Source organism: Planococcus chinensis, assembly GCF_020071995.1.
Classification (GTDB): Bacteria; Bacillota; Bacilli; order Bacillales_A; family Planococcaceae; genus Planococcus; species Planococcus chinensis_A.
Map to the genome: position 1 here is coordinate 1 of NZ_JABWTK010000016.1, position 54,259 is coordinate 54,259.

Sequence of the window (54,259 nt, forward strand, 5' to 3'; positions counted from 1 at the left end):
ACAGCCCATTTAATTTCGCTTGAATATACGTTTTTGCCCATGCAAAAACACCTCCGATTTGTGTACTTGTTAAAAGTGTACCATCTCGAAGGTGTTTTATATTGTCCCATTTAATTATGTTAGTCTATTCTTCGCTTCGGCAAAGAAAGGTTTTTTTATGTTAAATCCTATTGCTCAAATCGATAGGCGAAATTCATGTTAGCTGCCTAGCTTCAGTATTGCAATCGGAATAAGTTCTGTATATCCATTATTTCAGCAAAGTAGATTGGAACGTTTATATTGTTATAGGAATTTATGTAAAAATATGGTACGTTTATTTGAGTAAAGCTTACAAGCAAATTAACGCATCGTCCAATTACTTTCACCACTTAAAACAAAGATATTCAAGGCGGTTCTGTTCTGGCGAAATGCAAAATGACGCCGAGATGGTCGAAAAAGCTATTTTACATTTTTCAAGGAAGTATGTAATGCACTAATTTAATGAATTTCAGAACCGATGGAGAGAACAAATGAGTTAAAATTTTGTGGGCTGAGGGGTGGCAAAGTGAAAAAACTCCTAGGTATTCTAATCATATTACTGTTTCTTTTAGCAGCCTGCGGAAACTAAGAAGGAACCGTAGTAGAAAAGAAAGATTCAAGTTTTATGGTGGAGCTGCCATCCGGAAATTCTGAAGTGGTGGTAGAAGAAATGCAATTGATCGATCTGACGACTTTCAGTGGAGACGTAAGTTCCTTTGAAGAGTTGGAAGTAGGCGACCGTGTAATTGTTGTCCCTGCCGATACGCCATCCGATTTTCCATATTTCCTGCCAATGGAAGTAATTGTGGAGCGATGAAAAAACGTTCCCTACTCATACGAAAAGTAAAAAGGGAGGAGAGAAAAGATAGCGATTTATTATTTTATGGTGGAAGCAGTACCGCTTCCCGGGAATCAGGAAGAGGAAGAACTTGAAGGGGCTTTTATAAACTGTTGGGTAAATTCAACGAGCATGAAATCTGCTTTAACAAAAGCAACTGAATACATTCAGAGCGAAGGATGGGCAATGCAAAAAGTGGAAGACCGCTTCATTGTTCATCGGGAGCGCTACGAAAAAGATCCGGAACTTCTAGAATCCCTAGAATGTTTTGATCAATCTGTAAATGACGGGATTTCATCTATTTTTTACGTCTGGCCGAGTGAGTAAAGCTGATTTTTCAGCTCTTAACGAAATGGAAAACGAAACAAGATGAAATTAACTAGGGCTTTCAGTTATTAAAAAAAGGGAGGAATTATGATGTTAAGTTCAATCGGTATTCCAGGCTTCATTATTACCGCTATAGCCATTATAGGATTGGTTTTACTGTTTCAGAAATTGTTTAGGTGATAAGAGGGAACGGTAAAAGAGAGATGTTAAATATGATACGGTGTTGTGTAAGGAGAATTGACAGCTTTTGCATTGAAAGAGAATGGTAGTTTAAACTTTCTCATAGGTAGAAACTAATTGTCGAATGACTCTTAACGGTTTTCATTTTTGCTGGATAAAGGAGGATGCAGCTTGGGCAACAAACTTTATAAACTCACAGCTAAATGTGATATAAAAATTGGAGAAGTCACTTACGAAGAAGGGAGTCAAATCCATACTTCTGTGCCGCAAAATTTCCCGCTCGAATATTTTGAGTGTGTGGAGCAGGAGCCGTATGTATCGTACAAGAAAAAGAAGCACCTGCCCAAGCGTAGAAGGAAATTTTAATTTATATTTAAGCAGCATCAATTCTTTTTATCGCAATGTCGGTTTCTAGTTAAATGATGCATTTTGCTAAAGTTACCGCTATTTATTAGAAACCCGTTATTACACAAACTGAAATTGTTTGGAGGTCATCGATGAAATATCCGTTACAAGCATTTTTAGCCAACAATTTCGATGGGCTTATCTTGAGCCCGGCCTTATTTTATTCCTGGGAACCTGGCATCCGTTTTGAGATTTCTGACCCTGCTCTTTCTTTTCATGATCCAAATTTTATGGTCCAGGCACATCACCGGGCCGTTACCTTGTTTAATGAAGTATTCGATGAAAAAGACGAACTCCTGCTGGTGACGGACATTGTTGCCAGGCCAACCAGTACCATTCTTCAACAGAAACCGCTCAATCTATACCGGAAGTATGTGAAAGATAAACGCAGCTTGTATCAACTGCAGCTAGAAACTTTTTCATATGGAGAGTATATGGAGGAGGAGCTTGATGAAGAGGATGCGATGGCCATCCACCGCTTTAGCCTGAAATGCCAGAAAACCGATCTTCGCTTTGTCCAACTGCTGCAGGCCATCTGTTATGAAGATTTTAATCATCCGACGACAATTTTGAAGAATAATCCGGAAAGCGGAATTGAAGTTTATTTCATAAATCTGTCTAAGAAACTAATCTTTCATTTATACGATGACCGGGGATGCGATGTTCTGGCGGCAAACACAGAGAACATCCGCATTTTATATGAACAGTATAATGGCTGGATCCTGGACTGTGACCGGCAAGAAATAGATGCCGTATTTCAAAGAGACTCACCTGAAATTCCCTGAATACAGTAAAAAGTAAAAGTCCGTATGCAGAGTTCAGCAGTTACAAAACGCCCTCAACTAGTTGATAAACTAAAAAACGGAATGCCTTGTTACTCGGGGCATTCCGTTTTGCGCTTTGAATTATTCTGTTTCAGGTCTGCGGACCACCAATACATCGCAGGAACTGTTTCGGACAATATGCAGCGATACGCTGCCCATTAAATAACGCTCAAAAGCATTCATGCCTGAGGCACCGCAGACAATGAGATCCGCCTCGACCTTTTTGGCAGTATCGCGTGAAATTACTTTTTTGGGGGAACCGGGAGTGAGAAAGGTATGGACTTCTAATACACCTATCGTCTGAGCTTCTTGCTTGTAGCTGTCGAGCAGTTCTTTTCCATAATCATAAGCCTGTTCTTCAATATCCGGTTCGTGCAATTTGACGCCTGTAAACGAACGGGTATCGACTACATAAATCAGATTCAGGACAGCTGCGTTGCGCTTGGCAATGCCGGTTGCTTTCTTGAACGCCCATTCCGCTTCATCCGATCCGTCAACAGCCACCAATATGTGTTTATACGCCAATGTCATCTTAAATTCCCCCTGTCATAAAAGCTTTATCGACGTATTTCTGTAAACTATGGCCAATATCCTGCCCGGAATAAGATATATTTTAATCGGCTGCATATTAATTAAGAAGGAATAAATATTTATTGTATATCAATAAATATTGTGATAAATTCAATGTAAAAGTTAGCGAGTTCTAAATCATCTCCTTAGTAATTTCTTTTTAATGAGAAATAAAATAAATATCTCGTTAAATGTCACAAAATTCAGTAATATGGTGTCATTAAGGTAAGGGCTTTTCTGGAAGGAGGCATCAATGATGGAGGTGAAGGCGAATTTGTCCGACAGCCACAGCAATTCGTCAGGCGAAGAGTCGTTCCAGGAGTTATTCAAGCAGCATTATTCTCTGGTCGTCCGGAAAGCTCTGGTCATTGTGAAAGAGCAAGCCTTGGCAGAAGACATTGCCCAGGAAGTTTTTGTGAAGCTATACCATGCCGACCGGAAAGCGATTGAAAATATCCAGGGATGGCTGACAAAAGTGGCTGTTACCACCGCCTATAACCATATTCGGACCGAGAAGCGCCACCATGCACGAGAGGAAAAGCAAAAGCGGTTCGGGAAAAATGCGGTCGGGTCTGTAGAAGACCGTTACTTGGAGCTCGAAGATGCCCAAGAAGTCCAAAAAGTTTTGTTGAAGTTATCTGAGCGGGACCGCGACATATTAATCATGAAGTATTCAGGATACAGCTACGAAGAAATTGCCCAAAGCAATGGACTCGAAAAAATATCCATCGGTACCTTATTAGCGAGGGCAAAAAAGCGGTTTCGGGATTTTTATGCGGAGGAAAGGGGCGACGACCAATGACATGCCGCGATGTGGGAAGGCTGCAGGCTTATTTGGACGGAGAAGTCAGCCGCGAAGAAAAAAAGCAAATCATGAAGCATTTGGAAAACTGCCAAGCATGCCGCAGAAGCATTCTCGAGTTGCAGCAGCTGAACTCTTTTTGTGAGAAGAATTTAGAAGCGAAAGAAGTTCCGCTTGATTTGGAAGTGGCCTGGGCACAGTTCGAAGAAAACCTGCAGCACGGCGGAAGCCGGAAGACGGCTGCCGTTCAAGAGATGAAAAACAGGAAGGGATGGAGTACCTTGAAAACGAAAACAAAACGTTTGCTTGTTTCAGGAGCGATTGCAGCCGCCTTGTTCAGCACGCTTGCCCACCCGCAAGTCCGGGTAGAAGCAAACCAATTTTTGTCGCTGTTCCGCGTGAACGATTTTGAAATCGTGACGCTGACGCAAAATGACCTACAGGAAATCGAGTCGTGGGTCAGTGAAAACAAAGAAGGCACACTTGACTTGAAAGACATCGGACAGCTGGAAATGTCAAAATCCGCCGCAGAAGCCACTTATTTTGAATCAAAACAAGCTGCTGAAACAGCAGGACATGCGGTACCGGCACTCGGAGATTTCGAAGTGGAAGGGGTAAACGTGATGCCGGCTTCGACGATTACGTTCACGCTGGACGTCGAAAAAGCGAATCGGATGTTGAGCCAATTGGGTTCTGACCAGCAATTTGACGCTTTGCTCGACGGCAAGCCGTTCTCGGTCGCAACTTCTGAAGCTGTTCACACCGATTACTCAATGAACGGCCAATACGTTTCGTATATGCATACCCAATCACCGGAAATTACAGTGCCGGATGGTGTCTCGATCGAGCAGCTGAGAACGACGCTGCTGTCGCTTCCGTTTTTGCCTGAAAACGTGAAGACGCAGATTGCCGGCATCGACAATATCGAATCGACTTTGCCGATTCCGTATGCCCAAACAGAAGGATCGGAAATGACGGAAGTTCAAGTAGGCGATGGGGAAGGGTTTGCTGTTGAAAGCGACGAACATTCCTACATCGTTTGGCAGGCAGATGGCGAAATCCATACCATCTTTGCGGAAGGCAGTGTAAGCGCTGAAGAACTGGTAGATTTAAGTGAACAAGTGAATGAATAGGAAAGAAAAGTTCAGAGTGGTTTCATCAAGCTCTGGGCTTTTCTTGCGATAAAGGGGGAAGAGGATGGACGTCATCCGGACGAATTCATTGACGAAAACATATGATGGCAAAGGCGGCATCAAGGATGTGACTTTGTCGATTGGGGAAGGCATTGTCTACGGATTTTTAGGGCCGAACGGTTCAGGGAAAAGCACGTTCGTCCGGACGCTGCTCGGCTTGATGCAGCCGACAAGCGGCGAAGGCTTTATTCTCGGCGAACCGATCGGCACGGTAAAATCACGGGAACAAGTCGGGTATTTGCCGGAGCTGTTCCGCTATCCGGACTGGTTGACAGGCAGACAGCTGCTTGACGCTCATGCCGAACTGTGCAAAATCCCGGTACGTAACCGGAACAAACGCATTCAGGAAGTGGTGGAGCTCGTTGGCATGGCCGGCAAGGAAAAGGGGCGCATCAGTGGATTTTCAAAGGGGATGAGCCAGCGGATTGGCCTAGCCTGTGCCATCTTAAATGACCCGAAAGTGATTTTTCTGGATGAACCGACGTCGGCTCTCGACCCCATCGGGCGAAAAGACGTCCGGGATCTGATGGTGTATTTGCGGGACCAGGGGAAGACCGTTTTTCTGAACAGCCACCTGCTGCAAGAAGTCGAATCCGTCTGCGACCATGTGTCAATTGTCCATGAAGGGGAAATGATTGTACAAGGGCCGTGGCGGGAGCTGATGACAATCGAAGCCCAAGTGGAAGTGGTGACTGAAGGTATATTAGCTGCACCTTTCCCGGCCTTTGTGGTGAATTACCAAAAAGGCAGCGAACAGGGAGGGCGGACGCGGTGGCTGTTCCAGCTTGAGCAGGAGCGGGACATTGCCAAAATCCTTCACTATTTGTCTGCCCAAAGGGTAAATGTCTTTGAAGCGAAACCGATCATTCCGCACCTTGAAGACGTGTTCATGCACTGGGTGAATCACAAAAAGGAGAGCGCCTATGTGGACCATCGCTAAACTGACGATTCAAGAAATGGTAACCAAACGAATTTTTTTGATAACCGTCGTCATGACGCTCATTTTTCTGGCGCTTTACGGAACGGCCATTTATTTTGCCGGACAGGAAGGCGCTGAAGAAGTGGGGAATTCCGGCCAGGGAACAGAAGTCTTTCTCATGCAGCAGTTTATCTCCTCCCAGCTGCTGGGGGTCGGCCTCTATTTTTCATCGTTTATTACAGCGCTTCTGGCCATCATGTCCAGCGTCAGCTCGATTTCAGGAGAAGTGGCCAGCCACCAAATCGATACGTGGCTGATGCGGCCGATTGCCCGTTCCCAATTTGTACTCGGCAAGTTCATTGGATTGGCTTTTCTGCTGATTGCCTATGCCGCCAGTGTATTTTTTGGCATCCTCCTGCTGCATCAAGGAATCGGAGCGGATTGGATGTCGCTGGATTTCCAGCCGCTGCAATTGATCAAAGCGGTCAGTGTCTTCGTGATTCAGCCCTTTGTTTTAGTGGCGTTCGGTGTATTGTTGAGCACACGGATGACGACCTTGAATGCCGGAATCATCTCAATCATTCTGTATGGTGCGGCTTTTATCGGCGGCTTTATCGAACAGTTCGGGGCAGTCATCGAAAAAGCGAGCCTTGTAAACATCGGCATCGTCATGAGTCTGGTGTTTCCGATTGATTCGATGTACCGCAAAATGACCGTGTTTTTATTTGATACGACGGACAATCCGCTTTCCATGGCGCAAGGCGGCATGTTTACGAGCATCTCCGTGCCGGGCAATATCATGATTGCTTATGCGGTATTGTACGGCGCAGTCGCGGTGATGTTTTCCATTTACAGCTTTAATAAGCGTGATGTGTAATTCAGGAGCTGGTGGCGGTCCATTTCATGGAATTGTTTAAAGGGTCCGTAAAGGGGTGTTTCTCCTTTGCGGACCTTTTTCGGCTTTAATAAAAAAGAGGAATTGCTTTATATCGGGATATGTGAAACCATAGGAGTGAAAATAATAGATTTAAAATACAGTAAACAGAAAAGGTTAAAGGGGTATGCACAATGGAACAATACACAACCGTTTTAATCTGTGATGATAGTGAAGCCGTCCATGAAAGCCTCCATGCTTATCTGGAAGCGGAAGGGATGAAGAGTGTGTCGGTATACAACGGGAACCTGGCCTTGCAGCTTTTAAATGAGCAGCACTTCGATTTGGTGGTGTTGGATATTATGATGCCCGGCCTTTTCGGCACCGAAGTCTGCAAGGAAATCCGGAAAACGAGCGACATTCCCATTTTGATGCTGAGCGCGAGGAGCGAAGAAGTGGACCGGATCATCGGTCTGGAAATCGGCGCAGATGACTATATTACGAAGCCGTTTTCTCCGCGTGAAGTGGTGGTGCGGATCAAGACCATCCTGAAGCGGGTCCAGCCGAAAAAAGACAGTGTTCCATACTTGAAAGCGGGAAACTTGTCCATCGATATCACGGGGTACGAGGTTCAAGTGAACGGCCAAGTGATTGACATGACGGCAAAAGAAGTCGACTTGTTGGCCTATATGGTCAACCATAAAGGCAAAGTGGTCAGCCGGGAAGAGCTGCTGTACAAAGTATGGGGCTATGACTACACCGGCGACACCCGCACGGTGGATACAATGATTAAGCGCATCCGCCAAAAAATCGCCCAAGCTTCGCCCGATTTCTCCATCAAATCCGTCTACGGCGTCGGCTACAAATTCGAGGTGGGCCTATGAAACGATTATTTTCAAGCAAGCTGTGGATTGCTTTTGTCATACTGGCCATTTTCATATCCGGCCAGCTGCTCGGAGCTTTTGCCATCAAGCATTATTTTATCGAGTCGAAAATTGAAGAACTTCAGCCGCCTTTAACTTTAATCGGTGAAGAAGTGGCGAAAGGCGATAAAATCAGCCGGACCGACGATTTTTTGGTAAAAGCGTTTGATGTGCACGGCAAAGAAATGGACGTATACACCGATGAAGGAGTGCCGTCTTCCGATAATGCCAAAGTGAACAAGAAATTGGCGTCCTATTTGCCCAAAATCATCAGCGGCAAAATGGCCGTAGAGATTCACGAAGTGCCAAGCTATTCGAAGCGGGCCATCATCATTGGCCAGCCGATTGTCCACAACGGCAAAGTAACTGGCGGCATCTTCTTATTAAAAGAAGCACGTGCCTACCAGGCGGCGCTGGATGGATTTTACCTGGTGTTTTTCGTCACGTTGGCAATCGGGACAATTATTATCCTTGCGTTTCTCACTGTATTTATTCGAGAAAAAAATGAACTGGATCAGATGCGGAAAGACTATGTTGCCAATATCAGCCATGAATTGAAAACACCGCTTTCTTCGATCAAGGCGTTGACGGAGACTTTGGCGGACCATGTGGTGACTGATCCCGAAAAAATCGATCAGTATTACAGCATCATTCTGAGAGAAAGCGCACGCCTGGAGAAACTCATTGCCGATTTGCTGGAATTGTCGCGGCTGCAGCATAAGAAAGTGGCCTTTGACAAATCGGTCGTGGATACAATAGAAGTGATCGAAGAAGCTGTCGAGCCATTTGCCATTTTGGCGGATGAACTGGATCTCCAACTCCAGATTACCGAGCGGGTGAAGAACCTTCCGGAAACTTATTCGAACAAAGACCGGATCATTCAGGTACTGACAATTTTGCTGGACAATGCTTTTAAATTCGCCCCCGAACAAGGTAGAGTGGTGATTGATGCCAAGACGACCGGGAAGAAGGCAGAAATCCGGGTATCGGACAACGGGCCAGGGATCTCCAAAGAAATCCTGCCGCATATTTTCGGTCGTTTCACTAAAGAAGATTTGTCGCACACCAGCACGGGAAGTGGGCTCGGGCTTTCCATCGCGCATGAAATTATGGAGCAGCTGGGCGAAAAAATCAGAGTGGAAAGCAAAGGCGATTCGGGAACGACCTTTATTATTACCTTGAGACGGGCATAATATTGAATGTTTTTTATTCTGAAACCAATGGCAGAAAAACGTGCGTTTTGCATCGTTTTTCTGCCATTTTTGTGCCACATTGTTTTGTTACGATCAATGTATCGAAAGATCAACCAAAACAAAAGGGAGTTGTACGGAATGAAAAAATCATTGTACCCAATTATTTCAATGTCCCTCACCGCTGCTTTACTGGCCGGTTGTTCAACGGATATTTCTGAAGAAGCTTTGCTGGAAAGTGATGGAACTGTTGAAGCTTCTGAAACAGCTCAAGCAAAAGACATAAAAAAAGATTCTTCTGAAGGAGTGGATGCTTCCTTTATTGAAAACCAATTATTAGATATTCCATACGCTAGTCTGTCCGAAGCCCAAAAGCTCGACATTTACCTGCCAAATGAAGGAGAAGGGCCGTTCCCGGTCATTGTCGCCATCCACGGCGGAGGATTCAAGGAGGGAGATAAAACAGGTACTGATATTGCGCCGATGCTTGAAGGCGTCAACCGCGGTTATGCAGTCGTAGCGGTCAATTACCGTCTGTCGCAAGAAGCCTTTTTCCCTGCCGCGATCAGCGATGTCAAAGCAGCAATCCGCCATGTGAAAGCAAATGCGGAAGAATACAACTTGAATCCTGACAAAATAGCTGCCTGGGGCGGCAGTGCCGGCGGGCATTTGGCTGCACTTGCTGGCACAAGCGGCGACAGTGATGAGCTGAAAGGGAAAAATAGGGAGAACATCAACTACACTTCGGATGTGCAGGCAGTCGTCGATTGGTATGGCCAGATCGACTTTCTGAAAATCGATGAGCAGTTTGCCGATTCAGGCATCACACCGAAGCTCGGCGAACGAAGTGCTGACGACTCTCCTGAAAGCAAATACATGGGGCGCAGCCTTTTAGATAAGACAGAGGAAGTGAAAAAAGCGAACCCGGAATCGTATATCACCGAAAACGATCCGGCCTTCTTGATCCAGCACGGGACAGCTGACCCAAACGTGCCGGTACAGCAATCGGTCAATTTTGCTGAAAACCTGAAAGCTGTTTTGGGAGAGAATCAAGTGGAACTCACCATTTTTGAAGGGGCAGTCCATGGAGGCGAGCCGTTTACATCGGAAGAGAACCTGGAAGAAGTGTTCAGCTTCCTGGATGAAAAATTGAAATAGCATTCTGCGGATGGCCCATGCCATCCCTTTTTTGTTTATATGTGCCGATGGAAGTATCCGTATTTCTTCGCCAGGAATAATTCATACTGCGTGATTTTAACTAAACATGCAGTGAGAATAAAACAAGTAAAAGAACGAGTAGAATTTTAATCCATAAAAAAGTGGCGGACCTCTTGGAAGGGCCGCCACTTAATTTATTTTATTAAAAAGCTATCTATTAGTCGCTTTGGTCAAAATGGACTTGAACAGCCTTTGAAACCTTTTTTAGTATTTCTGTTTTAGTCGATAATGCATTGATGCGCACCGGCAGTATGTACTCCGTTGCTGCTTGAGCTGGCGGATGGACAGTCAATAGCACCTGGCAGGCTGTGTGTCCGGGTTCACACGGATGAAGAAGATCGACCGAGTAAAGGCTGGTTTCGATGATTTTTTTCTTGATTGCCTGTAGTTGATTTGAATGGGTGGCATAGTTCCTGGCTGACTGGCTGTTTTCGAGTAAGGGAGACATAATTCCACTCTTCTTTCTGTGAGTTTCTAACTATTTCTTTTTCTTTTCCCAAAAATAAACGAAGTTAATCTTTTTCAAGTCAATTAAAGGGTTTAGCACATCTTTCTGCAAAGAATAAAGCTGGATATTACAAAACGTAAAAAGTGGTTGTGTCTCTAACGTTTAAAATGTATTGTAAGAATAAGGAATATTTAGGTAATAAGGTCTATATTCGGGATATCCTCGTCAATATCGTGGACTAACCCGAAACAGCCAAAATCCAACTTCAACAGGAACAAGAAGGCTTTGCCATGACAGATACGTTTGACGAGCCAGGATTTACTTTTGCCAATTACGATTCGGTGGCAATTGAACCTGGAACAGGCACGAAAGGAAACGCCGAAAACCTGCCGTCACCTTACGGCTTAAAGGTCAAAGATAGCACTGCCATTCCGTCCGTCACAATCATTTACGAATATCTGGGAAAAGAATTTAAAGAGACGGTAAGAATAGATTGAGGCTTAATAGAAATTAGAAACAAAGGATTCGGATGCAAAGAAAACGGAAAGATTGCTGCTTTTTAAGGAACGGCGGAGGAGACCTATATATGGATTACATTAAAAGTTTAAGATCGATGGTTGGACATGAGAAAGTAATCATGGTTATAGCAGGGGCTTTTGTCTTTGATAAAAATAACCGGCTCCTCTTGCAGCAACGGTCGGATACCGGCAAATGGGGACTGCCCGGCGGCTTTATGGAGTTAGGGGAGAATGTTCAAGACACCGCCAGAAGAGAAGTTTTTGAAGAAACAGGGCTTAAACTGGGCAAGCTGGAGCTGTTTGGAATTTATTCCGGACCCAAATACGATAAAACCTTTGCAAATGGAGACCAGGTTTCTTTAGTGCAGATTATATTTTCCAGCAGAGACTATACTGGCCATTTAATCGAAGCGAATGAAGAATCATTAAGCAACTGCTTTTTCCATTTGGAGGACTTGCCTCCAGCTCTTTTTCCGGATCATAAGATTTTCTTTGAGGATTTGTTGTCGGGTCAAGAAATTCCGTTGTTTAAGTGAGGAATGGGATACAAATCACTATATAGTCAATGAAGAGAAAAACAGATGGATCGCGACAAGCTCGAATCAAATTCTCTCTACAATCCTACTTTTTGGAAAACTCCTCATCAATTTTTCAACGGATGAATATCGGCTGTCCGAGGTATAAAGAAGAAACCCTTGTCCATCATGCCAAACTTTTAAAACTGTAGCTGGGGGAGACATTTGGATATAGGGCAATAAGATAGATTTGTTAAATCCGAATATGCTTTTCATCACTTCTTGGCTGTACCTAATATTTTCAGAAAAAGAAAAGACGTAGAATTGATTGGATGAAGCTAACCAATAGGTTTCCTGCAAGACAAAATGTAAAGCAGTAGAATCGTGAATGGCCACAAGAAAAACAGGGATGCTTTTATTTTTTTGACGTTCAAATCTTAAGGAATATGGAATTTGTTTATTTTGAAAAGCACGTTCGATCCTTTCGACAACGTCCTTATAGGGCTCGAATGTCAGAAAAACCGGAAAGTTGGCTTGCGCACAAATAAACTCAATTAAGATGTCTCGAGTTAACTCGTTATAATTTTCCACATTGCAAGGGCCAATATAGAACTTTGAAACGTTTTCGATTTCATCAAACCGAATGAATTCTTCGTCTGAATTTATAGCCTCTTGCGTTACATATACCTGATTCATAGGCGTACTCCCTTCCAGGTTTTAAACTTTTAGTATTGCATGCTTACAAGAAAATATACAGTGAAAGTTTATCTGCAAAAATTGCAAGGGATTGATTCAACACATGTATAAGCAAATTCCTGAAAGGGGGCTGCTATGAATAAAGCCTGGTACGAAGAAATCGGATTGGAGAAATTAATACCTAACTTTCAGCCGCCTACTATACTGAGAATCGAATCTTTTCAATACCATGAAGAGTACACATCTGCTTGTGAGAAAATATCCGTTTTAGATATGTCATTTTGTTCAGAAGCGGCCGAAGGGCAACTCGAAATGAACTTGACGTTCAACAATGTGTCCTCTCTCAGTCTGAGTGGCTTTGGGAATGCATTTAACCAGATTTCCGGATTTGGTATACGCAATCTTAAAGAAGCGGGATTTGAAAAAGAACGCCGCTACCTGGTAGAAGACTATGAAGATGACTTGCTGAACTTTTATTGCGAAAGCATTGTAATCACAAGCGCAAAGATGAATCTGGATAAATCCTGATTGGTTCACAGGATGAAATATCCGCAAATCAATTAGTGCAAACTGGCTGAAGGAAGACGATAGTTGAAGGGGCGTAATGATGAACGAAAAACTGATCGAAGAAATTATTTACTCGGTAGATGTGCCACCAGCGATCCAACAGGAAATCATTGACACAGACTGGAAAGAGGGCTGCGGGCTTGCTTTGCTTTTGAAGAAAGAAAAGAAAAGTGAAGTACTTGTAAATGAAAAGGAAGTGCCTATTAACTTTCCATCAGAAGAGCTGGGCTTCATCAGATGGATTGATCGCAATACAATCCTGGTTGCAGTATATGGCGATGAAAATGGAGAGGAAAACTTGTTTGTGATGGATTTGAATGGAGAAATTATCCATTCCTTTCATGGCGGAATGGCAACCGAAAGCATAGCGGTTGGAAAAGAAGGCATCTGGGTCAGCTATTTCGATGAAGGAACAATGGGGACTGGCATTTCGACCGAAGGGCTCGTGCTATTTGATGTGACAGGGAAAGTACTATTCAGGTATCACTCCGATTTATTGGATAGCCCGGAAATATTTGATTGCTATGCGATTTGCAAAGGGAAGGGGCCAACAATCTGGCTTTTTCCGTACACCAATTTTCCGTTGGTGCTAGTGAATCCAAAAGAACGGACTTCCCGTTCCTATTCCGTTCCAGAGAAACTGCACGGTTCGCATGGCCTTTGCATCAAAGGGAAGTTTGCCTACTTTTTTGATCCCTATAATTCGAATCGACAAGTATACCAATTGGAAATTGGGGAACAGGAACCGCAATTAATAGGCACGCTGCAGGGAAGAGCAAGAGGCCTCAGTCCTTCAGAATCCGGCCACTTCATCGCCTTTACCGAACGGCAAGTGTTCCTTTATCAAGTGCTAAACGAGGAAGAATATGATTTTTTTTAGAATTGAGTGAAGCGTATTCTAAAAATCCAGAAACTTTTTGTACCCTTCTGCAAACAAATTGAACCCCGGGTCTCCAGGATCCGCTAATGGAACAAACGACAAGTACCTGCCTTCATCTGGAAAGAAAACCGCTTTTAAAAGCCATTCTTCTTTAGTGACTTCGCCGTTCTGATAAACACGCATCTTGTGCTTCGATTTGTATTCCAAACCGTTCAACGGATTTTCCTTTTTGGCATAAAGCTGCAGTGCTGCTTCATCTTCTGCAGTTAAGGCTTCGCCTGATTCAATAACCGCATACCAACCGCTGAATTCTTCATGGTTTCCTAAAGACTGTTCTACAATGTAAAGGCGATGTTTGTTGTAAAAGCCGTAGTTTTTCGGTGTATGCAAAAAGGCGCCTTCTACCGGTCCGAATTTTTGAAGATCATTGGCACTGACTGTATTTTCTACTTGTCTTTTGCTGGGTACGGATTCATGGGACATCGAAAAAGAGTAGATGAAAAACAAAGAAAACAGCAAAAAGCATACAGCGAGCATTACAAAGAATATCCTTTTTCCCATAAATAAATTTCTCCTATTTTCTGTAAGATACTTGCTTCTTCATCATATCAATAAAACTGTGCTTATCAATTTATTTTTAGCCGGTCAAGCGAAAATAGAAGGAGAGGAAGATTGAAGATGAAAAAGGCAGGATTAATACTCATGGCTTGTCTCTTGCTGTTCGGTTGCCAAAACGAGCATGATTCTTTTCCAGAAGAGGATACCGTTAAAATTAAGAATTCAGGTGACAGGGAGAACTTTGATCGCCTGGACCGTTTTTTGCAAAACTTTCAGCAGCGGGAACCGGACCATATAAAAGTGATTTTTTATACAACAGAAGGCGATCCAATCTACCAGGACCTTGAATTTGACGGCAAGGCGATCAAGTCCATTTATGATTCAAGGGAAGACCAATATGGTTCTGGAGAAGTCATCGAAACCATATGTACAGAGTTTGAAGCTGTTGAAACAGGCGGCAATCCCGATTATATTTTGACCGGATGCGAGAACAAAGACTATGAGACAGAGTTTATCCGAGTGCAATAACGGGCTATAAGCAGGAAATTCATAGCGTCAGGATGAATAGTTAAGAGAATGACAAAATTAATTCTACTATTGAATTTTGTGTATGGTATATTGGGGTTTGTGCTATCTTTGACACTAGGTGACCAACAACATTTGAAAGCAGGTAGTCTGATGAAATTTTGGAAATACATCGAACTTGATGACGGCATCGGCCAAGGTCTGACTGAAGAGGGCGTTCCTTTTTGGGAAGTGGAGATTCAAGGCTGGAACGATAATGAAACCTTTACCGATTTGACGAGTTTAGTGAAAATAACAGCGATCGATTCTCCTTACGATTCAGAAATCGAATTAAATGTAGAGTACAACCGACCGGAATTAGAGCACGACTTAATGATCGGCAAACTTGTCGACGAAGCAAAAATCGAACTGCAATCAGCCGTTTCGGCGTTCCGCCAGTCGGAAAAAAATCTCTGATTCCAAAAACAACAGTTCCATATTTTACTTTGTCCTTTAACTGAAAAACACACGTATCAGCCCAGTCAAAAAGGCAGCCCTCAGGCTGCCTTTTTAAATCTGTTTATTTCTTTGTTATTGCGGGCGCTTACCCGAAATGGGGATAAACAACTGGTCAGACTGGCTCTTTTTAGCAGTCTTGCGGTCTTGCCAGAAGTTGACTAATCCGACTACCGTGTTGCTCCACTGATCGACTTGTGCCACGCTTTGTCTGTCGTGGTCCACTCTTGACGCGATATTGACTGTCTGAGTCCGTACCGCTGAATTCAAATCGAGCACCGAATTCTTTGTTCCTTTAGCAGCGTCCACAAAGACACTGACTTTTTCAGATTTCACTTGCATGTCTTCTTTCAGTTCATTCGCAGTATGCGACAGGCTTGAGGTTTCCAGTTTGAGCTTGTCCATGCGCCCTTTTAAATTGTCGGCTGAACCTTTGATTTCTTTCATCGGTTCTTTCATTCCTTTTATAAATAAGAAAACTCCAATTCCTGCAATGATTAGCCCCACCACAACTATTGCGAGTGCTATGTACCACCAAATAGCAGAGTCCATGCGATTTCCTCCTCCGTATTATTGACGTCTCGGATATGCTATACCCGTTATACCAGCTTGAATAACCTGCAGGAATGCACATTTTCCTATGAGATGGCTATAAAAAGAGTAAGATAGCAGCATCAAAGCGGCAACCGCTGAATTTAGGCAATTTATAGGAAAGGAAGCAGCCAAAGAAAAGCCTTGCAGCGTTACTTGTAAATTTTATAGTCGTCTTGCTCTGATTTTTTGGCCTCATATAAAGCCATGTCGGCGTATTTGATCAGTTGTTTTTCATTGTCCGTGTGGTCCGGATAAAGGGAAATGCCGATCCCGGCACCAATTTTGATTTCAAAACCATTGAAATTCAATGGCGTTTCAAAGGATTTTAAAATCTGTTGTGCCATGTTTTCGGCTTCTTCCTTGGAATCGAGTTCAGGCAGCACCACGCCCATCTCATCTCCGCCTAAGCGCGCCGCTGTATCAATCGGGCGGACACAAGCTTGGAGCCGTTTCGCCATTTCCTTGATGACAGCATCTCCTGCATCGTGGCCAAAGCGGTCATTGATTAGTTTGAACTTACGCCCGTCGAGCATAAGAATTGCCACTTTTTTGCCGGAACGTTTTGCTTGATCGATGGCTTTTTGCAGCTTGTCGTCAAACGTTCTGCGGTTAGGGATACCGGATAAATGATCGTAAAAAGCCATTTTCGCGATTTTGTCCTGAAGCCTTTTCCGCTCAGTGATGTCCCGGGCAATGGTAAATAACCGTTTCACTTCTCCGTTTTCTATGACCGGAGTAGGCGACACTTCCATCCAGATATAATGGCCATCCCGATGCAAATAACGGATTTCAACAGTGGCCGGCTTTCCTCCGTCAATAAGGGATGTGATACTTTCCATTAAATCAAATGCATCTTCAGGATGGACATTCATTGTAAAAGGGCTGCCGATATAAACATGATCCGGATAGCCCAGAATTTTTTCGTTTGCAGGCGATACGTATTCAATCAATCCGGAGAGGTTGATCAAGGTGATGATATCGAATGTGCTTTCTGTAATGATCTTGTATTTCTCTTGGCTTTTCTGCAGTTCCTTTTCGGCTTTTTTAAGTTCCGTCACATTTTTATAAATGATAGTGGCTCCAATGATTTCTTTTGCCGCATTTCGCACCGGGGTATAAGAAGAGATGATATTGAGCGGTTGTCCGGATTTTGTCATGCGGATGGTGTCATGAGAGTTTACCGTTTCGCCATTCAGAATTCTTTCGACAATCTCGAATTGGTCTTTGACCATGTGCGGCGGAATAATGGTGCCTTTGCCCGAAATCATTTCTTCTTCCGTAAAACCGAATATTTCTTCAAACGCCGGATTCACTTTCAGGATGTCGCCTTTTGTATCGATATAAAAAATAGGATCTGTGGAGTTTTTCCAGAACACTTCAAGCTCTTCTTTCGTTTCTGTCAAGGCTTTTTGGGCACGGTTCATCTCCGTCACATCGGTGACGATGCCGTGTAATCCAACCAATTGCTCATCGACTATGATCGGGATGTTCATCGCTTGAAGGTCGATCAGCTGGCCGTTTTTATGGCGGAAAGCCATTTCGAAACGCTCCGGCTGCTTGCCATTGATCGTTTTGTAAAAATGGTGTTTTGTTTTTTCCATTTCATCCTGCAAAAGAATGGATTTAAAGGATTGCACCAGCAGTTCTTCCATACGATAGCCTGTAATTTGTTCTGCCCCCGTATTTCCGCTTTCCAGGTTGCCGTTTCGATCAAATGTAAAAATGCCGTGAGGGTGGTTATCGAACAGGGACTTGTACCGTTGTTCGCTTTCTCTCAAGAGCCGTTCTGTTTCTTTCTGTTCGGTGATGTCTTTTGCCATGGCATATACTCCGATTACGTTTCCATCAATTACGATTGGAATGGTGTTCACGTAAAACTGCAGCCACTGTTCCGTTTTCGTATAGACAGTTGTTTCAAATTCAACAGAAGTGCCTTCAAGCGCTTTGTCAAAATGAAATAACGTATTTTCCAGGCAAGATTCGTGCACCAAACCGACAATGGATTTGCCGAGCAGTTCTTCTTCGCTGAAACCGATAGCCTCGGTCACCATCTGATTGCTGCGGATGAAAATTTTATTGTGGTCAAATTCAAATACCGCATTTGCATTGTTTTCGATAAGCGAATTCAATCTTTTCCGTTCAATTTCAATTTCTTTCCGCGTTTTTTGCAGCGCCCGTTCTTTTAGTTCCCGTTCTGTGGCATCTCTGATGACAGCGAGTATGTAACGGCATTCCCCATTTTCGGCAACAGTCGGATTGAGCACGGTCTCGCCGATAAACTCACCGTGTTCCGTCTCAATGCCGTCCATAAATTCTATCGATTTCTTTGAGGATTGGGCTTTCTGATGGAAGTGAATGACAGTTCTGCTGTGTTCCGGCGACAGCACATCTTCAATGCGTTTGCCAATAAGATCCTGTGTTGGCATAAGTGCCAAAGCAGATGGATTTACATAGGCATAACGGAAGGAATCAGCGTCTTTCTCCATTAAAAAAACTGGATCTTTGATCAAGTCAAAAAGAGCGGTAGAAGCCAAAATATCCTGGCCTTTTTCTTCTGAAAAGTACTTCATAACTAAAGATCTCCCTCCGGTAATTAAAGCGTTGCGGTTCAAATGGAATAAACATATCAATAGGCTGTTGATTAACAGACCTCGGATGCTCGAAAAAATTTTTCAGTTAATTATAAAAGGCATATATTCCCATGTCTCTTTAGTTTATCCGATTGGCCTTGAGGAAGATAGTAAGTTATGAAATATATTTTGAGAATTTGATTAAGTTTAAAATCATACTGCAAGATTTGGAGTACATGGATGCAGAGAAATGAGCAGAGTGGAAGATGAAGTCATTTGGAGAATGGGAAAGGCAGGCCAAGCGGGGGGGGGGGGAACCGCTTGGCTTGCCTTTTTAACTGTTTTTGAGAGATTTTGATCAACGTTTTCTATTTTGGCGACAATTCGTTTTCAACCACCCATTTGTGATTGGTGACAGGGTCCCCGCCTGTTGTGGGCGTGAAATTGATCATATAGACTGTTGTTTCTTCAGCTGAATCGATGGTGGCAGCTGCCCCGTTCATTCCTTCCATATGATCCGCTGCAAGTGTCGCTTCATCACCGGCTTGTAAGGGTTCATCTCCGGGCTGTTCAAGTTCTTCGTGAATCACCCATTTATGGTTTTTCACCGGTTCGCCTCCAGTTTCCGGGGTATAGGAAACCACATAAGCGATGGTGTCAAAGGCACCGACAATTTCCGCTTCCGCACCTTCCATTCCTTCCATATGCCCGGTTTCAATTATTGCCTTGCTGCCCACCTCAAAAGCCGGATTTTCGGCTTTCTTCAAATCTGCCGGCACTTCTCCGGAACCCGAATGGTCCATATTCATATGGCCGGATTCCTCATTCATGTGTTCTTCCGGTGCGTTGTCCATCGGCATTTCACTTGTTTCGCTGTTTGTGCTGCAGGCGCTTAGGGCGATAACTGCAAAAATCGGCAGGATTCCGGTCTTCCATTTGTTTTTCGGCATGGTGATTCCTTCTTTCTGTGAAGTTATAAAAGGACTTTACCCGGCAACTATGCAATTTGTGTGCAGGAACCATGACATTTTGATGTTGCTTTTTAGTGGATTGGAGACAAATGAACTTGCTTAGGAAGAAACTGCACAAAAACTCAAGAATTCTATTGTAAACTGGTAACGGGAAAATGCTCAAAAATGAATTTGGAGGAATACTGTCATGACGAAAAAGATAAAAGTTTTCACACTGGGAGTGGCGGCGCTTTTGCTGGCCGCATGCAGCGGGGAAGCGGCGGACTCTTATGAAGTGCCGTTTGAAGGGGGCATGAGCCACGTGCACGGACTGGGCTATGCAGGGGATGAAAATGCTTTGTATTTCGCTTCGCATCATGGGCTGAAAATCTACCGGGATAGCGAGTGGTTTGGAACGCCGGATAATTTACACGATTATATGGGGTTCAATGCAACCGATGAAGGCTTTTATACATCCGGACATCCGGGCGCTGACTCGGACTTGCCGAATCCCCTGGGGATTCAGCGCAGTGAAGACGGCGGGAAAACCATTGAAGAAATCGATTTTCAAGGAGAAACGGATTTTCATGCGATGGCCGCAGGATACAACAGCCATGACCTCTTTTTGATTAACCCAGCAAAGAATTCCAAATTGGAAGCCGGCGTTTACAAAAGCGGCGATCAAGGGAAAACGTGGCAGCCTGTGAAGGCCGAGGGGCTTGTAGGAGACACAGCATCTTTAGCGCTTCATCCGACCGATTCGAATTACGTGGCAGCGGCCACTTCAGCGGGAGTTTTTCTTTCAAAAGACGCCGGGGCTACATTCCGGGATTTGACGCCAGATGGTGAAAGAGGCACAGCAGTGCATTTCACAAAAGAGGGCCTGATTTACGGAAGCTTTGGGACAGCTGCGGTTTTAATGCAGTATACTATGGAAAATGAGGCGCAGGAACAAATGGATATACCGAAACTGCCGGATGACGCCATTGCCTATATTGCGCAAAATCCGGCTGATGGGCAGGAACTGGCTTTTTATACATTGCGCGGCCACGCTTATTTGTCAGAAGACGGCACGCAAAACTGGAAGCAGTTGCTGGATGCTGGGAAAACCGAATAGAAACTTGAAATCATATGATTTGAAACGGATGGTTTTTGTGAAATGCCGAATCCGTTTGTTGAGTCTGAAAGAAGGGTGCTATGTTTAACAAACTTGCATTGAAAATCGGAGCGCTGTTTTTCATTTTTATCCTGATTGTGGAATCGTTGTTGTTTTTGATTTTGTATGTGACGTTTGTCGATGAACGCGTGGATGAGGTCATGGCGAACCTTTTGTCCCGGGGCAATACCCACAGCGAAGTTCTGGAAGACAGCTTTACGGCTGCGACGTTGAGCCATGTCGCCATGATGGAATCAGCTTCTGATTTTATAGTCATCATCACGGATGCCGCTGGCAATGAATTGGCCCACTCCGATTCCATTGAACCTGAAATGGAAGATGTGCTGCAGCATACGGATTTTGGCCAGGTGCCGGAACAAGGGGAAATTCTGGTGGATGAGTGGGACGAAAAACGCTTTATCGCGACCGATAGCCCTATTACCATTGCCGGAGAACATCAGGGACATGTGTTCATGTTTGCTGAAACGGCGTTGATCAAGCAAATCGTCAATCACCTCCGCAATCAGTTTGTGCTGGTGGGCATCATTGCTGCAGGCCTTACGGTTGTCACCATCTTTGTACTGTCGCGCCTGATTACGCTGCCGCTGATCCGGATGAAGGAAGCAACGGAACAATTGAGCAAAGGAAATAATCAAGTTCAATTGAATTTGGACCGGAACGATGAACTGGGTGAATTGGCCAACGCCATCACGAGGCTGTCTAACGATTTGGATCGTCTGAAGCGGGAGCGCAATGAGTTTTTGGCCAGCATTTCCCATGAGCTGCGCACTCCGCTGACTTATATAAAGGGCTATGCAGATATTGCCGGCAGGGCGGGTGCTTCTGAAGATGAAAAAAGGGAGTACATTTCCATTATCCGCGAGGAAACCGCCCATTTGACGGAATTAATCCGGCAATTGTTTGAACTCGCACAACTGGACCACAATCAGTTTCCAATTCAAAAAAAGGCGGTCTCCGTGAACGCGTTGTTTGAATCAGTCGCCGCCTTGGTCCGGCCGGCATTCGAAGACAAGAATATCACCTTGAAGGTTCATTGCCAGCCGGACGTGACGGCGTTCATTGACCGTGAACGCTTTCAGCAGGTGCTGCTGAACATTCTCGACAATGCCCGCAAATATTCGGACAAAGGCAGCCATGTAACGCTGCTGGGAAGGTTGGAAAAAGATACCGTACTGATAATCGTCAGCGATGAAGGGAATGGCATTCCGGAAGAAGAGCTTCCCTTGGTTTTTGACCGGCTGTACCGGGTCGATAAATCCCGGTCGCGCCAGTATGGCGGCAGCGGATTAGGACTCGCCATTGCAAAGGAAATCGTCGAATCGCACGGCGGGCGAATCGCCATTCAAAGCGACTACGGGAAAGGGACGACCGTCCGGATTGTATTGGAAAGGGGGGAGCCAGTTGCAGAAGGTTTTGTTGGTGGACGATGAACAGCGGATGCTGGATTTAGTGGCGCTTTATTTAAAGCCTCACCATTATGTTTGCACGAAAGCAGTGGGGGCCTTTGAAGCCCTGAATTATTTGGAAAAAGAAAGCTACGATTTGGTGCTCCTGGATGTCATGATGCCGGAAATGGATGGCTGGGAGCTGTGCCGGGAAATCCGCAAGCTTTCGGATGTGCCGATCATTATGCTGACGGCACGGGAACAAAAAGAGGACATCGTTAAGGGATTAAATCTTGGCGCGGATGATTATGTGACCAAGCCTTTTAACGAAGAGGAATTGCTGGCCAGGATGGCGGCTTTGCTGCGCAGAAGAGTGTCTAAAAACAGCATCGAAGTCGATGGCCTGCTATGGGACGAGGACCGGTTTGAACTGAGCTTTAATGGACAATCTATCAGGCTGACGCCGAAAGAGTTCCTGATGCTCGGCCAGCTATTGAAAAACCCCGATAAAGTCTTCAGCAGGGAACAATTGATCCAGCTGGTCTGGGGATTTGATTCGGAGACGGAAGGACGTACCATCGATTCACATGTACGCAATGTCCGGGAAAAAATCCGCCAGGCCGGCTTTCCGATTGATCAGCACTTCCTCACGGTTTGGGGAATCGGCTATAAATGGAGCAACGAAGCAATGGATTAGAGTACCACTAGAAAAGGCCCGTTGGAAGAACTTCTTCCAGCGGGCCTTTTTGAATTACGCGATGTTGCGGCAAGCTTCTGCACATTTGCGGCAAGCCTCCGCACAATGTTTGCAATGATCGTGGTGATCTGCGTGCTTCGCGCATTCGTCGCCGCATGCATCACAGATTGCAGCACACACTCTTGCCAGTTCCGGCACAAACGGCGAATTTCTCGAAATTGCCTGTTCCAAAAAGGCGCAGATGTCTGCACATTCCCGGTCCAACCGGATGCACTGAACCATCATCTTCACATCTTCCTCTTGCAGGCAAGCATCAAAACAGTGATTGCACGCTGCAGCGCACTCGTGCAAAATTTGGATGAGTTCCTGATGTTGATCATGAGCCATGTTAAAACCTCCATTTTTTTATTTTTCTTTATACTTCTTCCCGTTCACCCTTCCGTTAAACGGAAAACGCCAAACTCCATCAAAACTGCATATTTGGCGGGACCCTTAAATGGGCTGGTATTATATTTTTGTGATTCTTTATGTATTGGTGGCTGTGTGGTATGGGGAGTGGTCAATCTGCAAAATGGCGATTTTTTATTAGGCTGAGTGCAGTGATCGTTTCAATCAATACGAAGCTTTTGAAGGCTTAAAGTGAAGGGGAAAGAAACGCAAATTGTTTAAAATAAAAATATTTACTTACGTGATTAAAGGTAGGAATCTTTGTAAAAAGCTTCTTTTTTACTTTTATAAATGACTATACTTGAAGTGGAATTTTAAAATGAAACTATTCCCGAAAATCTTACGTCTACGAAGTATAAAGTAAAGGGAGGGTGGGGCTGTGGCCAGGGACTTAAACGAATCTGAAATATGCGATGAGCAGATGGAAAATATTATGGACAGCTGCGGCGAAGAACTGATTCGCCTGGCTTATTTTTACGTTCAAGACTGGCAAGCTGCTGAGGACATTGTGCAGGAAGCCTTCCTATCTTATTATCAAAAGTCGCATCAGTTTGAAAACCGCTCCTCGCTGAAAACCTACCTTTCCAAAATAACCATCAATAAATGCCATGACCATCTAAGAAGTTGGAAAAATAAGCGGGCCTTGTTTACGGATACCATCGAAAACTTGATGTCAGGCGGAAAGTCTCCAGAAGAAAATGTGGAAGTCCGAGCGGGTCAAGCCAATTTAACAAGAAAAGTATTGGGGCTGCCAATTAAATACCGGGAAGCCATCCTTCTTTACTATTACCAGGAATTCACGACGAAAGAAATCAGCCATTTGCTGAACTGCTCGGAGAACACAATCAAAACGAGATTGAGAAGAGCAAAAAAGCTGTTGAAAGACCAAGTCGATGCAAGCGAATGGGAGGGGTTTCAGGATGAACAAGCTTAAGCGTGACATGGATGCGTTTATCGGAAGCGCTCCCCGGTTCAAGGAGTCCTTGAAACAAAAGATCAGATTGGAAATCAAAAATGTTAATCGGGAAGAAGCTTCTGCTAAAAGTAAGAGTTCCATAAAACACGCCGCTATTTTTGCGCTTCTGCTGTCAGCCGCCGGCCTATTTCTGGTCCTGACTTTGAATGAAAGTGAGCCAGAGCCGCAAAACACAAATCTCGGCCAGCCGGAAACTGCTGTCCTGACTGACCCCGACACGGAGGCAGAAATTGCTGTTTTTACGGAATACGAGGCGCCGATGGAAATCTTGAATTTTAAGTACGATGCGATGGACCGGGGAAATCATGATTACACTGTTTATCCTTTATTGATTGACCCCAAAGTTTATGAGGACAAATCCGTTTCCAGAGGAGATGTGATTGTCTATGAAATAGAAGCATTTGATGGGAAAAAGAAGACTGTCTCGCGAGTGATCGGACTTCCGGGGGAAACAATCGAAATCAAAGAAGGGCAATTCTATGTCAATGGCCAGCAGCTGGATACTTTTTACGGCAAGGCACATCGAATGGGCATCGGGACTCTTAAAGAATACGATGCCGCCCTGAAAGAACAAGGATCTGAACAGAATGTCGGATCGATGAAAGAAGTCTTTTCACAGACAACACCCGCATTCCGACTAGCAGAGGATGAAGTGTTTGTGGCGGGCGATGATTGGTTCAGAGGCAACCAGGAAACGCTTCTGCTTTCTGAAATTGAAGGAGAAGTAATGGGGTATGTAAAATGAGATAGTGGATTCGAACCGCTATTAAAAAAGGAGGGACTTGGCTGCAAGTTCCTCCTTTTTTAATATGCCGAGACTTCTTAATATTAGCCAACTTTCGCTTATGAATCGTATTTTCGGCGTTACTGGTCGTATTTCGGTGACATCTGGTCGTAAATTTGCGACTACTGGTTGTATTTCAGAAACTACTGGTCGTATTTCCAAAAATCGCGGCGATTGACAACGCTGAGCATGAAGAAAACTCATATTTCCGCTTCAACTTCCTTCAATTTCATTAACTGCATGCCGCTCCAGGCGTATACAAGAGAAGCAATGTAAAAAATCGTGGCAATCGTCAGGAAGTCGACGAGGTAGCCGGTGGCAATCACTGCAATCGCTGCCGCAATGGACGTCCACACATGGTAGCGGCCGATTTGGGTGCCGGCCATTTCTTTGGTTACATAGCGTGCCAAAACGGTTTTTTCAGAGTTTTTCTGGACAGCCCCAAGTACGCCCATCAGCACCTGCAGGATGTAGACATGATAAACTTCAGTGGCCAAAGGGAAACAAAGGAGAAGGACTGCCATCCCCCAGGAATAGACGCTTAGCAAAGTCTTGTCGCCCACGCGGTCTGCGTATTTCCCGATCAGCGGAAAGCAAAGCGCCGCTGTCAATGCGAACAGGCCATAAGCCCAGCCAAATTGCGCATAGCTGTTTCCGACATTTTTGATGAGCAGAATATAAAATGGGAAAATCATGCTGGACGCCATGCCAATGGTGCCTTGATAATAGATGAAACGGTTGTAGTTCATGGCCGGTACTCCTCGTAAAACAGATTTTTGAAGCGGTGGTCCGGGTCGTAGCGGTCTTTCAGCTGGAAGAATTCATTTGTTCTCGGATATGCTTTCTGCATTTGCGCTTTGGTCGGATAGCCGAAATAAGGCAAGTAATAACTGCCGTGATGGGCGAGAGTCACATCAATCATTTCCTGCACGACTTCCCGCGTATCTGCCATACTTTCAGGATCGGTGCCTTGATTGATGAGCAGCACCAAAGAAAACATGTCTTCTTTGGCATACGATAATACCGCATTGTCGTTTTGGCCGACATAGCGGACGGTGACATTCAATAGATTGAAATCGGGATGGGCTTCCAAAACGGCTTTCAATTCCGGAATGTACGATTCAAATTCATCGACGGGAACGAAATATTCCTGTAGCACTTCCGTTTTCCGGCTATTGTCGTATTCCATGAATTCCGAGTCTGACCGCATGACGTTGTTTCTTGAAACGAGCTTCCCGTCTATCCCTTCCGTGTACGTTTTCTGGGTCTTCCAAAATGTTTCTTTTCCGGCATCATTGATGCGTGACAGTCCTAGGAAAAACTTCGGCACCGCCACGAGGTTTTCCGTTTTCAACTGGTTGTGCTCAGGAAGCTTGCTTTGGTCCGGAGCCGTCTTATACGTGATGGCATACATTTCTTCGAGCAGCGATTCCGGTGCAATGGAAAGGCGCGCCAAATGCATTTTGGCTTCCGGATTCGCTTTCACCTGCTCTTTGAAATAAGCGGGGTAATCCCGGAAATCCATGCTTTGAGTCTCCGTGACGTACAATTCGTCTTCGGTAAGCTGAAACGTGGCATCCAATATGATGCCAAACAAGCCATAGCCGCCTATCACCGCATAAAACAGCTCCTTGTTTTCCGTGGGGCTCAAGTTCTGGATTTCTCCGTCAGCAGTCAGGACGCGCATCGACAATACCGTATTCGACAAACCGCCATGGCGGATATCCAGGCCATGGGCATTGACGCTGAGTGAGCCGCCGATGGTAAAAATGTTTTGCGATTGGCTGACTTTCAGCGACAGGCCGTACGGATTGACTGCTTCCTGGATATCCGCCCATGTGGCCCCGCTTTGCACGGTGACTGTCTTGGCGTCTTCATCGACTTCGAGTATCTGGTTGTACGGCTTCATATCGACCATGATGCCATCCGGATACACGGTCTGCCCGCCTTGGCTGTGCTGCATGCCGGCAATGGAAAGAATGTCTCCGCTCCGGTTGGCATTCTGTACAAGCTGCTGCAGGTCCTTTTCGTCTGTCCCTGGTTTCACCGTTTTGATTTTGACGGGCAAAAGCCGCTGGTGCGCTTCTGCAGTGGAATCATGGAGATGAGCGGAATAGAAGTAAGCCGATAAGCACAAGATAAAGCAGTATAATAAAAACAACCCAATTTTTTTCATCGCTTTCACCAACCCTTTATTGATTAAGTTGTGTTCTAATGTTATATTAAGTGTAATATTACACTATAAGTGAAAATAAAACTAGAGGTGTTTGGATGAATCAACAAGAATTAATTGAAGTCGTGTCGCAAAAGATGCGGTTAATCCGGCTGGAAAATGAATTTTCACAAGAAGAAATGTCGAAAATTCTGGGCCTATCCAAAAAGACATTGATTCAAATTGAAAAAGGCAGAGCCGAAGCCAGCTGGAACGTAGCGGTAACGTGTGTGGCGTTATTTGAGCAAAGTGAAATTCTGCAGAACGGTTTAGGGGATGATCCGCTGGAAGTGGTCCGGCTGGTGACGTTCAACAATATCGAGCGGGCGTCCACAAAGACGATGGGCGGGAAGGTTTGGTGGAAAGAACTTGAAAAACGGGGAGCGTACAAGCTGCAGCAGAATGTGGTGAGCCAGCATTTCCGGATCATCGATGAGGCCAATTACCGTTGGTTCAGTTCGTTTGACGAGGAAGAAGCGAAGCTGCATTTGAATACGCTGGAGCGAAAAGCAAAGGATGCAGGCAAGAAGAAACCTTCAAATTGAAAAAAGATGGATGAACGCAATGGATCTTCAACACAAGCGAAGGAGGAATTCAAATGAAACCAAAAGTATTCGTAGCAAGGCCGGTGCCGCCGGCAATAGAAGCCTACATAGCCAAATACTGCGACTACAAAATCTGGAACAAACAAGAACGCATTCCGGACGCTGTTTTGCTGGAAGAAGCGAAAAGCGTAGATGGGCTGCTGGTCCAAAACCCGCCGATTACCCGTGAATTTCTTGCACAAGCGCCGCAGGTGAAAATCATCAGCAATACATCGGTCGGCTACGATTCATTTGACGTGGAAGCGATGAAGGAACTCAGTGTGATCGGTACGCATACGCCATTTGTACTGGACGAAACGGTGGCCGATCTGGTCTTTGCACTGATGCTGTCAGCTGCAAGAAGGGTGCCGGAAATGAATGAGTTTGTCAAACAGGGGAAGTGGACCAAAGACACAAAGCCGGAGGAATTGTTTGGGGTGGATGTACACCATGCCACGCTGGGGATTGTCGGAATGGGCCGCATTGGCGAGAAGATCGTCAGAAGAGCCGTCCATGGGTTTGAAATGAACGTCCTTTTCCACGCGACGACGCCAAAACCGGAGCTTGAAGAAAAATACGGCATCCGCTACAGCCCGTTGGACGAGCTGCTGGAAAAATCCGATTTTGTCGTATTGATTGTCCCGTTGACCGAGTCGACTCGCAGTCTATTGGGGGCGGAGCAGTTCCGCCGGATGAAACCCACAGCCTATTTAATCAATGCCGCAAGAGGAGCCGTAGTGGACGAACAGGCATTAATCGGTGCACTGGAAGCAGGAGAAATTGCCGGTGCGGCACTCGATGTGTTTGAGCAGGAGCCGGTCGACCCGGAAAATCCGTTGTTGAAGATGAAGCAAGTGACAGCGGTGCCGCATATCGGTTCAGCGACGGCCAAAACCCGCGAGGCGATGGTCATGAAAGCTGCTGAGAATTTGGTGGCCGGAGTAACAGGTGGCATTCCGGAAAATGTGATGAAAGAATTGAAAGAGCTGGTAGAGCAGAAGCGCGAATGATTGTCCGGTTCAATTAGCTTTTTCTTTGAGAAATGAATCCAGTGATAAAGACAGAAAAAACACCTTTTGTTGGTTTAAAGGAATTGCATTTCCTTTATTCAACGAAAGGTGTTTTGTTTTTTATGGAACCGCCGGATTTTTACGGCATTGAGTTGCTCAAGCTACGCTCTTTCTGCTTCTGACGTCTCTGCCGCGTCTTCTGTGTCGCCTGTCCGGACTACCAGAACGTCGCAATGGCTGCTGCGGACGATGTGTTGGGATACACTTCCCATCAAATATCGTTCCACGGCATTCAAGCCTTGGGCACCGCAGACGATTAAATCCGCTTCCACCCGTTTTGCGTAGTCGCGCGAGATGACTTTATACGGCGATCCGGCAGCAATAAACACATTTACTTCTGGGATGCCTGCATCCAGCGCATTTCTTTTGTAGCGTTCGAGCAGTTCCTTCCCGTGATCGAAAACCCGGTCATCAACATCTGGAACACGCTTCGTCATTGCGGAATACGAACGGGTATCGACGACGTAGATTAAATTCAATACGGACTTGTTTCGAAGCGCAATTTCCACAGCCTTCTTGAATGCCCATGCAGCTTCATCTGACCCATCCACTGCTGCCAAAATTTGTTTATACGCAAAATCCACTTTTATCTCCTCCTATAGTTTGTCTTCTTAATTGAGTAAAATTCTCTACAGCGGGAATGGATTCCTGCAGAAAAGAGGAAAGATTTTTGAATTATCAGTATAATTGAAAGGCAGCTGTTTTCCTATTTACCAATAACGTAATGAAACGGTTTTTTGTTCGAAGAAGCGGTCTATGGTTAGAAGGTTTAGAACTGTCCAGAACGGTCATATGAGGAGTAAAAGAAAGGAATGAGGAAGTATGGAAAAAAGAATTCTATGCATTGTCGCAAACCCGGACACTCGGGCCGATTCTTTCAGTTCGTCCGTTTCCAGAGCATTCTTGGATGAGCTGCGCGCCAGCCAGTCAGATTACGAAGTCAAGGAAGTGGATATATTTGAAACGGAGCTGCCGGCTTTGGATTTCAATTCAGAAAACAGAGTAAAAGAGGCAGAAGGGAAAACGAAGGAATACGGTCTTTTGCTTGAACAAATAGCGGATGCAGAAGCTGTGGTCTTCATTACACAAACGATTGGATTCGGGATTCCAGGCCAGTTGAAATCATGGATTGAAGTACTGGTGGCTACAAGAAACACGCAGCAACTGGCAAATAAAAAAGGCTTCCATCTGCAGATAGAAGACGACACGCTCGTTCCGGTCTTCCAGTTGAAAGAACATGATTTTTTACGGAATTTTCTAAAGGAATGTTCCATGGATATGTTGGAAACCTGTGCACTAAGGCATCTTCACCAGGAAAGGAGCGAACCCGATAACTTCCTGATGGAACTGATACAGGATGCAAGAGAAGCGGCCCGGGACTTTTCAGGGTTTCTTAAACGGTAAAAGAACTTTATTTTGAAAAAGCCAACCATTTTTAACGCGGAATATTACGTCTTTTTAGTCTAAGGCACAAAATCCTGTACGTCCTTCGCAAAGGGCTTACAGGATTTTAAATTTCACTAATTATCAGCTGTTTTATCTAAAGGATCCAAAACCCAGGGAAGATCCACTTCAAACTCGAGCTGAAGAACCGGCGCTGGAAAATCTTCAGGAACAAACATTAATTCCGTTGAGAAACCGATGGTGAAATTATCGAGTTTCAGCGTGTTGGATTCTTTCCAGTCAGAGGAAGTAATCAGTTTGCCTTCTATAACTCCTCCTGTGAAATGGTAAAAACCTAAGTACGTATGAAGCCCTTCTTCGTTGGATGGGAATTCTGAGAGTTCTGCAGGCATCTTCGGGTCGATTCCGAGTGCAGCAAGCAAAGTGATGAACTTTGCACTCATTTTTCCAGTGGAAGCTGTGAAATTGCTGCAGTATGCACAATTGCATACGTCTACACCTTTAGCATAGAATTCCTGAGTTTGATCGGAGTCTACCCCTAATAACCAATTAGCGATTTTTAACTGAGATTTCATGTATAACGTTATCCTTCCCATTTTCAAAAGAAGTGTCCGATAGGAAGTTAATTCTTTGGCGAAGGTGTTTTCTTCTCCATGACCTCTGCCAGCCGATGGGAATTCGGATCTTTTTCTTCGTGGAGTTTCGCTACGATGTTTTCGTAATCCTGTGCATTGCGGTTCTGGCTTAATTTGTTTGCCGCCTGGATCTCTTTAATCTTAATTTTGAATCCGACAATGCCTTTTACTTCTTTTTCCAATAACTCTGAAGACAGCTTGTCCCATAAGACCGGGTTCTCCCGGTGCTCTTCGTATTTCAATAACAGTTTCGCCAAGTCCTGCTTCAATTCTTCCTCACTTAATAGTTGGGCCGCTCCGTAAACATGGACCGATTGGTAATTCCATGTCGGCACATTTTCGTGCTCATACCAGGAAGAAGAGATGTAGGCATGCGGGCCTTGGAACATGATCAGAACCTCATCATTCGCCTCAAACGTCCGCCACTGGGGATTGCCGTATGCCATATGTCCAGTTATAAAGGTATCTTCACCTTCTTTGGTCCACTGCAAAGGGAGGTGGGTGGCAATGGGCCTTCCTTTTCGAGTGGTGACCAATGTCCCAAAGGAGTTTTGCTGGACAAATTCCCGGATTTCTTCAAAATTGCTGACTTTAAACTGTTTCGGAATGTACATGATGGACCGCCTTTCAGTAGCTGTTATTGGAGTGATTTTGTCATGATCAAATCGATTTGTTCGTCGTCGCCCATAAAGAACGAATGGGCGCCTGTTTGCACAAAGCCTTTTTTCTGATAAAACGCAATCGCATTGTCATTTTCTTCCCAAACGCCAAGCCAGATTTTCGACTTGTTTAGCTCCAAAGCCATTTCCATCGCCTTGTTGAGCAGCTGCTTTCCGAGCCCGTGTTTCTGAAAATCTTTTTTTACGTAAATCCGTTCAACTTCCAGCGAATCGTCGCCCATTTCTTCCGACTGGGCATTCCCGGTATTGATTTTCAAATAACCCGCGACTTGCTGGCCGTATAGAACAAAGTAAAAGTGAGAAGAGGGGTTGGCTATTTCACGTTCCAATTGCTCCAGGTTATAAGCCCGTTCCAAGTAGGCATTCAAATGTTCCGGTGAATTTTGTTCCTGGAAGGTTTCCGTAAATGTTTCTTTGCTGACCGCCTGGAGTTCGACTGCATCATCCAAGGTGCACTTCTTAATCGTCATCTGAACTTTCGCTCCTTTGCTTAATAATCCCGCTTGTTTCCTTTTTTCACAAAATCCCAATCCGTTTCGATGTTCTTCCGGATCCGCTGCAGCAATTCAAAAGCCATTTCTTCTTCAAGCTCAGAAAAACCGTCCAATGCCACTTTATTGGAGTGGTCGTTTTCCCGTTTGATGAACGGATAGACAGCGTTGCCTTTGCCTGTTGGGAACAGCTTTTTGATTTTTTTGTTGCCCCGATCGTCTTTCTTTTCAATAAACCCGTTTGCCTCCATCTTTTGAATCGCCCGTGTGGCGGTGGAGCGGTCGACTTTAATCAAGTCGATCAATTGTTCCTGGATAATTCCAGGGTTCTCGCAGATCCGCACCAAATACAAATACTGGCCTTTGGTCAAATCGAATTCCTTGAATTCGATGTTGCTGATGGAATCCAGGGCCCGGGCAATCATGCCGATTTCGCGCAGAATTTCTTTCATAAGGAGCTCCTTCAAAAAAAGTTTTTGTTGCATTTGCAATAAAATATCGTATATATTGAATGTACTGCAAATGGACCGCCAACGCAACAGGAAAATGAAATTCTTATTAAACCATTAGGGGTGAAGGATATGGAAACCAAACTTATATCGAACGAACAAGACCTAAAGAAGGCCTTTGCGATTCGGGAACAAGTTTTTGTGAATGAACAAGAGGTGGCGATAGAAGATGAATTCGATGAATTTGACGTGATTGGAAGCCCATGCCAGCACATACTCGTATTTTACGACGGGCAAGCTGTAGGAACCGGGAGAATCCGGTTTCTGGAGCAAACAGGGAAACTGGAGCGAATTTGCATATTGGAACCGTACCGGAAACTGGGAATCGGCAAAATCATTATCGGGTCATTGGAGGAAATTGCCGAAAGCCAAAGCGCAGCCCAAGTGAAATTACACGGACAGACGCAGGCAGCAGGCTTCTATAAAAAACTGGGCTATGAGAGCCGCTCGGCTGTCTTTATGGAAGACGGAATCCCTCATATTGTTATGACGAAAGATCTGTCTCATGGAAAACGAATATGAAGAAGCCATACGCAAACTTTGCATTTTTCCTGCTGGGAATCATGGGACTGGCCCTTGGCATTTCCTTAACCATCTTATCTGACTTAGGGACGTCGCCATTTGACGCAGTTTTGGTGGGCTTGTCTATTAAGGTGGGGCTAACCGTTGGGAGTTGGGAAGTCTTGCTGGCTGTCCTCATGATCGGCTGCCATTCTTTACTAACCAGGCATCGGCCGGAATTGTTGGGACTGGTCACAGCAGTCATTACAGGCGTTGGAATTGATTTATGGCTTTTTCTCTTGGGCAGCGTGGTCACACCTGAAATCTGGAGCGCCAAGGCCATTTGCTTTATTTTCGGCCTGGTTTTAATCGGAGCGGGGACCGCCACTTATCTCCTGACAAATTTCGCCCCCATTCCGATAGATCGGTTGACCTTAATCATTAAAGACTTAACGCGAACCGACCTCTTTGTTTCACGGACGCTGATCTATCTTGGCTTTTTGATTGTGGCTTTTCTCGTGGGCGGGCCGATCGGAATTGGAACGGTGTTGACGGTTTGTTTTAGAGGCTGGATCCTTAATTTCTTTATGAAGCCAATTGGAAAAGCCTTGAACGCAACGCTCCATACAGAATCATAAAATAAAACTTCAAGCTCATCTTGTAAAAAATGGCATCTGCAGATATACTAATCAAAAATAAATAATTTAGCGTTGATGAGAAGAGTAGATTGACTGCGTTTTTTCCAGAGAGCTTCGGCAGCTGAAAAGAAGCAAAAATGCGCAATCGAAAATGGCCTCGGAGCTTCGCGTTGAACTTTCCGTTTGGAACCAGTAGAATGCGACAAGAGTTGGCACTTGTTATCAAAGCCACAGTACAGGAGCAGAAGCTTTGTACTGACTGAGGCTGTTGATGCGAGTTGGCAGCAAATTAAAGTGGAACCGCGAGTAAACCTCGCCTTTATTCGATTCGGATAAAGGCGGGGTTTTTTACTTTCTAAAAGAGGAGTGGAGAAGATGAGCGTATTTATTGGAGGCGCCTGGCCGTATGCCAACGGTTCGTTGCATTTGGGTCATATCGCGGCCTTGCTGCCGGGGGACATTTTGGCGAGGTATTACCGGTTAAAAGGCGAGCGGGTTTTGTATGTTTCAGGCAGTGACTGCAACGGAACGCCGATTTCGATCAGGGCCAATCAGGAAGGGAAAACAATCACAGAAATCGCCGATCACTACCATCAGGAATTTACGGAAAGTTTCTCAAGGCTCGGCTTCACCTACGATTTGTATACAAGGACAGATGGTGCGTTTCATCATGAAACGGTCCAACGGATTTTTTTGGACTTGATGGAAAACGGCCATATCTATAAGAAAGAAACCGACCAGATGTACTGTGAAACTGATCAGCGTTTTTTGCCTGACCGGTATGTAGAAGGGATTTGTCCGGTATGTGCCCATCCGTCCCGCGGCGATCAATGCGACAATTGCTCAACCATTTTGGATCCGCTGGACTTACTGGAGCCGAAATGCAAGCTTTGCGGAAATGCGCCGACGGTGAAGAAAACGGAACAATTTTATTTTGCGTTAAGTGCTTTTCAAGGAGAACTTGAGGCCTATGTTAAAGAAGCAAAGGAGAGGGGTGCTTGGCGCGAAAACGCCATTCATTTGTCTGAACGCTACTTAAAAGAAGGGCTGTTGGACCGGGCAGTGTCCAGGGATTTGCCAAACGGCGTCCCTTTGCCGGTAGAGGGCTATAAAGATAAAAAGGTGTATGTCTGGATCGAAGCCGTTTCGGGCTATTATTCCGCAAGCCGGCAATGGGCTGCTGAAAATCACGAGAGCGATGAAGAATTCTGGCAAGGAGATGCAAAGGCTTATTATGTCCACGGCAAAGACAATATCCCATTCCATACGATCATTTGGCCGGCAATTCTAAAAGGCATTGGCGTCCAGGGCTTGCCGACTCATATCGTCTCCAACGAATACTTGACGCTTGAAAAACAGAAGCTGTCGACAAGCAAAAATTGGGCTGTGTGGGTGCCGGATATTTTGGATAGATACAACCCGGATTCCATCCGCTATTTCTTAGCCATCAACGCGCCTGAAAACCGCGACACGGATTTTTCCTGGCGCGAATTTATTTACAGCCACAACGGCGAACTGCTCGGAGCCTATGGAAATTTCATCAACCGAACCTTGAAATTCATTGAGAAAAGCTACGAAGGAACCGTGCCAAAAGCGGAAGTGGATACAAGCATAAAAAGAACAATCGAAGGGCTGTATGAAAGCGTCGGCCGAAAAATCGAGGAAGGCCATTTCAAAGAAGGCATTGAAGAAGTGTTCGCGTTCGTCCGCTTTGCCAATAAATATTTTGACGAAAAAGAACCGTGGAAAGAAATCAAAGAAAACCGGGCTTCGTGTGATCAAACGATTGCCACGTGCATGCTGATCATCGCGAACCTCAGCCAGTTATTAAACCCGTTTTTGCCGTTCTCGACGGAAAAGGTAAAAGACATGCTGGCAATGAAAGAGTTGAACTGGGCGTTTGTAGCTTGTGAAACAAATACTGTATCAAACATCAAGCCGCTATTTGAACGCTATGATGTAAAACGAATCGAAGAAGAGGTCGACAAGCTGATTAAGGAATCGGAGTAAATACCAATTCCAGCTCGTTTCCGAATGAGAAGAAATCCTTAGCCGGTTTCTTCTTTTTTTATACAGATTTTTTACATCAATCAGGGTACACGAGGAAAAGAGGTTATTTATGCAATTGTTTAATGAGTGATTGCAAAGTGGTATGGACTATTATCTGTAATTTTCAGAATATTAAACAGAACAAGTATTTATAAAGTATTTAAAATGATTATTTTCAATGGAGTGGATGGTGTTTTATGCAGGAGAATGAGAGGAGTGAGCAGGATGGCGAACAAGCTGCAATCTTTATTTTCAGAAGTTTTGAGCACCACGGAAAAGTTTCTGGAGCAAACAGAAGCTTATGACCACCCCCTACTGACTTTGGTCCGAGCTGCTATGGAAGAGCAAAAAGAAAATCTGCAGAAGCTGTTGCCGGAATTGGGCAATGAAGAAGAAGCGAAACTTGCGGCGGTCAGAGAGGAAATCAGCATTGTCTACCATTGCCATGAAATTGCGAATCCTTTGTTCAGTGCTTGGGGCAGAGCCAATGACTGGATGGATCTTCCGTCAAAACCAGTGGCAAAAAAACTGGAGCCGCTTTTTCCAGAAATGAAAAAGAATTTAGAAGAAGCTGCGATGGAGCTTGAAACGATTTACGGGGAAGAAGAAATCAAGTTCGTGGTTCCAACTTTCTATATTCCGACAATACGATAGGGGGTTTTAGCAATGGCATGGGAAGAGGAGCGCATCGACCAAAACATTTACAGCCAGGGAGAAGTCGATAAATGGGTTTACAGCACATGCAATATTTGCTCAGTAGGGTGTGGATGTTATATCGCTGTAAAAGACAAAAAAGTGGTCGGCATCAAAGGCAATGGCGACCATCCAATCAATCGGGGCCGACTCGGGCCAAAAGGCGAAAACCAATGGTATGCCAATAACGCGCCGGACCGGCTGAAAACTCCGCTTATCCGAAACAAGGATGGAAATTTGGAGCCTGCTTCTTGGGACAAAGCCATGAATTTGATTGTTGAAAAAGCAAAGCAGACTTTGAAGGAAAAAGGAAGCAACAGCATCAGCATCTACTCGACAGGTCAAGGGTTTTTGGAAGATTATTATACGCTTGCCAAAATAGGGCGAGCAGGTCTGCAGACGCATTTGATGGACGCCAATACCCGCCTATGTACAGCGACTACAGAGTTTTGCCTCTTGCAGTCGTTTGGTGCAGATGGAACGCCGGCTTCTTTCGACGATATAGACGAAACAGAGACATTGATGTTGTTTGGACATAACCTTGCGGAAACAGGAACAGTGCTGTTTGAGCGGATTATGCAGCGCAAGAAAAAAACCGGCAAGCCCTATTTGATTGTCGTCGACCCGCGAAAGACACTGACGGCAAAAGAAGCAGACCTGCACCTTCAATTGTATCCGGGCTCTAATGTGGCATTGCTGAATGTATTGATCAGCGAAATAGTGAGAAACAAGCATATTGATACCCATTTTATCGCTGAACACACAATCGGGATGGAGGAAATGGTTAAATCGCTCAAGGAATGGCCGCTTGAAAGGGCAGTTGAGGCAGCAGGGATTCCGCTCGAGACTTTACAGCGTGCAGCCGAACAGCTCGGAACGACCTCATCTTTAGTGACGACGACTTTGCAAGGAACGTACCAAAGTGCAGATGCGACTACTGCTTGTGTAGCCATTAACAATTTACATTTAATCAGAGGCTTGATCGGCAAGCCGGGCAGCGGGCCACTCCATATGGCTGGCCAGCCCAGTTCTTCTGCAAACCGTACAGCCGGTGGTGTAGGGACGTATCCCGCACAACGAAACCATTCCAATCCCGATCATATCAAAGAAATAGCGGATTTATGGAATGTGGAAATGATGACATTGCCGGTCGGACCGGAAAAAGGGATTGAAGAGCATATTGCCATGATTGAAAAAGGAGAAATCGGCCTTTTTTGGAATATCGGAACGAATTCCATGGTCTCTCTCCCAAACCGACAGCGAGCAAAAAAAGCGATGGAAAAGACGTTTGTGGTTGTGCAGGACCCATTTCTTACTGAAACGACCGCCATTGCGGATGTCGTATTGCCTGCCGCTTTATGGGGAGAAAAGGAAGGGACGATGGAAAATGCAGACCGGACCATCAATCTGCTGCGAAAAGCTGTCGATCCGCCTGAAGGCGTAAAATCCGATTTTGACATTTTCCTCGATTTTGCAAAACGAATGGGCTTGGAAGACAAGGATGGCCATCCGCTTATTTCGTTTGCGACCCCGGAAGAATGTTTTGAAGAATTTAAACGCATTTCCAAGGGCCGGCCCTGTGACATGACAGGAATCACTTATGAAAGACTGGAAAAGCACAATGGTTTAAGATGGCCGGTTCCGGACGAAAACTCGCTCGGAACACCGCGGTTATATTCGGATTTTCAATTCCATACGCATGCAGATTATGCACAAAGCTATGGAAAGAATCAGTTTACCGGACGGGCGCTGACCCAAAAAGAATTTGCGGATAAGAAAGCGGACGGCAAGGCGATATTGCACCCGACACATTTTTTGCCGCCGGCCGAACAGCCTACAAAAGACTATCCAATGTGGCTTACTACCGGCCGTTTGGTCTGGCACTGGCATACCCGCACCAAAACGGGGCGTTCGCCCATTTTGCACATGGCTGCCCAGCACGGTTACGTGGAAATCCATACCGAAGACGCCAAAGCCATGTCGATTGTCCAAGGCGAAATGGTGCGGATAACGTCACCCCGCGGCTGGATTGAAGTGCCGGCCCGGATTGGAGATGTGGTACAAAAAGGCTTGGTGTTTGTGCCTTTCCATTTTGGCAGCTGGGAAAAGAAAGAAGCGGCAAACGAGTTGACGGCCGATTTCGTCGATCCGCTTTCCAAGCAGCCGCAGTTCAAACAATCGGCCTGCAAGATTGAGAAGGTGCGAAAAGAGCATCGGATGGCTTCCGGAGAATCATTGGAGTATATCGCCGATCAATATGGCCTATCGGTGCAAGATTTAATACAAGCCAACCGGCTGACGTCCCCTTACCATATCCAAATGGGCGATACACTTGAAATTCCTTTGTCGATCGTAAATGTGCCGATTCAGCCTTATATGCCGTATCGTGGAAAAATTTAAAGCAGCAAATTTAGAAGGACCCCGTTCCAGATTTCTAGAAGCCAGCCATACTCCTGGCCCTCGAAGTATGCAGCTCATAAAGAGAATAGGTATTTATTAGATAAAGAGACAGCGGCAGTTATTTGTCGTTGTCTCTTCATTTGCAGAGCAGCAAAGCTTTTATCCCTCATTTGAATAAAATATTTCTGTTATTAATTTGACTATTCAAACATTATTAAGGCGAGTATAATGATTGAGAAGAGCCCGTTAATTATTGTATGTAATTAAAAATGGGAGTTGGGACAAATGAAAATACTGGTCATCATCTTTGCAACGATTGTACTCGCATTTTCCGCTTACGGTTTGCTGACAGGAAACACTGCAGGGATTTTGCCTTTTATGTTGCTAGGGCTCGTCATAATGTTCGTAGCGGCCGGAATTTCTGAATTCGGAAAACGAAAAGTAGATGGATTAATCAATTTTGTCCTTGCTGCCTCTATTCTAATAGCAGCTATTTATGCATTTCAATGATACTGAAAAAGGTAGTCTTAAAATACAACGAAATGAAAAGGATAGCATCTGCTATCCTTTTTTTGTGGCTTATAATTGATGCAATTAAAACTGATTGATCTCTTCCATGATTGTTTTCAACGTATCAATCGATTTAAAAGGATCGCCTTTATATTCCATGCTGTGGTCCACATTGGGGAAGAGCCGGGAAACCAGATTCGGGTTTTCCATCAACAAATTATATCGTTCCTCAGAATAGCAATAATCGTTGTCGCCTATAAAAGACAAGCCTTTGTTGGTACTCCGGACTATTGTATTCAATACATCATCCCGGTGGATTAAAGGCGTCAGCCAAACCACTTTAGCATCTTTAAAAGCAGCTCTTTCCAGTTCGGTGCACAATGCAATTGTTCCAAGTGATTTGCCGATTAAATAAAATTCTTTATAAGCCCCATCTTTCAGCACTTCATCAATAACGGTCTTCACATCCAGTTTGATCGCCGTACTCAGTTCGTCCATATCAAAATTGTCATAATCCGAATCGTTGTATCGGTAGTTGACGTTCAGAACATCCCATCCTTTTTTCAGCATGATTTCTTCTGTGTAGTGGAACAAGGGTCTTTGTGTCGTATACCCGGCGCCGGGTAAGAATATAGCCAGTTTATTTGATTGTTCTTCATGCGTGATAAGTGAATAAGGTATATCTAAATCCTTATAACCTGTAATTGTTTCTTTTTGCATATTCATTAAATGTACCTCCTTTTTCCAATTAGGTTTAAATAAGAAGAGACTCCATAAAGCTTTGGAGGTCGGCAGTCTAGATGTTCAAATAATACATTTTGTCGAAGTAAATTATGATGCCTAAAAGGACAATGATGGCGCCGCCAAATCTCATCAGTCCGGCCGAGTATTTCAAGATGAATTTCGTCTTTCCGATAATGAACGCCATGATGATAAACGGCACACAGAAGTCGAGCGAATAGGCGGTTACCACTGCAATCGTATGAGCAGGATTGACTAAGCTTCCATACGTGATGATGGCACCGAAGATCGGTCCGATGCAAGGCGTCCATCCGGCCGAAAAGATGAAGCCGACCACAAACGAATTCAAGTAAGTGGCGGATTTCTTTTGGTAATTGAGCCGTTTTTCACGGAACATAAATTCAGGTTTGATAATGCCCATTAAGAACAAGCCCATGAAAACCAGGAAAATGCCGCCAAGCATTTGGATCAAGGTTTGGTTCGTCCGGAATAAGCCGCCAATTGTGCTTAACGAAAAACCAAGTATGTAGTAGATGACGGAGAAGCCTAACGAAAAGAAAATCGAGTGAACTAAGATTTTCTTCCTGAAAGAAGCCTGCTTGTTTTCCTTTAGCTCGTTTACGGAGACACCGGTTATGTACGAAATAAAAGAAGGATATAAAGGCAAACAACAGGGAGAGACAAATGCCAAAAATCCTCCAGCCAATGCAATGAATATTGTAATGTTTTCCAAGTTCAACACCTCAACAATATTCTAGCACAATAACATAACTTTTATTTCCATATTTCCCATTAAATATTACAATTAAGAGGACAACCATTTTGAATGAAAAAATGTGGATCTGCCATTATTTCTGACCAAGGAGGAGTAAAATGATTTCAAAAGAACAACCCGCTTATTTGTCTACTGGAGAATTATCCAAGCTATTGAACGTTTCCGTTCGGACCATCCGCTATTACGATCAGATTGGTTTAGTGGAACCTTCCAAAAAAGAGGCAGGCGGAAAACGGCTTTATTCCAAAGAAGATATCCTGAATCTGCAAAAAATTCTCTTGCTTAAATCGTTGAACCTGTCCCTGGAAGACAGCCGGCAAATCCTTGCAGAGCAGTCGATGGCGGCGGTGTTGCTGGCACATAAGGCAATTCTAAAAGAAGAAATCGAAAGGTTCCATGCCTCGTTGAAGCACACACAGTCGCTGCTAAATATTCTGGACCTGCAGGAGAGCCTGCACTGGGAGGATTTGGTTGCACTGGTCGCGGGTGCTGAAAAAGAAAAAGAGTGGAGCCGTTATTTTTCCAAGGAGCAGCAAACCACTTTGAAAAGCCAGCTGCCAAAACTGGAGAGTGATGACGCCGCAACGAAAAAATGGATCAATTTGATCAAGCGGATTGAGCTGTGCCTGGAGAAAGGGATTTCTCCCCATTCACCTGAAGGGCTGCTCATTTCAGAAGACGCAGAACTGTTATCCGATGAAACATTTGGCAGCCCGGAACTTGAGGAAGCATTTTGGGAAGTCCGGAAATCATCAGAAGCTTCCGAGGAACTCGGACTGTATCCGATCGAACCGGCTGTCATAGATTTTTTGGAAAGCGCAAGCAGAAAAGAAACATTCTAAAAAGGAACCAGTCGATTATTGGGACTCTAAGCAGCTTAAGCCATTGCTGTAAGGGTTACGGCGATGCCATTAAAAACTCCATGGATAATAATGCTTGGGATGACAGAGCCCGTTTTTTGGTAGACCCAGGCGAAAACAAGGCCGGATACGAAATTGACCGGCAAAGTGTTATAGGTCGGGATGTGGACAATTGTGAAAATAACGGAACTGAGCAGCATGCCCGATAAAATGCCGCAGCGGCTTTGGAAGAACCGGTAAAGAAACCCGCGGTAAAAAATCTCTTCGTATACCGGTGAAATGATGGCTGCGGAAACAAATGCGATGATGAAATGGAGAACGCTCATGTCCGTTTGGAGGCTTTCGGTCTTGCTGTTGTCGGAACCAATCCCTATAAAAGACATGACGACCATCAATCCAACACTGACTAAGACTAAGATAAATGTCCAACCGGCGATGAGCTTCCAGTATCCCGGCGAAAAGGAACGGACTCCGACAGCTGCCCAAGTCTGTTTTCTGGGTTTTAAGACGATAAAGAAAAGTGCAGCCATAAAAATAAGGGACATGATTAAGCCGATGGATGTGCCGGCATAAAGTTCATTTTGGAAAAAATCTCGCAGTCCATTAAATAACTTGTATTCAATAAGAAATGGAACAATCACCAATACCAGGAACAGCAAACCCAATAGATCCCGCCAATTCCAATCTGTGTTTTTCTCATATGTTTCAGTTGCCAATCTAATCCCTCCAACTTAGTTTGTTATTTATAGCCTAATTGGTGACGTAAGGTCACCTGCAAGTATTTTATTTAAAAATCAGAGAGGAATAAGAAAAAACAATAGTAAATTGACTTACAGAAGGTTCGGTGGTAATCTTATTTTAATTAAAGACAATAAAACTCTTTAATATCTTTTTTAAAACAGCCAAGTGAACGAATAACGCCGTTTTTACAAAATGGCAAAGAGGAGGAAATGAATGATGGCACACGAACACAATCACACTCATGGACAGCACCACCACAAAGGGAAAATATCTTATTTAGATAGCCCGAAAAGAAGAGCGGAATTGCCGCCGGAAAAACTATTGAACTTAATTCCGATAAAACAGAATGCCGCTATATTGGATTTTGGGGCTGGCACTGGTTATTTCTCCATTCCAGCAGCTAAACTCATAGAGGGGCCAGTATATTCATTAGATCTGGATGACAGCATGCTCGAAATGATTCGTTCAAAGGCGTTGAAGGAAAATCTTTCAAACGTCATAACGGTTCAAGGGCTTCATGATGAAATCCCATTGCCGGACAAAACAATCGATGTTGTTATCGCTTCATTGGTCCTGCATGAAATCCAGCCTTTACTGCCAACTTTGATGCAATTGAAGGATGTGCTGAAAGAAGATGGCTACTTGGTTTGTGTGGAACTGGAACTTAAAGGCGGCTCAAATCGAAATGCTCCAAGGATTAATTTGGCCGGAATGGAACAGGCGCTAACGGATGCCGGACTTCGGATTACGGAGAAACACTTTCCGTCGGACTCTTTGTATATCCTGATTGCACAAAAAGCTTAAAAATTTTTGTTTGTATTAAGGACTTAAAGTGTCTGTAAAGGGTTTGATTAAAAGGAAGTTGGCCAAAAAGAGCTGAAGAAGTTGTATGCAGTTTAAAAATAAATTGACATGCAACCATATGGTTGCGTATAATGAAGATATGAAAAACGACGACGCAATATTCAAAGCTCTCAGTGACTCGACCCGGCGGCTGATCCTGGACGAAATGGTGGAACGCAATGAACTGACTTTGTACGAATTGACGATCCGCCTCATTTCAAAACACAAACTCGATATATCACGGCAAGCCATTGCAAAGCATCTGGCTCTATTGGACGAGGCCGGCTTAGTGAAATCTGAAAGGAAGGGGAAGTACCGGATACTCCGGTATAATAGTGAACCTTTGAAGGATTTGCTGGACAGGTGGATCGACTGAACGATAAGCAGGCATTGATGGAACATTGCATCGATGGAGCGGCATTGTTTGCAAGGTTCAACATGGAATTGTAAAAGGAGGAAGCCCCAATGAACATCATCGTCACAAGTTTGTTTGTAGAAGATCAGGACAAAGCCTTGAAATTTTATACCGAAACACTCGGCTTTGAAAAAAAGCACGACATTCCAATGGGGAAATTCAGATGGATTGCATTGGTCTCACCTGAAAAGCCGGAAGGTACGGAGCTCTTGCTTGAACCGAATGACCATCCGGCATCCCGGGAATACCAGCAGAAAATCTTTGCTGAAGGCATCCCCGCCACCATGTTTGGTGTTTCAGATATTCATGCTGAACATAAGCGCTTAGTGGATGCAGGGGTTAAGTTTTCAATCGAACCGACTGAAATGGACACGGTCACGATTGCGGTCTTTGACGACACATGCGGCAATTTCATTCAAATTGCGCAGCCAAAGTGAAAGTATAAATATATGAGAAAAAGGATTCCGGGAGGAGTCCTTTTTTCTTTGAAAATATATAGGGGAACGAATTATAGATTTAGCCATCAAAGGACCGTTTTTAAGCGATGGAAAATAGTTAAGAAATTTTATGGATGAAACTGCAACGAAATATAAAGAAATTGCTTGCTGAAAAACCAGCTTCCTATTACGAAACATTTTTGGGGTTAAGTCACTTAAAGGAGCGTTATAAGTTTTTAGAAGAAAACGGATTTATTACTTACGGAGCAGTTGTGACGGGCCCGGTAAAAGAATTGTTGAAATTGAGAGACGTAGAGGGAGTACAAGGAGAACAGCTTGGAGAAGTGGAACTTTGGAATTGGGAAAATCAATAAGTTTAGCAGAATGAATAAAGAAAATAGAGAAATCATTAATTAAAAAAAGACCTAAACACTGGATGCAAGAGAAGTTTTACGCCCATGTTTAAGTCTTTTTTGATGGAATTAATTTGCCTGTTCTGATTGCTGACTCAGCTTTGAAATGCTGAAACTTAAATAGAACGGACTCGTTTTCGTCTTTTCACGATCATAAAGACAATAATTAGTACGATCGGCACCAACAGCAGATTGGCATACTGGCTAAAAATTTCACCGGCTTGGGTCCACTGCGGCCCAAGTTTGAATCCCAGATAAACATATACGGTTGTGATTGGAAGCATCGCAATGTATGTATAAAAGATGAATTTCCAAACATTCATTTTTGCCATGCCGCATGGAATGGAGACAGCTGTACGGACGCCCGGCAAAAAGCGGCCGAAGAAAGCGACACCGCCGCCGTATTTTTCGAAAAAGCGGTCGGACTTGTTAATATGTTCTTCAGTAACCAAGAAGTATTTGCCGTATTTTAACACCATCGGCCGTCCGCCGTATCTTCCAAGGGCATAAAGTGTTAACGGTCCAAGAACGCCTCCGATGGAACCGGCTAAAATAGCGCCGTACAAAATCAAATCGCCTTGATACACCCAATAACCTGCTAAAGGCAAGACCAGCTCCGCCGGCATGAATTCAAATGTCAAAGCAAGCATGATCCCGAAGTAGGAAAGCCCCTTAAACACTTCCATTAATTGTAGGATGATGGTTTCCAAATATAATTGCCTCCCTTTATTTTTTGATTCAAATTATATGCGTATTGCTAATTCAAATAATAGTCTACAAAGTACGAAGTATACCATGAAATTTTCTTGCGGAACAGGAAAAATTTGTGGGGAGGTAAAGGAAAATATGTGAAACAGCAAAAAGGAGAAAGCGCTTTGTGCACTTTCTCCTTTTTGTATAAGTTTCGTTATCAGGAATTGCCGCCGCTGTTGCTGTTTTCTCCGCCTTTGCGGCCGGCTTCTTCTTTGCTCATCTTGTTGTCGTTTGAATTGTTGCCGCCAGAGTTATTGCCACCAGAGTTATTGCCTCCGCTGTTACTGTTCTGGCCGCCTTGGGAACCGATTTCTTCATAGAATTCCTTGCCGTGGCTTTCCGATGTTGCTTCTCCGCCTAAACGTCCAGCTTCTTCACGACTCATTTTGTTGTCATCGTTTTGGTTTGCCATGTTCAATTCCTCCTAGAATGGTATTTTTGTTACACCAATCTATAGCCAGGAAAAATTCCAATTAAACTCATTTTTAGGCGATGTTACCATTTTGTAATATTTTCCACCTTCTATCAAGGAAAAACACTTGTCAGAAAAAACAAGTGGAATCCTCCGGCAAGCATTACCAGTTGGCAGTCAATGTAATTAATCTCGGGCTGATGTTTTACTGCTTTATTTGGCAGCTTATGTGTTCAATAATTTGCAAAGCTGCAGAAAGGCGTTCTGCAAAATGTTCTGGAGGTTCTACGGATTCTATGCAGACACTAATGATATGCGGATTTACACGCTGCCCTTGCCGGTAGTGAACAGGAAAAGGAATGCTATGCCCGCTCAAAGCCGAAAAGAATGCCGCATACTCTTCAGGAAGCAAAAAAATTTCGGCTTTATTAAAAGCAGTGCCATCCTTTGATACACTTTCGAACGAAATGTCATGATCAAGCATACAAGTGAAAGAGTGATTCTCCACTAGTATTTCTATAATTCTTTTTTTGACGACATTACATTTCCCGGCTTGTTCAATAACGTCGGCTTCTAGAATGTGAGCCACTTTTTCCTTGGCAGGTGCCTGATCCATTTCGGCTTTTTGCATATTGGTTCATCCCTTTCTGTTCGGTTTGTTGGACTTAGACATTTCAGCATATGATTGAGTTCTTGTCATAAAAAATATCCGTTGCTCAGGAGTATTGACGGTCCCAGCATTTCGCCAGAAAATCTTTTGTTGCTGGTGTTGCGCATAATGCGAGAGGTTCATGGAGTTGCTGTACTTTCTCAACCATGTCACGCCCAATACCCTCATTTCGGTAAGAGGGGTTAACACAAGCGTGATGGACGCTGAAAGTATGCTCCTTTAACTCAATTCCAATAACTCCGATGAAATCGTCTTCCTCTTTCCATAAATACAATTGCCAATTCGGGTCTTCCTCATAGCGGTGCATTGATTTTTGGAGGACATTCAGGTTCTGTTCGCCGGGCGTAAAAGATAACAGGCCCATGGCAATTTTTTCATAAGACTTTTTGTACTTGGAAAGTGCCAATGGAATTTCCTCCTTTATTCAAAACTTCTGTTAATCATTTAAACCAGGAAAGAGAAGGCAAGAAATATCCAGTGAATAATTTTTGCTTTCAGTTATTGCAGTGATTTCAAAAATACCTTCAATAGCTGCAAAAAGTAAAAACGCCGAAAAAAGTCTGCACTTTTTTCGGCGTTATTTCCAGCTCTATTGTCTGGTATACTCGACCATACTCTTATGTTCACAGCAGGTTTGCTGTACGTTGTAATAGTATCCGGATTCACAGGGTCAAAAAAATATGTGAATAGCATTTAAATGATTTTATGGTTCAATCATACTGAGGAAGTTATACAATGTCAAATGAACCAAGCCAAAATCAAGGGTTTTGAATTCATCAAATCCATTGATCTACTTATATTTTCTCATCTGTACACGTTAGCAAACTCAAAATTTTCTTTTTTCGAAGTTTATGGCCAGCGTTCTCAATTCCTTAAAGAACGGATGGGGTGGAAAAAGTTTATTGCTCCTTTACATCGGGGCTTAAGAGCAACACGAGATAACCGACATCCTGATCAAAATTCCAATCCATGAAAATCTCGATTACTTTTCTCTGCAACGTTTCTTCCAAGCCCGCTTCGTACAACATCGAGCGTTCAAGGGGGCGTTTGACCAGTTTCAAAATCTCGCCGTAACCTTCAGCGATCAAGGCCCTTTCAATGCCGACCATAATTTCAGTTTGTTTCACCAATAAAGTGCGATTGCTTAGCCAAATGCTTTCAATTGATCCAGGTTTTCGTTCGACTGCTTCCTTGACTTGTTCGATTTTTTTATGGAAAGTTTTCCGGTTCAATTCAGTTGGCCATTGGAGTGTTGCAGCAGTTGCTTTTTCGTCCATTACGCCAATTATTAACCCGCTTTGCATCGGGAGGTTCCAATCCGCATACAATTCTGCAAAGTCCAGACCTGCTAATTTCAGCAACTCAGTCTGGATTTGAGGTTTCAGTTCATTCATCAACAAATCTCTCGTCTCCAGTACACGCTTCCATTCGTTTTGCTTTAACAGAATCGCTTCCATTGGACTGAGAAATCCTCTGAAGTGGATGGCAATATAGGGGCGTCTTATTGTGACATACACTGAGGTTGGGCCTTTGCCGAAATGTTTTCGCAATAAATTGGACATATACCCCGATACTTCCGATGAGGTGTTTTTTTCTCCAGGCATAGCCAAAAGCTCCTTCCCGGCGAGTGACAGCCGGCATGTTAAGTAATCTGTGCCAGTATTTTTGAGCTTTAACTTTCCTTTTTATCTAAAAAAAGAACCATATAACTTACGTCTTGCTGAAAGTCCCAGTCTACAAATAAATCTTGGACTGAACTTTTCAGGATGGATTCTAGATTAAACAGTTCAATAATCCGGTATTCCATAGGCCGCTTTGCCAAACGCAGTTCTTCGGTGATGCCATTTTTGATCAGCTGTTTTTCAATATCTACAAGGACACCAAACCGTTCAACGAGAAGAATCTGATCGCTTAGCCAGTACAGATTCGTCTGGTCCGGTTTTTTTTGAGTTCGTATGCTGTTCAAAAGAATAATTTCCTCCAGCGTTTCCTGGTCAACATCTGCTGGCTTATGGAAGTCATTTGCCGTGCTCCCATTTTCCAGAGGAATCATCAATAAGCCGTTTCGTTTAGACAAATTCCAGTCGGCGTATAAATTGGCCGGCTGTTGGCCGCTGTAATCCTGCAATCCTTTCAAAAAATCATCTTTAACCGAATGAATCAGTATATCACGGGTTTCCAGAACAGTGTCCCATTTCCCGTTTTTCAGGAAAATTTCTTCAGCAGGCAATAGAAAGCCGGTTAAGTAAATAAGAAGAAAAGGGGGCTGGAAGGTGACCATCACGTGATCCGGTTTCTCACCGAAATGCTCTTCTAAAAAATTTTCAGTGTACGCAGAAATAAGAGTCGGTATATTTTGCTTTTCTGTCACTTGAAACACTCCTTTAAATTCGTCTTAAAAATAGGGAGGTGAAATATGTGGCATGCCGGACTTAAGAACGATAAAAAAAGACGCCAAAAAGAATAGTCATTCTCTTTGGCGTTCTTACCAGCTCTATTGTCCGGAATACTCTGCTCAATTGGTGTATTGCCAATCGGAACTGCTTTGGATTGGCGCATTCATACAGCGATTTGTGTAATTTATTCTGAATTATTATACCTACACCATACATCTATTCTTATATGAAGTAAAGGATAGAAAGGCTTAAGCGGTTTTTGTAATGTAGAGGAAGTTGAATGATGCTTCGTCTAAAGAGATAGCAGACCAGGTTCTCATTAATAGGAAGCTTTTCCTTTCGTGCAACTACCGACTTAAAGGATTTGAAGCTTCCGCAGCGCGTATTCAATTCCATTATCTGACGCTTTTTTGGTGATGAAATCGGCGGAAGCTTTCAAGCGTTCACCGCCGTTACCCATCGCAATTCCAAGGCCAACTATTTCCAGCATATCTATGTCATTGTCACCATCGGCGAAAGCAATAGCCTGGGATGAATCGAAACCAAAGTGAGACAAGACACTTTTGATGGCTGCCGATTTGGATACTTCCCGGTGCAAGACATTTACGATATAAGGATGCCATCTTCTGAATGAAAGGTCGGGGAAGCGAAATCTATACTTCTTCACCATTTCTTCATCGGCAAATAAACAAAGCAGAAAGACTTCCTCTTGATGGATCAATGGATGAACCGAAGGATAATCTTCTAGCGATAATGTTTCTTTTAAAGCCGACAATATTTTTGGACCTCTCACATCCGTCATGTGCAGTCCTTCGGTGTAAAACGACAGCGCATGTTTTTCCGTCTGCGCAAATTCGATGACTTCTTGCAAAATGCCGGAGTCGAGCGGCACTTTATGGAGTATGTCATTTTGATGCTTTACATATCCTCCATTCGAGGTAATAAAGCAATCAATTCCGAGATCCCGAATCTCATCGCACATCGACAACGGCCTGCCTGTCGCTGCCACGAGTTGGATTCCCTTCCGCTTTAGTTCTGCAACTGTGTTTTTGGTGCTGCCGGAAATGCGTCCATCCCGATCATCCTTCAATGTGCCATCTACATCAAAAAAGGCAATTTTGTATTTCATATGCTCTCCGATCTTTACATCCTGTTTTTACTATCTAGAACGGTAAAACTATAACCATCAAAAATAAAATAATTGATAGCTTGATTAATGAAACAAACATAATTTCCTAATAATTCCATTGAAACACAAGGTTTTTCGAATTATAAGACTATTACTTAACAGAAATTTTCTTTAGCATAAGGGTAGATGAGGAGGGGGCATAATGAAAGTTTACTCGTTCAGCAAAGAGGCAGGTCGGCGCATAACCAAATTTGATTCGAATTTCACCCTGGCCCGCATAGCGAAAGCCGACAGCGAGGCACATATCGGATTTATGTTTTTAGAGCCTGGCGAAACAATTGGTTTTCATCAAGCAACGGTCTCTCAACTTTTTATCGTTACAGAAGGAGAGGGCAGCGTTAAAACTGGAGATCAAGAGCCGCTGAAGCTAAAAGCGGGGCAAGCGATCTTATGGAAAACCGGAGAGTGGCACGGAGCTTCGACTGAACAAGGAATGACAGCTCTTGTCATTGAGTCGGAAAGCTTGATGCCTTTGGATTTAGCCACGATTAATTAGACGGCAATACGGAGTGGTCAATTCTGCTTTTGTCGATGAAGAGAAGGGAGAAGGCTTATGAAATCGAAAACACCGCTTGTTATTAGCATTGCCAGCGTTTCAGGAGGAGGCAAGACATTTAGCGTTTTGCACCTGTTGAAACAATTGCCGAAATCGAAAGCCCTTTTCTTTGATGATTACATATTTGATGGCCCGCAGGACGTACTTGCTTGGGTCGATGAAGGGGCAAATTACGCCCAATGGCAATTGGACCCGCTTGTACAGGATCTCAAAAAACTGCTTAATGAACCGCTGGAGTATATTTTGATGGATTATCCATTTGCTTATCAGCATCCGCAGTTGGCTGGGTACATCGATTTTGCTTTCTTTATCGATACACCTTTGGATATCGCCTTGGCCCGGCGAATGCAGCGGGATTTCATGGACAGCTCGACGATTGAAATCATGCTGCAAATGCAGCATTATGCCAAAGAAGGCAGAAGAACGTATCTGGAGATGCTTCAAACGGTACTGCCTGATTCCGATAGGGTGGTTAACGGAACCAAGTCTCTGGATGAAATTTCTAGTGAAATTGCAGCCGCTTTGAGTGGAATAAGAAAAAGAGCTGATTCATGAGCTTTCATGTCTAGTGGCTTCTTGAATGCGCTATAGTTCTTCGATTTTGTTTTATATAGCATAGGCACTGCTGGTTAAATTTGTTAATATTAAAATAACCATATTTTGTCTGTCGAATACTCAGTTAAAGGAAGGCGATTCACTTGCAGGAAAAGAAGCCATTTAATGATGCAGTTGAACATATGCAGAATATCGAAGGTACTCCAAGTTCGATTGAGATGAAGAAACTTCCAAAGGGATTGCGTTATTTCGGTTATTTTATGGCTGGATTTTTTTGTTTGTCTTTGCTGTTCATCTTGATCGGCATAGCCCTTCAATAGTTAGAAAAGAATGGATATACCCGAAGTTACTGACGAGTAAAACGGATGTCTTCTAGGAATGCCGTTGCAGACGATTACAATAAAAAGCCGATCATTAGTGGAGGAGTTAGCTAGATGAACAAACGCATAAAAGCTGCATTTAACGTATCCGCTTTGACTTTTCTAATCTCTGTCGTTTTGTGTTATGTGTTTTTAGGAAAGGCCAATTGGTATATGACGGGAGGTCTGGCAGGCGGTCTTTTTCTCGGGAATTTCATCTACTCACCAACACTTGATGGCAACGATCCTGCTGAATGATCAAACATTAAAAAATCGAGGTCAGCCAGTGTGTTATCAGCAAATTTAAAGAGCTGCTTCATGACTCACTATTAAATTGCCGGATTAGATGAAAAGTTCGCATGGCGTTGAAGTTCATTTTACATAAGCCCAGTAGGAAAGGAGCAAGAAGCAATGGAATTTGTTAATTGGTTTGATGTAGCATTTACAGTGATTTTTTTCACGGCCATCATTTTCATTATTTCTCTCGTGAAAAATAAATTGACGAGGTGATTGAACTGATTAAATCAGCTTCAAAAAGAATCGCATGGGGGTTAGGAGTGGCTTCTGCGTTGGCTGCTATCGGACTGGCCCTATACGTTTTTAACAATCCGGCGCTGAATCATGCCCAATGGTTATTGCAATTATCTATACTTTTGGTTCTGGCTTCTATTATTCTCAATCTGGTGCATTCTCAATTGAAAAAAGCCTAATCGGAATGAAAGAATCAAAAACTGCACAAAATACATAGGAAACAATGATAAAAAGGAGAAAGATAGAATGAAGGACGGACTTTATTTAAAAGTGGTTTTAAGCGGGATCTTGATTTGTTTAATTATTATTGTATCCAATGTGGTGACAGAAGCGGAGGAAACCTATACGGAAGTTCCTGTCAGTATGGAAAACCCCGAAGATCGCATTATCCAACTCGCACCCAATAAAATTGGAATCGTCGACGAAGGTACGATGAGCGGCTGGAAACAACTGGTGATTTTTGAATACAACGAGGAAAGCGGCGAATACGACGTGAACTCGGCGATTCCTTACGAAGAAATGTTTACTCATCCGGAATTCAACGATATTCCTTTGAAAAGGGACACATACGGCAATTGATGAAGATTTACCTTTAAAATAAAACGCAGGCGTGCCGACTTAGGCATGCCCTTTTTAATTCCCGCAGCTTTTTGGCTTTATTCTATACGAGTTCTTGAACATATAAGCATTTGCTGATATGTTTTAAAAGAGAAAAAATTACTGAGCAGCTCATCATTTAATGAATTTCAGATATGATTACATGACAAGCAATCGGATGAAAAAGGGGTTTTACACAATGACGAAAAAAACATTATATTTCCTATGCACGGGCAATTCATGCCGCAGCCAGATGGCAGAAGGCTGGGGAAAAGAAATTCTTGGGAATGAGTGGCAAGTATTAAGCGCGGGCATCGAAGCGCACGGTTTGAATCCGAAAGCCGTCAAAGCGATGGACGAAGTGGGAATCGACATTTCCGAACATACATCGGATATCATCGACACAACCATCCTAAACAATGCCGACTTTGTCGTGACACTTTGCGGCGACGCCGCAGACAAATGCCCGATGACACCGCCTCATGTAAAACGCGACCACTGGGGTTTTACGGATCCGGCAAAAGCCCAAGGAACGGAAGAAGAGAAATGGACCGTCTTCCAGAATGTCCGCGATGAAATCGGTGAACGCATCCGCCAGTTTGCCGAGACCGGCAAGTAAATAGGGTAATTCGTTTAGGAGCGGTTTAGGGGTGTAGAGCAGCAATGGCTCTGTTTATGGAAAGTGAAAATCGGCTATATGCATTTGAAGAAGCAACGTTATAAAGTATGTGATAAGAGAAAAAAACGCGTCTTGGTGAATCCACTAAATCAAGAAAGGCGGAAGTGAAATGAACAAAACCTATCAGGAATTGGTGAAAGGCCGCATTTTCGTTGGCGGCGCAGCAGATGCTCAAAAAGCATTTGATACAGAACAGATCGATGTGGTCATTGACTTGCGTTCAGAAGCGGCAGAAGGAGACTATGGGTATAACCGGATCCACAGCCCAATCATGAATGAATCCGATGAACAGCAGGATGAATCGGTCAAAAAAGCCATCGATCAAGTCGTGGATGCTTATAATGAAGGCAAAAAAATATACTTCCATTGTGCAGGCGGCAGCAACCGGGCAGGGACTGTTGTCATCGGCAGTTTGTTGGCTTTGGGGGAAGCCGACAGCATCCAGGAAGCGGAAGCCCGGGCAAAGTCCGTGCGCCCGATCATCAGTGTAAACCCCCAGTTGAAGGAATCGCTTCAGCGCTTGTTTCCGGATGCCTAGCAGGAGCATGAAACATGGACAAATGATAATCAAAACTTTCCGCTAAACTCGTTCGAGCCCATCGTTGGGCTCTTTTTTTATTTCTGCAGCCATGCAATACAGGCTGGCTATTGGCTGTGTTAGCCATTAGTAGAAGAGAAGCGGTTGAATAGTTTGAATTTGAGAGAAATAAGTCTTATGATGACAGTATATTCAGATGCACAGCGTCCAAAGATTGAAGCACCAATTCCAAATGGAGGAGGCATCATTTTATGACGAAAATTGGCATCATTACAGGAAGCACGCGGCCAGCGCGGAAAAGCCTGCAAGTCGCGGAGTGGGTAAAAGGCATTGCGGACAAACGGGGAGACGCCGACTATG

At 44.1% G+C, this 54,259-nt stretch carries 70 protein-coding genes and 1 other annotated feature (1 of these 71 cut by a window edge); of the genes, 45 read left to right on the forward strand and 25 right to left on the reverse strand.

From position 1 onward, the window contains the following. Positions 1-643 precede the first annotated feature (643 nt). The 4 genes from HU147_RS17685 (at position 644) to HU147_RS17700 (ending at position 2,553) form a co-directional block, all read left to right on the forward strand. Positions 644-835 carry a hypothetical protein gene (locus tag HU147_RS17685; RefSeq protein WP_224077428.1) on the forward strand — a complete coding sequence of 64 codons (192 nt, stop codon included), beginning with the start codon at positions 644-646 and terminating at the stop codon, positions 833-835. A gap of 66 nt (positions 836-901) precedes the next feature. After that, positions 902-1,183, forward strand: coding sequence for a hypothetical protein (locus HU147_RS17690; RefSeq protein WP_224077429.1), 282 nt, complete (start codon positions 902-904; stop codon positions 1,181-1,183). 351 nt (positions 1,184-1,534) lie between these two features. Next, positions 1,535-1,729: a hypothetical protein gene (locus HU147_RS17695; protein ID WP_220628520.1), complete on the forward strand. Its 195-nt coding sequence runs from the start codon at positions 1,535-1,537 to the stop codon at positions 1,727-1,729. 131 nt (positions 1,730-1,860) lie between these two features. Further along, on the forward strand, positions 1,861-2,553 hold the full coding sequence (locus HU147_RS17700) for a DUF3885 domain-containing protein (RefSeq protein ID WP_036803343.1): 693 nt from the start codon (positions 1,861-1,863) through the stop codon (positions 2,551-2,553). 120 nt (positions 2,554-2,673) lie between these two features. On the opposite strand, the gene HU147_RS17705 is transcribed toward HU147_RS17700, so the two are convergent. Further along, a complete protein-coding gene (locus HU147_RS17705; protein WP_036803344.1) occupies positions 2,674-3,123 on the reverse strand; it encodes a universal stress protein in 450 nt (149 codons plus the stop codon). A 292-nt stretch (positions 3,124-3,415) separates the two neighbouring features. Between HU147_RS17705 and HU147_RS17710 the strand changes: the two genes are divergently transcribed. The 7 genes from HU147_RS17710 (at position 3,416) to HU147_RS17740 (ending at position 10,221) form a co-directional block, all read left to right on the forward strand. Then, positions 3,416-3,964: an RNA polymerase sigma factor SigX gene (locus HU147_RS17710; protein WP_081720599.1), complete on the forward strand. Its 549-nt coding sequence runs from the start codon at positions 3,416-3,418 to the stop codon at positions 3,962-3,964. Then, on the forward strand, positions 3,961-5,097 hold the full coding sequence (locus tag HU147_RS17715; protein ID WP_224077430.1) for an anti-sigma factor family protein: 1,137 nt from the start codon (positions 3,961-3,963) through the stop codon (positions 5,095-5,097). Before HU147_RS17710 ends, HU147_RS17715 begins: the two co-directional genes overlap by 4 nt. Before the next feature lie 64 nt (positions 5,098-5,161). Continuing rightward, positions 5,162-6,097 carry an ABC transporter ATP-binding protein gene (locus tag HU147_RS17720; RefSeq protein WP_224077431.1) on the forward strand — a complete coding sequence of 312 codons (936 nt, stop codon included), beginning with the start codon at positions 5,162-5,164 and terminating at the stop codon, positions 6,095-6,097. Beyond that, on the forward strand, positions 6,081-6,953 hold the full coding sequence (locus HU147_RS17725; protein WP_053167308.1) for an ABC transporter permease subunit: 873 nt from the start codon (positions 6,081-6,083) through the stop codon (positions 6,951-6,953). Before HU147_RS17720 ends, HU147_RS17725 begins: the two co-directional genes overlap by 17 nt. A 191-nt stretch (positions 6,954-7,144) precedes the next feature. Then, positions 7,145-7,834 (forward strand): response regulator transcription factor, encoded by a 690-nt coding sequence (locus HU147_RS17730; RefSeq protein ID WP_224077432.1) that lies wholly within the window; start codon positions 7,145-7,147, stop codon positions 7,832-7,834. Then, complete coding sequence (locus tag HU147_RS17735) at positions 7,831-9,066, forward strand: sensor histidine kinase (protein WP_224077433.1); 1,236 nt, start codon at positions 7,831-7,833, stop codon at positions 9,064-9,066. The genes HU147_RS17730 and HU147_RS17735 overlap by 4 nt, the downstream gene beginning before the upstream one ends. Positions 9,067-9,204: 138 nt before the next feature. Next, positions 9,205-10,221, forward strand: coding sequence for an alpha/beta hydrolase (locus HU147_RS17740; RefSeq protein ID WP_224077434.1), 1,017 nt, complete (start codon positions 9,205-9,207; stop codon positions 10,219-10,221). A 217-nt stretch (positions 10,222-10,438) separates the two neighbouring features. On the opposite strand, the gene HU147_RS17745 is transcribed toward HU147_RS17740, so the two are convergent. Continuing rightward, the gene (locus HU147_RS17745; RefSeq protein ID WP_224077435.1) at positions 10,439-10,729 is read right to left on the reverse strand and encodes a hypothetical protein; all 291 of its coding nucleotides are present in this window, start codon (positions 10,727-10,729) and stop codon (positions 10,439-10,441) included. 290 nt (positions 10,730-11,019) lie between these two features. Between HU147_RS17745 and HU147_RS17750 the strand changes: the two genes are divergently transcribed. Together HU147_RS17750 and HU147_RS17755 are read left to right on the forward strand one after the other, a co-directional pair. Continuing rightward, complete coding sequence (locus HU147_RS17750) at positions 11,020-11,226, forward strand: hypothetical protein (RefSeq protein ID WP_224077436.1); 207 nt, start codon at positions 11,020-11,022, stop codon at positions 11,224-11,226. A gap of 89 nt (positions 11,227-11,315) precedes the next feature. Further along, positions 11,316-11,783: an NUDIX hydrolase gene (locus HU147_RS17755; RefSeq protein ID WP_224077437.1), complete on the forward strand. Its 468-nt coding sequence runs from the start codon at positions 11,316-11,318 to the stop codon at positions 11,781-11,783. Between the two features lie 66 nt (positions 11,784-11,849). Here the strand turns inward: HU147_RS17755 and HU147_RS17760 are convergent, their stop codons facing one another. Next, positions 11,850-12,458, reverse strand: a complete 609-nt coding sequence (locus HU147_RS17760; protein ID WP_224077438.1) for a hypothetical protein — start codon at positions 12,456-12,458, stop codon at positions 11,850-11,852. 135 nt (positions 12,459-12,593) lie between these two features. Here HU147_RS17760 and HU147_RS17765 point away from each other — a divergent pair, with 135 nt between their 5' ends. Together HU147_RS17765 and HU147_RS17770 are read left to right on the forward strand one after the other, a co-directional pair. Beyond that, positions 12,594-12,986 carry a hypothetical protein gene (locus HU147_RS17765; RefSeq protein WP_224077439.1) on the forward strand — a complete coding sequence of 131 codons (393 nt, stop codon included), beginning with the start codon at positions 12,594-12,596 and terminating at the stop codon, positions 12,984-12,986. Positions 12,987-13,065: 79 nt separating this feature from the next. After that, positions 13,066-13,905, forward strand: coding sequence for a TetR family transcriptional regulator (locus HU147_RS17770; RefSeq protein WP_224077440.1), 840 nt, complete (start codon positions 13,066-13,068; stop codon positions 13,903-13,905). 18 nt (positions 13,906-13,923) lie between these two features. On the opposite strand, the gene HU147_RS17775 is transcribed toward HU147_RS17770, so the two are convergent. Further along, positions 13,924-14,466 carry a hypothetical protein gene (locus tag HU147_RS17775; protein WP_224077441.1) on the reverse strand — a complete coding sequence of 181 codons (543 nt, stop codon included), beginning with the start codon at positions 14,464-14,466 and terminating at the stop codon, positions 13,924-13,926. Positions 14,467-14,583: 117 nt separating this feature from the next. On the opposite strand from HU147_RS17775, the gene HU147_RS17780 reads away from it, so the two are divergent. Together HU147_RS17780 and HU147_RS17785 are read left to right on the forward strand one after the other, a co-directional pair. Further along, positions 14,584-14,991, forward strand: coding sequence for a DUF4362 domain-containing protein (locus tag HU147_RS17780; RefSeq protein ID WP_224077492.1), 408 nt, complete (start codon positions 14,584-14,586; stop codon positions 14,989-14,991). Positions 14,992-15,141: 150 nt separating this feature from the next. Next, positions 15,142-15,444 carry a hypothetical protein gene (locus tag HU147_RS17785; protein ID WP_224077442.1) on the forward strand — a complete coding sequence of 101 codons (303 nt, stop codon included), beginning with the start codon at positions 15,142-15,144 and terminating at the stop codon, positions 15,442-15,444. Between the two features lie 114 nt (positions 15,445-15,558). Here the strand turns inward: HU147_RS17785 and HU147_RS17790 are convergent, their stop codons facing one another. The 3 genes from HU147_RS17790 to HU147_RS17800 all read right to left on the reverse strand — a co-directional run bounded on the left by HU147_RS17790 (position 15,559) and on the right by HU147_RS17800 (position 19,597). Further along, positions 15,559-16,035, reverse strand: a complete 477-nt coding sequence (locus HU147_RS17790; RefSeq protein ID WP_224077443.1) for a DUF948 domain-containing protein — start codon at positions 16,033-16,035, stop codon at positions 15,559-15,561. Positions 16,036-16,226: 191 nt separating this feature from the next. Beyond that, complete coding sequence (locus HU147_RS17795) at positions 16,227-18,647, reverse strand: PAS domain S-box protein (protein ID WP_224077444.1); 2,421 nt, start codon at positions 18,645-18,647, stop codon at positions 16,227-16,229. Positions 18,648-19,015: 368 nt separating this feature from the next. After that, positions 19,016-19,597, reverse strand: a complete 582-nt coding sequence (locus HU147_RS17800) for a YdhK family protein (RefSeq protein ID WP_224077445.1) — start codon at positions 19,595-19,597, stop codon at positions 19,016-19,018. Positions 19,598-19,805: 208 nt separating this feature from the next. Here HU147_RS17800 and HU147_RS17805 point away from each other — a divergent pair, with 208 nt between their 5' ends. The 3 genes from HU147_RS17805 (at position 19,806) to HU147_RS17815 (ending at position 22,856) form a co-directional block, all read left to right on the forward strand. Further along, entirely contained in the window at positions 19,806-20,714 is a 909-nt protein-coding gene (locus HU147_RS17805) for a F510_1955 family glycosylhydrolase (protein WP_224077446.1), read from the forward strand. A gap of 80 nt (positions 20,715-20,794) precedes the next feature. Further along, complete coding sequence (locus HU147_RS17810) at positions 20,795-22,204, forward strand: sensor histidine kinase (RefSeq protein WP_224077447.1); 1,410 nt, start codon at positions 20,795-20,797, stop codon at positions 22,202-22,204. Continuing rightward, positions 22,176-22,856, forward strand: a complete 681-nt coding sequence (locus tag HU147_RS17815; RefSeq protein ID WP_224077448.1) for a response regulator transcription factor — start codon at positions 22,176-22,178, stop codon at positions 22,854-22,856. Before HU147_RS17810 ends, HU147_RS17815 begins: the two co-directional genes overlap by 29 nt. A 54-nt stretch (positions 22,857-22,910) precedes the next feature. Here the strand turns inward: HU147_RS17815 and HU147_RS17820 are convergent, their stop codons facing one another. After that, positions 22,911-23,243 (reverse strand): four-helix bundle copper-binding protein, encoded by a 333-nt coding sequence (locus HU147_RS17820; protein WP_220628538.1) that lies wholly within the window; start codon positions 23,241-23,243, stop codon positions 22,911-22,913. Between the two features lie 439 nt (positions 23,244-23,682). On the opposite strand from HU147_RS17820, the gene HU147_RS17825 reads away from it, so the two are divergent. Together HU147_RS17825 and HU147_RS17830 are read left to right on the forward strand one after the other, a co-directional pair. After that, positions 23,683-24,237, forward strand: a complete 555-nt coding sequence (locus HU147_RS17825) for a sigma-70 family RNA polymerase sigma factor (RefSeq protein WP_224077449.1) — start codon at positions 23,683-23,685, stop codon at positions 24,235-24,237. After that, entirely contained in the window at positions 24,224-25,024 is an 801-nt protein-coding gene (locus tag HU147_RS17830) for a S26 family signal peptidase (protein WP_224077450.1), read from the forward strand. The genes HU147_RS17825 and HU147_RS17830 overlap by 14 nt, the downstream gene beginning before the upstream one ends. A gap of 239 nt (positions 25,025-25,263) precedes the next feature. Here the strand turns inward: HU147_RS17830 and HU147_RS17835 are convergent, their stop codons facing one another. Both HU147_RS17835 and HU147_RS17840 read right to left on the reverse strand, forming a co-directional pair. After that, positions 25,264-25,812 (reverse strand): MFS transporter, encoded by a 549-nt coding sequence (locus HU147_RS17835; protein WP_224077451.1) that lies wholly within the window; start codon positions 25,810-25,812, stop codon positions 25,264-25,266. Further along, a complete protein-coding gene (locus HU147_RS17840) occupies positions 25,809-27,248 on the reverse strand; it encodes an FAD-binding oxidoreductase (RefSeq protein WP_440137310.1) in 1,440 nt (479 codons plus the stop codon). Before HU147_RS17840 ends, HU147_RS17835 begins: the two co-directional genes overlap by 4 nt. Positions 27,249-27,334: 86 nt before the next feature. Here HU147_RS17840 and HU147_RS17845 point away from each other — a divergent pair, with 86 nt between their 5' ends. Both HU147_RS17845 and HU147_RS17850 read left to right on the forward strand, forming a co-directional pair. Next, on the forward strand, positions 27,335-27,820 hold the full coding sequence (locus tag HU147_RS17845; protein WP_220628541.1) for a helix-turn-helix transcriptional regulator: 486 nt from the start codon (positions 27,335-27,337) through the stop codon (positions 27,818-27,820). Between the two features lie 53 nt (positions 27,821-27,873). Next, complete coding sequence (locus tag HU147_RS17850; protein WP_220628542.1) at positions 27,874-28,869, forward strand: 2-hydroxyacid dehydrogenase; 996 nt, start codon at positions 27,874-27,876, stop codon at positions 28,867-28,869. A 161-nt stretch (positions 28,870-29,030) separates the two neighbouring features. On the opposite strand, the gene HU147_RS17855 is transcribed toward HU147_RS17850, so the two are convergent. Continuing rightward, positions 29,031-29,513, reverse strand: coding sequence for a universal stress protein (locus HU147_RS17855; protein ID WP_224077452.1), 483 nt, complete (start codon positions 29,511-29,513; stop codon positions 29,031-29,033). 238 nt (positions 29,514-29,751) lie between these two features. On the opposite strand from HU147_RS17855, the gene HU147_RS17860 reads away from it, so the two are divergent. Beyond that, positions 29,752-30,333 carry an NAD(P)H-dependent oxidoreductase gene (locus HU147_RS17860; RefSeq protein ID WP_224077453.1) on the forward strand — a complete coding sequence of 194 codons (582 nt, stop codon included), beginning with the start codon at positions 29,752-29,754 and terminating at the stop codon, positions 30,331-30,333. 116 nt (positions 30,334-30,449) lie between these two features. Here HU147_RS17860 and HU147_RS17865 read toward each other — a convergent pair whose 3' ends face one another. Genes HU147_RS17865 through HU147_RS17880 form a run of 4 tightly spaced genes read right to left on the reverse strand, consistent with a single transcriptional unit; the run spans position 30,450 to position 32,591 of the window. Then, the gene (locus HU147_RS17865) at positions 30,450-30,908 is read right to left on the reverse strand and encodes a hypothetical protein (protein ID WP_224077454.1); all 459 of its coding nucleotides are present in this window, start codon (positions 30,906-30,908) and stop codon (positions 30,450-30,452) included. Positions 30,909-30,955: 47 nt separating this feature from the next. Beyond that, positions 30,956-31,582 carry an FMN-binding negative transcriptional regulator gene (locus HU147_RS17870; RefSeq protein WP_224077455.1) on the reverse strand — a complete coding sequence of 209 codons (627 nt, stop codon included), beginning with the start codon at positions 31,580-31,582 and terminating at the stop codon, positions 30,956-30,958. A gap of 23 nt (positions 31,583-31,605) precedes the next feature. Beyond that, a complete protein-coding gene (locus HU147_RS17875; RefSeq protein WP_224077456.1) occupies positions 31,606-32,118 on the reverse strand; it encodes a GNAT family N-acetyltransferase in 513 nt (170 codons plus the stop codon). A gap of 20 nt (positions 32,119-32,138) precedes the next feature. Next, positions 32,139-32,591, reverse strand: a complete 453-nt coding sequence (locus tag HU147_RS17880) for a MarR family winged helix-turn-helix transcriptional regulator (RefSeq protein ID WP_224077457.1) — start codon at positions 32,589-32,591, stop codon at positions 32,139-32,141. 129 nt (positions 32,592-32,720) lie between these two features. On the opposite strand from HU147_RS17880, the gene HU147_RS17885 reads away from it, so the two are divergent. From HU147_RS17885 to HU147_RS17910, 6 genes are all read left to right on the forward strand, one after another. Continuing rightward, the gene (locus tag HU147_RS17885; protein WP_224077458.1) at positions 32,721-33,170 is read left to right on the forward strand and encodes a GNAT family N-acetyltransferase; all 450 of its coding nucleotides are present in this window, start codon (positions 32,721-32,723) and stop codon (positions 33,168-33,170) included. Beyond that, positions 33,167-33,787 (forward strand): YczE/YyaS/YitT family protein, encoded by a 621-nt coding sequence (locus tag HU147_RS17890; protein WP_224077459.1) that lies wholly within the window; start codon positions 33,167-33,169, stop codon positions 33,785-33,787. The genes HU147_RS17885 and HU147_RS17890 overlap by 4 nt, the downstream gene beginning before the upstream one ends. Before the next feature lie 63 nt (positions 33,788-33,850). Then, positions 33,851-34,111 (forward strand) — a binding site (T-box leader). Between the two features lie 51 nt (positions 34,112-34,162). Further along, positions 34,163-35,797, forward strand: a complete 1,635-nt coding sequence (metG, locus tag HU147_RS17895; protein WP_224077460.1) for a methionine--tRNA ligase — start codon at positions 34,163-34,165, stop codon at positions 35,795-35,797. 264 nt (positions 35,798-36,061) lie between these two features. Further along, on the forward strand, positions 36,062-36,490 hold the full coding sequence (locus HU147_RS17900; protein WP_224077461.1) for a hypothetical protein: 429 nt from the start codon (positions 36,062-36,064) through the stop codon (positions 36,488-36,490). Between the two features lie 12 nt (positions 36,491-36,502). Next, the gene (locus tag HU147_RS17905) at positions 36,503-38,929 is read left to right on the forward strand and encodes a molybdopterin-dependent oxidoreductase (protein WP_224077462.1); all 2,427 of its coding nucleotides are present in this window, start codon (positions 36,503-36,505) and stop codon (positions 38,927-38,929) included. 285 nt (positions 38,930-39,214) lie between these two features. Continuing rightward, positions 39,215-39,439 carry a hypothetical protein gene (locus HU147_RS17910; protein ID WP_036803425.1) on the forward strand — a complete coding sequence of 75 codons (225 nt, stop codon included), beginning with the start codon at positions 39,215-39,217 and terminating at the stop codon, positions 39,437-39,439. 84 nt (positions 39,440-39,523) lie between these two features. On the opposite strand, the gene HU147_RS17915 is transcribed toward HU147_RS17910, so the two are convergent. Both HU147_RS17915 and HU147_RS17920 read right to left on the reverse strand, forming a co-directional pair. Continuing rightward, on the reverse strand, positions 39,524-40,165 hold the full coding sequence (locus HU147_RS17915; RefSeq protein WP_224077463.1) for an alpha/beta hydrolase: 642 nt from the start codon (positions 40,163-40,165) through the stop codon (positions 39,524-39,526). A 70-nt stretch (positions 40,166-40,235) separates the two neighbouring features. Continuing rightward, positions 40,236-40,922 carry a cytochrome c biogenesis CcdA family protein gene (locus HU147_RS17920; protein ID WP_317985528.1) on the reverse strand — a complete coding sequence of 229 codons (687 nt, stop codon included), beginning with the start codon at positions 40,920-40,922 and terminating at the stop codon, positions 40,236-40,238. 131 nt (positions 40,923-41,053) lie between these two features. Between HU147_RS17920 and HU147_RS17925 the strand changes: the two genes are divergently transcribed. Continuing rightward, positions 41,054-41,797, forward strand: coding sequence for a MerR family transcriptional regulator (locus HU147_RS17925; protein WP_224077465.1), 744 nt, complete (start codon positions 41,054-41,056; stop codon positions 41,795-41,797). A 35-nt stretch (positions 41,798-41,832) separates the two neighbouring features. On the opposite strand, the gene HU147_RS17930 is transcribed toward HU147_RS17925, so the two are convergent. Next, positions 41,833-42,531: a CPBP family intramembrane glutamic endopeptidase gene (locus HU147_RS17930; RefSeq protein ID WP_224077466.1), complete on the reverse strand. Its 699-nt coding sequence runs from the start codon at positions 42,529-42,531 to the stop codon at positions 41,833-41,835. 238 nt (positions 42,532-42,769) lie between these two features. Between HU147_RS17930 and HU147_RS17935 the strand changes: the two genes are divergently transcribed. The 4 genes from HU147_RS17935 to HU147_RS17950 all read left to right on the forward strand — a co-directional run bounded on the left by HU147_RS17935 (position 42,770) and on the right by HU147_RS17950 (position 44,625). After that, entirely contained in the window at positions 42,770-43,360 is a 591-nt protein-coding gene (locus HU147_RS17935; protein ID WP_224077467.1) for a class I SAM-dependent methyltransferase, read from the forward strand. A 139-nt stretch (positions 43,361-43,499) separates the two neighbouring features. Continuing rightward, positions 43,500-43,775, forward strand: coding sequence for an ArsR/SmtB family transcription factor (locus HU147_RS17940; protein WP_224077493.1), 276 nt, complete (start codon positions 43,500-43,502; stop codon positions 43,773-43,775). A gap of 89 nt (positions 43,776-43,864) precedes the next feature. Continuing rightward, entirely contained in the window at positions 43,865-44,251 is a 387-nt protein-coding gene (locus HU147_RS17945; protein WP_224077468.1) for a VOC family protein, read from the forward strand. Positions 44,252-44,385: 134 nt separating this feature from the next. After that, on the forward strand, positions 44,386-44,625 hold the full coding sequence (locus tag HU147_RS17950) for an anti sigma factor C-terminal domain-containing protein (RefSeq protein WP_224077469.1): 240 nt from the start codon (positions 44,386-44,388) through the stop codon (positions 44,623-44,625). Between the two features lie 155 nt (positions 44,626-44,780). Here HU147_RS17950 and HU147_RS17955 read toward each other — a convergent pair whose 3' ends face one another. The 7 genes from HU147_RS17955 to HU147_RS17985 form a co-directional block, all read right to left on the reverse strand. Further along, a complete protein-coding gene (locus HU147_RS17955) occupies positions 44,781-45,374 on the reverse strand; it encodes a DedA family protein (protein ID WP_224077470.1) in 594 nt (197 codons plus the stop codon). A 200-nt stretch (positions 45,375-45,574) separates the two neighbouring features. Continuing rightward, positions 45,575-45,829, reverse strand: a complete 255-nt coding sequence (locus HU147_RS17960; protein ID WP_224077471.1) for a KGG domain-containing protein — start codon at positions 45,827-45,829, stop codon at positions 45,575-45,577. A gap of 205 nt (positions 45,830-46,034) precedes the next feature. Beyond that, a complete protein-coding gene (locus tag HU147_RS17965) occupies positions 46,035-46,460 on the reverse strand; it encodes a DUF1259 domain-containing protein (protein ID WP_224077472.1) in 426 nt (141 codons plus the stop codon). Between the two features lie 85 nt (positions 46,461-46,545). Then, positions 46,546-46,905, reverse strand: a complete 360-nt coding sequence (locus HU147_RS17970; protein ID WP_224077473.1) for a GNAT family N-acetyltransferase — start codon at positions 46,903-46,905, stop codon at positions 46,546-46,548. Positions 46,906-47,398: 493 nt separating this feature from the next. Further along, the gene (locus HU147_RS17975; RefSeq protein ID WP_224077474.1) at positions 47,399-48,103 is read right to left on the reverse strand and encodes a DUF2294 domain-containing protein; all 705 of its coding nucleotides are present in this window, start codon (positions 48,101-48,103) and stop codon (positions 47,399-47,401) included. A gap of 68 nt (positions 48,104-48,171) precedes the next feature. After that, complete coding sequence (locus HU147_RS19540; RefSeq protein ID WP_224077475.1) at positions 48,172-48,870, reverse strand: Na-translocating system protein MpsC family protein; 699 nt, start codon at positions 48,868-48,870, stop codon at positions 48,172-48,174. 380 nt (positions 48,871-49,250) lie between these two features. Then, the gene (locus HU147_RS17985; RefSeq protein ID WP_224077476.1) at positions 49,251-50,024 is read right to left on the reverse strand and encodes a Cof-type HAD-IIB family hydrolase; all 774 of its coding nucleotides are present in this window, start codon (positions 50,022-50,024) and stop codon (positions 49,251-49,253) included. Between the two features lie 202 nt (positions 50,025-50,226). Here HU147_RS17985 and HU147_RS17990 point away from each other — a divergent pair, with 202 nt between their 5' ends. The 9 genes from HU147_RS17990 to HU147_RS18030 all read left to right on the forward strand — a co-directional run. Then, a complete protein-coding gene (locus HU147_RS17990) occupies positions 50,227-50,580 on the forward strand; it encodes a cupin domain-containing protein (RefSeq protein WP_224077477.1) in 354 nt (117 codons plus the stop codon). Positions 50,581-50,637: 57 nt separating this feature from the next. Then, positions 50,638-51,195: a hypothetical protein gene (locus HU147_RS17995; protein WP_224077478.1), complete on the forward strand. Its 558-nt coding sequence runs from the start codon at positions 50,638-50,640 to the stop codon at positions 51,193-51,195. 182 nt (positions 51,196-51,377) lie between these two features. Continuing rightward, positions 51,378-51,515, forward strand: a complete 138-nt coding sequence (locus HU147_RS18000) for a hypothetical protein (protein WP_224077479.1) — start codon at positions 51,378-51,380, stop codon at positions 51,513-51,515. 114 nt (positions 51,516-51,629) lie between these two features. Beyond that, positions 51,630-51,812: a hypothetical protein gene (locus HU147_RS18005; protein WP_224077480.1), complete on the forward strand. Its 183-nt coding sequence runs from the start codon at positions 51,630-51,632 to the stop codon at positions 51,810-51,812. Between the two features lie 248 nt (positions 51,813-52,060). Continuing rightward, on the forward strand, positions 52,061-52,264 hold the full coding sequence (locus HU147_RS18010) for a hypothetical protein (protein ID WP_224077481.1): 204 nt from the start codon (positions 52,061-52,063) through the stop codon (positions 52,262-52,264). Between the two features lie 67 nt (positions 52,265-52,331). Continuing rightward, positions 52,332-52,664, forward strand: a complete 333-nt coding sequence (locus tag HU147_RS18015; protein WP_224077482.1) for a hypothetical protein — start codon at positions 52,332-52,334, stop codon at positions 52,662-52,664. A gap of 217 nt (positions 52,665-52,881) precedes the next feature. Then, positions 52,882-53,301 carry an arsenate reductase (thioredoxin) gene (gene arsC / locus HU147_RS18020; protein ID WP_224077483.1) on the forward strand — a complete coding sequence of 140 codons (420 nt, stop codon included), beginning with the start codon at positions 52,882-52,884 and terminating at the stop codon, positions 53,299-53,301. A gap of 169 nt (positions 53,302-53,470) precedes the next feature. Further along, a complete protein-coding gene (locus tag HU147_RS18025) occupies positions 53,471-53,899 on the forward strand; it encodes a protein-tyrosine phosphatase family protein (RefSeq protein WP_224077484.1) in 429 nt (142 codons plus the stop codon). 251 nt (positions 53,900-54,150) lie between these two features. Further along, on the forward strand, positions 54,151-54,259 hold the 5' portion of the coding sequence (locus tag HU147_RS18030) for an NADPH-dependent FMN reductase (protein WP_224077485.1). The gene runs 455 nt beyond the window's last position; only the first 109 of its 564 coding nucleotides appear in the window; the start codon lies at positions 54,151-54,153; its stop codon lies beyond the right edge, outside the window.

Bases quoted from the DNA above. Each gene is read 5' to 3' on its own strand.
- HU147_RS17685 (WP_224077428.1), top strand. From the start codon at position 644: ATGGTGGAGCTGCCATCCGGAAATTCTGAAGTGGTGGTAGAAGAAATG.
- HU147_RS17690 (WP_224077429.1), top strand. From the start codon at position 902: ATGGTGGAAGCAGTACCGCTTCCCGGGAATCAGGAAGAGGAAGAACTT.
- HU147_RS17700 (WP_036803343.1), top strand. From the start codon at position 1,861: ATGAAATATCCGTTACAAGCATTTTTAGCCAACAATTTCGATGGGCTT.
- HU147_RS17705 (WP_036803344.1), bottom strand. From the start codon at position 3,123: ATGACATTGGCGTATAAACACATATTGGTGGCTGTTGACGGATCGGAT.
- HU147_RS17710 (WP_081720599.1), top strand. From the start codon at position 3,416: ATGATGGAGGTGAAGGCGAATTTGTCCGACAGCCACAGCAATTCGTCA.
- HU147_RS17715 (WP_224077430.1), top strand. From the start codon at position 3,961: ATGACATGCCGCGATGTGGGAAGGCTGCAGGCTTATTTGGACGGAGAA.
- HU147_RS17720 (WP_224077431.1), top strand. From the start codon at position 5,162: ATGGACGTCATCCGGACGAATTCATTGACGAAAACATATGATGGCAAA.
- HU147_RS17725 (WP_053167308.1), top strand. From the start codon at position 6,081: ATGTGGACCATCGCTAAACTGACGATTCAAGAAATGGTAACCAAACGA.
- HU147_RS17730 (WP_224077432.1), top strand. From the start codon at position 7,145: ATGGAACAATACACAACCGTTTTAATCTGTGATGATAGTGAAGCCGTC.
- HU147_RS17735 (WP_224077433.1), top strand. From the start codon at position 7,831: ATGAAACGATTATTTTCAAGCAAGCTGTGGATTGCTTTTGTCATACTG.
- HU147_RS17740 (WP_224077434.1), top strand. From the start codon at position 9,205: ATGAAAAAATCATTGTACCCAATTATTTCAATGTCCCTCACCGCTGCT.
- HU147_RS17745 (WP_224077435.1), bottom strand. From the start codon at position 10,729: ATGTCTCCCTTACTCGAAAACAGCCAGTCAGCCAGGAACTATGCCACC.
- HU147_RS17750 (WP_224077436.1), top strand. From the start codon at position 11,020: ATGACAGATACGTTTGACGAGCCAGGATTTACTTTTGCCAATTACGAT.
- HU147_RS17755 (WP_224077437.1), top strand. From the start codon at position 11,316: ATGGATTACATTAAAAGTTTAAGATCGATGGTTGGACATGAGAAAGTA.
- HU147_RS17760 (WP_224077438.1), bottom strand. From the start codon at position 12,458: ATGAATCAGGTATATGTAACGCAAGAGGCTATAAATTCAGACGAAGAA.
- HU147_RS17765 (WP_224077439.1), top strand. From the start codon at position 12,594: ATGAATAAAGCCTGGTACGAAGAAATCGGATTGGAGAAATTAATACCT.
- HU147_RS17770 (WP_224077440.1), top strand. From the start codon at position 13,066: ATGAACGAAAAACTGATCGAAGAAATTATTTACTCGGTAGATGTGCCA.
- HU147_RS17775 (WP_224077441.1), bottom strand. From the start codon at position 14,466: ATGGGAAAAAGGATATTCTTTGTAATGCTCGCTGTATGCTTTTTGCTG.
- HU147_RS17780 (WP_224077492.1), top strand. From the start codon at position 14,584: ATGAAAAAGGCAGGATTAATACTCATGGCTTGTCTCTTGCTGTTCGGT.
- HU147_RS17785 (WP_224077442.1), top strand. From the start codon at position 15,142: ATGAAATTTTGGAAATACATCGAACTTGATGACGGCATCGGCCAAGGT.
- HU147_RS17790 (WP_224077443.1), bottom strand. From the start codon at position 16,035: ATGGACTCTGCTATTTGGTGGTACATAGCACTCGCAATAGTTGTGGTG.
- HU147_RS17795 (WP_224077444.1), bottom strand. From the start codon at position 18,647: ATGAAGTACTTTTCAGAAGAAAAAGGCCAGGATATTTTGGCTTCTACC.
- HU147_RS17800 (WP_224077445.1), bottom strand. From the start codon at position 19,597: ATGCCGAAAAACAAATGGAAGACCGGAATCCTGCCGATTTTTGCAGTT.
- HU147_RS17805 (WP_224077446.1), top strand. From the start codon at position 19,806: ATGACGAAAAAGATAAAAGTTTTCACACTGGGAGTGGCGGCGCTTTTG.
- HU147_RS17810 (WP_224077447.1), top strand. From the start codon at position 20,795: ATGTTTAACAAACTTGCATTGAAAATCGGAGCGCTGTTTTTCATTTTT.
- HU147_RS17820 (WP_220628538.1), bottom strand. From the start codon at position 23,243: ATGGCTCATGATCAACATCAGGAACTCATCCAAATTTTGCACGAGTGC.
- HU147_RS17830 (WP_224077450.1), top strand. From the start codon at position 24,224: ATGAACAAGCTTAAGCGTGACATGGATGCGTTTATCGGAAGCGCTCCC.
- HU147_RS17835 (WP_224077451.1), bottom strand. From the start codon at position 25,812: ATGAACTACAACCGTTTCATCTATTATCAAGGCACCATTGGCATGGCG.
- HU147_RS17845 (WP_220628541.1), top strand. From the start codon at position 27,335: ATGAATCAACAAGAATTAATTGAAGTCGTGTCGCAAAAGATGCGGTTA.
- HU147_RS17850 (WP_220628542.1), top strand. From the start codon at position 27,874: ATGAAACCAAAAGTATTCGTAGCAAGGCCGGTGCCGCCGGCAATAGAA.
- HU147_RS17860 (WP_224077453.1), top strand. From the start codon at position 29,752: ATGGAAAAAAGAATTCTATGCATTGTCGCAAACCCGGACACTCGGGCC.
- HU147_RS17865 (WP_224077454.1), bottom strand. From the start codon at position 30,908: ATGAAATCTCAGTTAAAAATCGCTAATTGGTTATTAGGGGTAGACTCC.
- HU147_RS17870 (WP_224077455.1), bottom strand. From the start codon at position 31,582: ATGTACATTCCGAAACAGTTTAAAGTCAGCAATTTTGAAGAAATCCGG.
- HU147_RS17875 (WP_224077456.1), bottom strand. From the start codon at position 32,118: ATGACGATTAAGAAGTGCACCTTGGATGATGCAGTCGAACTCCAGGCG.
- HU147_RS17880 (WP_224077457.1), bottom strand. From the start codon at position 32,591: ATGAAAGAAATTCTGCGCGAAATCGGCATGATTGCCCGGGCCCTGGAT.
- HU147_RS17885 (WP_224077458.1), top strand. From the start codon at position 32,721: ATGGAAACCAAACTTATATCGAACGAACAAGACCTAAAGAAGGCCTTT.
- HU147_RS17890 (WP_224077459.1), top strand. From the start codon at position 33,167: ATGAAGAAGCCATACGCAAACTTTGCATTTTTCCTGCTGGGAATCATG.
- metG (WP_224077460.1), top strand. From the start codon at position 34,163: ATGAGCGTATTTATTGGAGGCGCCTGGCCGTATGCCAACGGTTCGTTG.
- HU147_RS17900 (WP_224077461.1), top strand. From the start codon at position 36,062: ATGGCGAACAAGCTGCAATCTTTATTTTCAGAAGTTTTGAGCACCACG.
- HU147_RS17905 (WP_224077462.1), top strand. From the start codon at position 36,503: ATGGCATGGGAAGAGGAGCGCATCGACCAAAACATTTACAGCCAGGGA.
- HU147_RS17910 (WP_036803425.1), top strand. From the start codon at position 39,215: ATGAAAATACTGGTCATCATCTTTGCAACGATTGTACTCGCATTTTCC.
- HU147_RS17915 (WP_224077463.1), bottom strand. From the start codon at position 40,165: ATGAATATGCAAAAAGAAACAATTACAGGTTATAAGGATTTAGATATA.
- HU147_RS17925 (WP_224077465.1), top strand. From the start codon at position 41,054: ATGATTTCAAAAGAACAACCCGCTTATTTGTCTACTGGAGAATTATCC.
- HU147_RS17935 (WP_224077467.1), top strand. From the start codon at position 42,770: ATGATGGCACACGAACACAATCACACTCATGGACAGCACCACCACAAA.
- HU147_RS17940 (WP_224077493.1), top strand. From the start codon at position 43,500: ATGAAAAACGACGACGCAATATTCAAAGCTCTCAGTGACTCGACCCGG.
- HU147_RS17945 (WP_224077468.1), top strand. From the start codon at position 43,865: ATGAACATCATCGTCACAAGTTTGTTTGTAGAAGATCAGGACAAAGCC.
- HU147_RS17950 (WP_224077469.1), top strand. From the start codon at position 44,386: ATGAAACTGCAACGAAATATAAAGAAATTGCTTGCTGAAAAACCAGCT.
- HU147_RS17960 (WP_224077471.1), bottom strand. From the start codon at position 45,829: ATGGCAAACCAAAACGATGACAACAAAATGAGTCGTGAAGAAGCTGGA.
- HU147_RS17965 (WP_224077472.1), bottom strand. From the start codon at position 46,460: ATGCAAAAAGCCGAAATGGATCAGGCACCTGCCAAGGAAAAAGTGGCT.
- HU147_RS17975 (WP_224077474.1), bottom strand. From the start codon at position 48,103: ATGCCTGGAGAAAAAAACACCTCATCGGAAGTATCGGGGTATATGTCC.
- HU147_RS17985 (WP_224077476.1), bottom strand. From the start codon at position 50,024: ATGAAATACAAAATTGCCTTTTTTGATGTAGATGGCACATTGAAGGAT.
- HU147_RS17990 (WP_224077477.1), top strand. From the start codon at position 50,227: ATGAAAGTTTACTCGTTCAGCAAAGAGGCAGGTCGGCGCATAACCAAA.
- HU147_RS17995 (WP_224077478.1), top strand. From the start codon at position 50,638: ATGAAATCGAAAACACCGCTTGTTATTAGCATTGCCAGCGTTTCAGGA.
- HU147_RS18000 (WP_224077479.1), top strand. From the start codon at position 51,378: ATGCAGAATATCGAAGGTACTCCAAGTTCGATTGAGATGAAGAAACTT.
- HU147_RS18005 (WP_224077480.1), top strand. From the start codon at position 51,630: ATGAACAAACGCATAAAAGCTGCATTTAACGTATCCGCTTTGACTTTT.
- HU147_RS18015 (WP_224077482.1), top strand. From the start codon at position 52,332: ATGAAGGACGGACTTTATTTAAAAGTGGTTTTAAGCGGGATCTTGATT.
- arsC (WP_224077483.1), top strand. From the start codon at position 52,882: ATGACGAAAAAAACATTATATTTCCTATGCACGGGCAATTCATGCCGC.
- HU147_RS18025 (WP_224077484.1), top strand. From the start codon at position 53,471: ATGAACAAAACCTATCAGGAATTGGTGAAAGGCCGCATTTTCGTTGGC.